Genomic DNA, 57,080 nt, shown 5'->3' with positions numbered 1-57,080 from the left:
CCTGTTAATTATCGCCTTACTGGCTTCAATTATGATGCTGATTTCCAGCAGTATTCGTAAACCCTTATACCGTATTTCAAATGCCATGCATGAAATTGCTCAGGGAGAAGGCGATTTAACACAACGACTGCCGGCAGCCGGTAAGGATGAAATTACCGCGATTGCACAATCCTTTAATCAGTTTGTTGAACAGATTCAGAAGTTGGTTCTCGAGGTGCAGGACACCAGCAGCCATGTTTCCGGTAACAGTGAGCGCATCATTGGATGCAGCCAGGAAATTCGTGCCTTGACCGACAGCCAATTACAACAAACGGACATGGCCGCCACCGGCTCAGAACAAATGACACAAACAATCCGTGATGTTGCCAGTAATGCAGAAAACGCCGCCGCTTCAGCCCGGGAAGCCGATGAACATGCAAAAAAAGGCACCAACATCATGCAGCAGGCACAACAACAGATAACCAGTCTTGCTGAGGATATGCGCAATTCTCAGGAAGTAATTGAAAGCCTGCGCAATGAAACGGAAAGCATTGGTTCGGTACTGGATGTGATTCGAGGTATTGCCGAACAAACCAATTTATTGGCGCTGAATGCCGCGATTGAAGCGGCTCGGGCTGGCGAGCAAGGCCGGGGCTTTGCAGTGGTCGCCGATGAAGTTCGCACACTGGCATCACGTACCCAGGAGAGTACCGAAGAAATCAACAATATGATTTCCCGATTACAAGAGCAGGCAGCTCAGGCCGTTACCTCCATGGAAAACAGCGCACAAAGCTCAGAGAAAACATCTGACATGTCACAGCAAGCCGCAGAGACGATTGCCAGCATCAGTGGCGCGGTATCAACCATTACCGAGATGAACCTCAGCATTGCCTCAGCCGTGGAGCAACAAAGTGTGGCGGCGAATGAAATCAATGGCAACATCGCCCAGGTAGTTCATTCCACCCAGGGCATCAACAGCGCCATGCAAACCGCTGAAGCTGAAACGGCGGAGTTATCTACGGTAAGCCAAACATTAAAAAATCTGGTCAGTCGTTTCACCGTCTGATCAAACCATAGCCAGGTTTTTATCAAAACCTGGCTTTTTCTCTTAATCCCTCTTATGCGTTATCAGGCATTGGTCGTAAATGGCCTGGAATGACAAAAAACCTCATAAAAACGTCCTATACTTATATAACCATACTTTTTTAATGGAGAATTTCTGAATGGACTGGTTACGTTCTTTTTCGATTCAGGCTAGGCTCTGGTTTTTGCTCGCTGTTTCTATCGGTTGTGTTATCGCGGTACAAATCATTGATATTACAAATAGCCGCAGTCACTTGCTTGAAGCCCGCCAACAAACGGTGCAACAACAGGTGGAAACGGCATACAGCCTGATTCAGCACTATTACGATCTACAATCGACTGGCCTCTCTCAAACCGATGCTCAGCAGCATGCGATGGCTGCGGTTAAAAAATTGCGCTACGGCAATAATGATTATTTCTGGATCAATAATTCCGATCACACAGTGCTTGCCCATGGCCCTAAGCCAGAATTGGAAGGCAAAAACATGAGTAACCTGCAGGATGCGAATGGTCTGTATGTGTATCAGGAAATTGTGAAAACCGCTCTGAAAAATGCTCAGGGAGGTTTTGTGCCTTATTTTTGGCCCAAAGCCGGATCAGACAAAGCATTAGAAAAAATCAGCTTTGTAAAACATTTCCCACAGTGGGACTGGGTCGTTGGTAGCGGAATTTACATCGATGATGTTGAAGTCATGTTTCAGAAACGACTTGCTGGCATGATTACATCCAGCCTGATCATTATCGCGCTATTAACCATTAGCATTCTGATGATTGCGGCCAGCATCCGCAAACCATTAGCCAGTGCAGTAAATGCCATGCGTGATATTTCCCGTGGCGAAGGAGACCTGACACAACGATTACCCGACCACGGCAAAGATGAAATCACACACATCGCTAAAGCCTTTAATCATTTTGTTGAGCAGATACAGAACCTGGTCGGTCAGGTTAAAAATACCAGCCAGACCATTTCGGCCGGCGCCACCCAAATCGCAGAATACGCTGGTACCATTCAGAAACAAACCGGCCATCAGCTGCAACAAAATGATATGGCCGCAACCGGCTCCGAAGAAATGACCCAAACGATCCGCGAAGTCGCCAGCAATGCGGAACAAGCGGCGGATTCGGCACGTCAGGCCGATGATGATGCAAAATCCGGCACGACGATCATACAAAGCACCCAGCAACAAATCAGTGAACTGGCCAGTGATATCAAGAGTTCTCAGCAGGTCATTGAGGCACTGAGAAACGAAACCAATAATATTGGCTCGGTGCTGGATGTGATCCGCGGCATTGCCGAACAAACCAACTTATTAGCATTAAACGCTGCTATTGAAGCGGCGCGGGCTGGCGAGCAAGGGCGTGGGTTTGCAGTGGTGGCCGATGAAGTCAGAACACTGGCATCTCGTACTCAAGAAAGCACCGAAGAGATTAACCGAATGATTTCAGCCCTGCAGGATCAGGCTGCGGATGCCGTATCGGCCATGGAGCGCAGCGCGGCTTCATCTTCAACCACCTCAGAAAAGTCACAACAAGCCTCGGCAACCATTGCCCGGATACATGATTCAATCTCCAATATTTCAGCCATGAACATGGGGATTGCATCAGCCGTCGAGCAACAAAGTGCTGCGGCCAATGAAATTAACGGCAATATTATTCAGGTGGTGAATTCCAGTAATGAGATTGACCGGATTATGGATAAGGCAGAAGCACAAACGGCCGAGCTGTTAAATATCAGTGGCGAACTGAATACGTTAGTCGAGCGCTTTAAAGTCTGATATCGATTGATGCAACAATTACCAGATAAAAGTCACCAGACACAAAAAATGCCGCAAATGCGGCATTTTTTGTGTCTGGCTCCCACGCAGAGCGTGGGGGCCAAAGTAGAGTAAGTGAGAGTAAAAAATGCCTTACAGAATAAACTGACTCAGATCCTGATCCTGCACCAGATTACCCAACTGCTCGTTAACGTAAGCGGCATCAATCACTACCGCTTGCGACATATCGGTTGCGTCAAAAGAAATCTTTTCTAACAGACGCTCCATAATGGTATGCAAACGGCGAGCACCAATATTCTCGGTGCTTTCGTTCACTTCGAAGGCAATTTCTGCCAGACGTTTAATCGCATCATCGGCAAATGAAATAGCCAACCCTTCGGTTTCCATCAGGGCAACATATTGCTGTGTCAGGGAGGCATTTGGCTCCGTTAAAATACGCTCAAAATCACCCGGAGTTAATGCTTCCAGTTCCACACGGATCGGTAAACGACCCTGTAATTCCGGAATTAAATCGGATGGCTTCGATAGGTGGAACGCACCGGATGCCACAAATAAAATATGATCGGTTTTGATCATGCCGTATTTGGTTGAGACGGTGCAGCCTTCGATTAATGGCAGCAGGTCACGCTGTACACCTTCACGGGAAACATCACCACCAGAACCACTTTCCTGACGTTTGGCGACCTTATCAATCTCATCGAGGAAGACGATGCCGTTTTGCTCAACCAGCTCAACGGCTTTGGCTTTCACTTCGTCCATATTCAGCAGCTTGGCCGCTTCTTCATCACGCAGCTGTTTTTTGGCATCGGCGATTTTTAATTTACGTGTGGTTTTTTTCTCGCCACCCATGTTAGAGAACATGTTTTGCAGCTGGCTGGTCATTTCTTCCATGCCAGGAGGTGCCATAATCTCTACGCCAACATTCGGCGCCTGGGCGATATCGATTTCAATTTCTTTATCATCCAGCTGACCTTCGCGTAATTTTTTACGGAAAATCTGGCGGGTGCTGGAATCTTCCGGCTTAGGTTCTTCGGTAGTATCCCAGCTGGTTGAAGTGGATCGTGCCGGTGGTAACAGGGCATCCAGAATACGTTCTTCTGCGGCTTCTTCCGCGCGCATAGAGACTTTTTCCATCTCCTGTTCACGCAGCATTTTTACGCCGGTTTCCACTAAATCACGGATAATGGATTCCACGTCTTTACCCACGTAACCCACTTCGGTGAACTTGGTTGCTTCAACCTTAATAAAAGGTGCATTCGCCAACTTGGCTAAACGACGGGCAATTTCAGTTTTACCCACACCCGTTGGACCAATCATCAGAATATTTTTGGGCGTCACTTCATCGCGCAGCTCAGCGTCCAGCTGCATACGACGCCAGCGGTTACGCAGGGCAATAGCGACAGCACGCTTGGCATTATTCTGACCAATAATATGGCGGTCTAATTCGTGAACAATTTCACGCGGGGTCATCTGACTCATTATTTCGCTCCCGCTACATCGTTAGCATTTAAACTTTCAATGGTTAAATTGGTGTTGGTAAACACACAAATTTCACCGGCAATATTTAAGCTTTTTTCAACAATATCCCGGGCACTTAATTCGGTGTTATCCAGCAGCGCACGTGCTGATGCCAATGCATAATTACCACCGGAGCCAACACCAATTAAGTCATCTTCCGGCTGCAACACATCGCCATTACCGGTAATAATCAGAGAAGCCGTGTGATCGGCAACCGCCAGAATGGCTTCTAACTTGCGCAGTGCTCGATCTGAGCGCCACTCTTTGGCCAGCTCAACCGCCGAGCGGGTCAGCTGACCATGGTGTTTTTGCAGTTGTGCTTCAAATTTTTCAAACAGTGTAAACGCGTCCGCCGTACCACCGGCAAAGCCAGCAATTACCTGACCGTTGTACAAACGGCGAACTTTACGGGCATTACCTTTCATCACGGTATTACCCAGAGAAACCTGGCCGTCGCCGCCAATTACCACTTCATCACCACGGCGTACGGATACAATTGTTGTCATCGCTAAATCCTGATTCTGTTAGCCTGAAACTTATCTAGTAGTTCTGATATGGGGACGCGATCAGAGAGTTCAAGAGCATTGCCAGAACCTCGACCAACACCGATACTGCGCGCCGAAAACAGGAGATCATTATGAAAATCGCAAAAGATACCGTCGTCCAACTGCATTACAGCCTGTACGACGACCAGGGCAATCTGATTGAAAGTACGCAATCGACCGGCGGCGACCCGGTTGCTTATCTGCAGGGCCACCAGAATATGATTCCGGGCTTTGAGAAGGCCGTGACAGGAATGGAAGCTGGTGAACAACAGAGTTTCACACTGGAGCCCAAAGACGCTTACGGTGAACGAAAAGAAGGTAACGAACAGCGTATCCCGGTGAAGCACCTACAAGGCGCGGGCACCGCTAAAAAGCCGAACTGGCGTAAAGGCATGGTAGCTTGGGTAGAAACTGAGCAAGGCACACGTCAGGTTACCGTGGTGAAGGTTGGTCGTTTTATGGCGGACGTCGATACCAATCATCCGTTAGCCGGTCAGGCGCTGCGTTTTGATGTGGATATTGTGAATGTGCGTGCTGCCACACCGGAAGAAATTGCGCATAAACACGCCCATGGTGTGGGTGGCCATCAGCACTAATCCTTTATGGAACATGAGTGCCGATGGGGATATTAACGTTTAAAGCAGAGGCAGGATGCCTCGGTAGCGCGGCAGGGCCAGGGATGGCCCTTCGGCGCGGCGGCTAAACGTTAATATGCTCATTGGTGTCTGAGTTATTCGGCAAACACCCAGACATAATATTCATCTCGCTGAGCGTCATACCAGCTTTCCCTGACCCTTGCTTTAACCGTCACTTGATTAACCTTCTCCCGTGTTTCCTTGTTCAGCGTCACACTCTCCCGGTCATTGTGTACCCGGGTGGTTAGCTGCGACACACTGCTCACCTCGACGCCCTGGCGGGCCGCCAATCGCTCACGGGCACGCTGGATCGCACACTCCTGCTGTGCATAGTGTCCTTTGATGTGGAAACCACAAGACGCCACAACACCATTCCCCGGGTTCAGCAGCCATTCAGGTTGCCCCTGCTTTACTGGCACCTGAGTACACGCTGAGACAATATAAGCGATTAAAACTAAAGCAATTTTTATGAGAGAACGGGTCATCTTCTGGCGCATTGGAGCGTCCTTTTATAAGACAGAGATCTGTGTGGCATTTTGCCATAGCATTCGCTATTCTCGATAAGACATTCTTAATAAACTGCCGCTTCACTCAAGGAGAGGAAAATGATGGTTCGTAACCTTTTTGCTGCTGCCGCTGCGACTTTACTGGTAGCTTGTGCATCTAACCAACCTGCACCACAACAACCTGTTGCCAGCTGTGTTTTTGCTGACGGCTCTGGCCAGGCTGCTCCTGAGTGGGTATGTGGCGCTCCGGTTAACGGCGTTGATCTGTCTGCTGTTGGTTATGCTGACAAGTCAGGTGCTGGCCCTAACTTCATGAAACAAATGGCTGCGACAGCGGCTCGTGTTGAACTGGCACAAACCATGAAAGTTGAAGTTCAGAACATGATCAAGCAGTACGCTGAAACCACCGGTGCTGGCGACAGCGAAACCGTTGATCGTGTTAACACCTCTGTTACCAAGCAGATCACCAAAGAAACCCTGGTGGGTTCTAAAATCTTCCGTCAGATGCCAACCCCAAGCGGCGGCATGGTGGTTCTGGTTGGTTTAGACGCTGACACCCTGAACCAGCTGGCTGAGCAGGCGTTAAAAACATCGATGAACAACGAACGTGCTCTGTGGCAAAAGTTCCAGGCCGAGAAGTCATTTGACGAACTGGCTTCTGAAATTGCCAACATGGAATAAGTCGTCGTTATACGATGAAAGAAGCCGGCGTTTGCCGGCTTTTTTATTGATCCGGTTATATCCCGTCCTAAATAGCGTTGGCAGGAGAACATCATGAAAAAGGCACAGATTAAAAACGTTTTGCTGTTTTCTGCAGCACTGCTAAGCAGCTCACTGTTAATGGCAGAAACGCAGCTGAGTGAATATGAAAAATGGCGTCAACAAGAGCTGAAAAGCTTCCAGAGTTACCTGGATGAAAATGACAAAAGTTTTATTCAGTTTCTCAAAGCACAGTGGCAAGCGGTGGATGTAAAACCAGAAACCATTCGCGACCCGGCGCCTAAGCCTGATGTATTTCCAACAGCACCCGATGTTCAGCCTGATCTGGCAGAAAAACCCGCTCCTGTTATCAAACCTCAACCTATCAAATCCCCAGCACCAGTAAAACCACTGCCAGTTAAACCTCAAACTCCCAAACCTCAAACAACGAAGCCTGTGGCTCCAAAACCGGCTGTTCCAAAACCGGATAACACGGATACAGGCCTGGTAACCGAACTCGAAAGTAAGAATATCCGCACGGCCAAATTTCGATTTTTTGGCAACCCGGTGACAATTCAATATGCAAAAAGTTTTAAGCGTAATTTTTCAGGAAAAATCAGCGGCGAAAAAATTGCTGATTATTGGCAATACCTGGCCGCTCAGGAACATCAGCCGACCATCAATCAACTTCTGACAACGGCACAAGAATTAAATCTGAATGATTGGGGAACCGCGCTGCTGTTTGATCAATTCTCTGGCAGTATTTTACGGCAACAAACCAGCCGCCGCTTAACCAGTTGGTTCTTATTAGTAAAAGCGGGATACGATGCGCGTGTAGCCTATAACGACAATTTATTTCTGCTGCTACCATCCAAACAGGAGTTATTTGGTACCACGTTCTTCAACCTGAATAACACACGTTATTATGCCGTTAACCTGAATGGTAAATCATTGAAACCCGGCAAAGTGTTCACCTATGACAAGCAGCACGGGGCAGGCTCCGGCCAATTAGACTTCAGCCAACCTAATGCATTTATTGCTCAGGGGAAAACGGAAAACCGGGCGCTGTCTTTCCAATATGATAACCGTGACTATCAACTAGAGATCAGTTATCCCAAACGTTACGTAGACTATTTCAACAGTTTTCCGCAGTTATCTCTGCCGAATTATTTTAAAGCTGGCTTACCCGCCGTCACGGCAGAATCCCTGTTACAGCAATTGCGTCCAATCGTTGACGGGCAAAGCGAACAGGAAGCTGTTAATCGTTTATTACGGTTTGTCCAAACCGCTTTTAAATATAAAACCGATGACCAGCAATTTAAGCAGGAAAACTATCTTTTCCCATTAGAGACGCTGCATTACCCTTACTCCGATTGTGAAGACCGCGCGGCGTTATTCGCCTGGCTGACGGAAAGCTTGTTAGGGCTGGATGTGATTATTCTGGATTACCCCGGGCACATTGCCACAGCGGTTAATTTTAATAGCAAGGTCAATGGTGATGCCTGGCAGTATCGGGGCAAACGTTATGTGGTTGCTGATCCAACCTATATCAATGCCAGCGCGGGCATGACCATGCCGCAGTTTGCGGGTAAGGCCCCTAAAGTAGAACCATTTTAAGCTTGTATTCCTAACAGCCCAAACAACAGAATCTGTTTCTGCCACCGCCCCGAAGGCACATCCCTGTGCCTGCCGGGCGGACGCAACATCCTGTTGCTGCTCTCGAAACAGATTCCATTCTTCGGGCTTCGCAGAAAACAAAATACTTTGCTCTTAGTTTAAGCAGGGGTACCCTACTCCCGTGATTAGATGATAAATAAGAGAGCGCCATGTCCGCGTTATCCGTAGCGGTTGTGCCAGTAACGGCCTTCGCCCAGAACTGCACCATTCTGATGTGCAACAACACCAAACAAGCCGCCATCATTGATCCCGGTGGTGATATCAGCAAAATAAAACAACAGCTGGATAAAATGGGCGCCAGTGCCAGTAAAATCCTGCTGACTCATGCCCATATTGATCATGCTGGTGGCACGGCAGAACTGGCAAAAGAACTGAACCTCCCGATTGAAGGGCCACATAAAGGCGACTTGTTCTGGATTGAGGGCTTACCACAGCAGTCTGCGATGTTTGGCTTCCCGGCCGTAGAAACCTTTACCCCGGATCGCTGGTTAGACGACCATGACGAAGTTCAGGTTGGCGAGCTAACGCTACAGGTGATTCACACGCCCGGACATACACCCGGCCATGTGGTGTTTTATAACCCGGAAAATAAACTGGCTTTTGTTGGCGACGTATTGTTTAACGGCTCTATTGGCCGGACGGATTTTCCTCAGGGTAACCACCCGGAATTAATCGCATCGATTCGTGAGAAGCTGTTCCCGCTGGGTGACGATATTGAGTTTATTTGTGGCCATGGTCCAAATTCGACCTTTGGCCATGAACGTCAAACCAATCCCTTTGTATCTGATCATCGCGGTTAATGCTCAAAAAAGTGACGTAAAAAAGCGGTGCTGCCGATTTGGCAGCACCGCTTTTTTATATCGTTTTTGTGAATATCGAATAATTTATTCGTCCAGCGGCTTCGCCAGTTCTGAAACCCTGTGGGTTTGCACACGCTCAAGCTGACGCTGACGTTCTTTGCTTTGCTTCAGCGCTTCATCCATTTTTTCATTGTAAATATCCAACCAGGTACGTGAGCCAGGGATCATCCGTGCCAGATCACGCATGCCTTGTTTTAAGGCCATCAGGTGCGTTTGATAACTCAGTTCCTGCGATATCAATACCTTCTTAAACGCCGTTGCACTGCTGCTGTCCAGCACCGTATTAATATCCGTCAGGTTGGCTTGCCAGTCTGCCGTGGTTTTCTCCAACAGGGCAACTTGTTGCACCAGAGCATTCAGATCTCGTTGCTCGGCATAAATAACTTTTGGCTCAGCAAATTTCAGCACCACCACCGTGATTGCGACTGAAATGCCCACCAGAGCCAACAACACCATCACAATCAGGATATTACGGTTGGTATTGGCGGTATTCTCCAAAATCGTCAGCCGCTGGCTATCACTAAGATCGTATTCCTCGTCCCTGCTGCTCACGGGATTCTCCCATATAATTAGCCAATGATATTCACTAGTTTAGCAGTTATTGAAAGAGCTGATTTAAAATACCCATCCATGTGATCCTGCTACCGCCGCCAATACTGTAATTAAACTCACCGTCAGAAGTGTCCAGTGCAGTTTTTGCATCACAGCAAACGTTCGATCGCTGTTGATTTGTGCCTGTTGATGATACCAACGATGTAAAAATAAAGGCTCAAAGACAAATAGAATCAGACTGAATATAAGCCATATCAGAGTCATTGCATGCATCCACCAGAACTCTGCCGAGGCATACCGTTGCCACAGGTTAAGCGTTTCGATCAGATAAAACCCGGAGATTCCGGTGACTAATGTGGTGAACTTAGCAATAGCAGCAAACCGCCCCTCCAGTTGCTCGAACAATGCCATTCGCTGCATTTCATCGGGCTGGAGACGTAAAGCAGGTATTAATACCAATGTGACAAAAGCCACACCACCAATCCAAATAACAACACCGAATACATGCAGTGCTCTGGCCAGAATTAATAGTTGATAATCTTCCATTGAACTGCTCCCTTTTAGTTTGTATCAGCGATAACCCGGTTATTGCTGAAGGCCAATCTGACCCGACTCCACCCAGCGGTATTGCACCGAAGAAGTATCCCCACAACCGCAGCCACCGGAACATCCCGCCGCCGTATTTTTCACCACCATTCCACGGCGCATCCAGATACTGAACATACTGTCCAGCGCATCATCCGATAGCTGAAACTGCCGGGTCAGAACTGACTGAGCAACCCAGCCCTGACCTTCCAACACTTGTCTTAATTGCTGCAGAATCATGTCGCAGCCCGCCAGCCGGATTGCATCACATCACCGCGGCGGCGCATCAGAATAACCACCAGGGCAAAGGCCAGCGAATAAAATAGCAGCCACAATAACGATGCTTGGGGATGACGACTAAAGGTTGCCAGTTGATAAAACAACGTCGATATCATAAATGCCATACCCATTGACCAGACGGCGATAAAGGCCGACCAGCGCGGCCCAACTTCCCGGACAAATGCACCCATCGCCGCCGCACAAGGGGTGTACAGCAAGATAAATAACATATACGCAAAAGCCCCAACGGAACCATCAAACTTCTGCAACAAAGTATTCAGTGTTGAGACTTCCACTTCCTGCTCCGCCGCAGCCGTTTCCAGTGATGAAATATCACCAATATCCAAGCCGATAGGGTCACTCAGGCTGATGCCAAACAGGTTTTCAGGAATGGTCGCCAGCGCTTCATTCAGACTGCCAAACAAATCATATTCAGCACCCTCTTCGGCGGCACCAGAATACAAGCTGTTCAGCGTGCCAACCACAGCCTCTTTGGCAAAAATGCCGGTGACAATGCCAATAGTGGCTTCCCAATTATCGGCTTCCACTCCCAAAGGAGAAAACACTGGTGTAATCATCTGACTGGTTTTCGCAAGAACCGATTCATCATCTTTTAAGTTACCAAAACGACCGTCCAGGCTGATGTTATTGAGTACACTCAGCACCGCCACAACCCACACAATGGTTTTACCCGCTCCGGTTAAAAAACCTTTCAGCTTTTGCCAGGTTTTAATACCCACATTGCGCAGGGTTGGAATTTCATAATCCGGCATTTCTAATAAAAAGTTTTCACTGCTACCTGGCAGTAAGGTGTAACGCAGCACTAACCCGGTAATCACCGCAGCGGCAACGCCACACAAATACAACAGAAATACGATGTTCTGACCATTATCCGGAAAAAAGGCGGCGACAAATAAGGCATACACCGGCAGGCGCGCGCCACACGACATAAACGGACTCATAAAGCTGGTGATCAGGCGTTCACGCTCTTTATCCAATGTGCGCGCCGCCATCACGGCCGGAACCGTACAACCAAAGCCCATAATCATCGGCACAAACGATTTACCGGGCAGACCAATTTTCTGCATTAAACGGTCAACCACAAACGAGGCACGTGCAAGATAACCCGAACTTTCTAACACCGATAAAAACAAATACAGACAGGCAATCACCGGAATAAAGGTTAATACTGTCTGAACCCCGGCACCGAAGCCCTGAGCAAGAATAATATCCAGCCACCCTGGAGCGTTTAGCTGAGTTAATGCCTCACTGATGCCATCAACGAATACGGCTCCGGCAGCAATATCAAAGAAGTCGATAAAGGCACTACCGACGTTGATGGAAAACTGAAACATCAGATACATCACCGCCAAAAACACTGGAATACCCAGCCATTGATTCAATAATAACCGGTCAATGTTATCGCTCAGGTCGGCAGCCAGTTTACCTTCCTGAGATACCGCTTGTTGTGTCAGCTGGTATATCCAGCTGAAGCGGGTATCGGCAATGTGTAAATCCAGATCAAGCTCGAGGCTGTTGCCTGTATCCAGCACCTGTTGCTGACTATCCTCCGACAGTTGTTTTAGCAACCACGGGTCCCGCTCTAAGACTCTTAAGGCAAGGGCCTGACCATGTAAATGGGGCAATAACGGCTGCGCCAAAGGCGCAAGCCGTTGCTGCGCTTGTTCAACCTGAGGGGCATAATCCAATTGCAATGCAGGACTCAACTGCGCCTGCTGAAACAAATCCGGCAGCTGTTGCTGAAAGGCTTTAACCTGCTTCTGATGATGAGCGCTCAAAGCCACTACCGGGCAAGCCAACGATTGCTGCAGTTTTGGCAAATCAATGTTGAGGCGCTTTCGCCGGGCTGCATCCATCTTGTTCAGCACCACCACAACCGGCAGCCCCAGCTCGCGCAGCTGTAATGTCAGGTACAAACCCCGTTCCAGCGTGGTGGCATCAATCACATTGATAATCAGATCCGGGCGCTGGTCAGTGATATAAGAGAAGGCAATTTGTTCATCCACCGAGTGGGCATCATTCACATCCAGCGAATAAATGCCGGGCAGATCAATCAGTCGGGCTTCAACTGTATCAGGGTGAGAGGCGTTTTCAGCAGGTAGCAATAAACGGCCTTCTTTTTTATCAACCGTTACACCACTCCAGTTACCAACTTGCTGACGGCTACCTGTTAGAGCATTGAATAGCGAAGTTTTTCCACTATTGGGATTACCTACCGTGACAATATGCAGGCTCATGAGTGCGAACCCTGTGACAGAGGTTCATGTGATAACAACTCGACCCGCACTTTATTGGCCAGCATTTGGCGAATGGAAAACTGCGAGCTGCCGATACGCAACTGTACCGGATCACCCAGAGGCGCACGGCGCACCAGTTGAATCTGACGATTGGGCAACAGCCCCAGCGACAGCAGTTTTTTGCGTAATGCCGGATCAATATCCAGCAGTTCTATCACTCTGGCCGTTTGACCAGCTGCCAGCTCACCTAACAACATAGCAACACCAATAAGAATACGATCAATTATCAATATTGCTAAGTATAAGAGTTATCTGCAGGCAGATCTTGCGTTGAATCAGTTGCTGACCACAAACATTTTATGGCCAGCCAAAATCGGTCAAAAGAGAGGATCTCAAGGGCGCCGCGTTAAATCAGCCCCATCTCGGTCAGCTGCTTATCGTAACCCTTGCGATAGTTGGGATAATGAAACTGATAACCTAAGGCTTTCAGGCGCTGGTTAGAGCAACGGCGATTGGCGCGACGGGTGGCTTCAGGCAGATCGTGGTCATCATCTACATCACCAATACGGTCTTTCATCCATTCCAACACCTCGAATAAAGTCGCCGGTTCGTCATCGGTGGCGAGATAAATGTCATCCAGAACATCGCCATTAAGCTGACGCTCAATCAGCATCTGCAGCACACCAACACAATCATCGCGATGGATACGGTTGGTCCACACTGGTGGTTCCGGATCACAATGACCGCCTTGTTTGGCTTGCTCGATCATACGGTTACGACCCGGACCATAAACCCCCGTCAGGCGCACAACGGTACCCGGCAGTTTATCGCGCAACAGTGCCTGTTCGGCCGCCAGCATTTCTTTGCCGGCAAAGCTGGTTGGGCTCAACTCAGACGTTTCATCGACCCATTCACCATCCATCTGGTGGTAAACACTGGAGCTTGAAACAAAGAAAATGCGCTGGGGATTATTGGGTTTAACCGCGCGAAGTACATTGCGCAGGCCTTTGTAGTAGTAGGTGTGATAACCCTCTTTGGAAAAGACCGGCGACGCCACGCTGTACACTACAATATCAACGGCGGGCAGGTCGATCAGGGTTTCCAGCTCGGCCACATCGGCCTGAATTAACTGCACCCCTTCGGCAATGGGCTTATCTGAACGCCGCAGCCCCCAGACCTCATGCCCACTATCCGCCAGTTTCTGAGCTAAGTGACCACCAATATCGCCAGCGCCAACAACCAGAATCCGAGCCATGCACCTTCCTCCAGAAAATCTTATTTTTATTTAGAGTAGCAGTCTTTATTTAACTCCACCTCGTCGGTAATATCATAGGCAAGATAAATCAAAATCCGCTATTTTATTTAGCCTGACAATATAAGCTGGAGCCTGATATGACGTTAACAGAGCTGAAGTACATCGTCACCCTCGCACAAGAACGTCACTTTGGCCGTGCTGCCGAGAAGTGTTTTGTCAGCCAGCCAACACTCAGTGTGGCCATTAAAAAGCTCGAAGGTGAGCTGGATATTGCTATTTTTGAGCGCAGTAAAAGTTCCGTCACCGTGACACCTCTGGGTGAGCGCATCATTACCCAGGCACAGAAAGTATTGGAAGAATCCCGCGCCATTAAAGAGATCGCCAGTGCCGGTAAAGATCAGCTATCCACTCCTCTGAAGCTGGGCGCTATTTTCACCATTGGCCCCTACCTGTTCCCACATCTGGTGCCACAAATCCACCAGCAGGCATCCAATATGCCGCTGTATCTGGAAGAGAACTACACCGGTGTCTTACGTCGCCAACTGCGCGATGGTGAGCTGGACGCTATTATTGTCGCCCTGCCGTTTAACGAACCCGATGTATTAACCCGTCCGCTTTACGACGAAAATTTTGTGGTCGTGCTACCAAAAGACCATGCCTGGTGCCAACAAGACAGTATCGACCCCAACCAGCTGGTAGATGAAGACCTGTTAATGCTGGGCCAGGGCCATTGCTTCCGTGATCAGGTATTTGAAGCCTGCCCGGCACTGAGCAATAAACACCACAAACGTTTGGGCAGTGTCACTGAAGGCAGCTCTCTGGAAACTCTGAAACATATGGTGGCCACCGGCTTAGGTATTACCGTGCTGCCGGAATCGGCCATCAGCAATCTGGATCAGACGCTGGTGACGACCCGTCCATTCACTTCGTCAGCGGAGCAATCCGTTCCCAGCCGTACCGTGGCACTGGCGTGGCGTGCCAGCTTCCCGCGCGGCCAGGCAGTGGATTTATTGCTCGACACCGCACGCCAGTGCCGTATCGACTAACCATGCAAATCAACGACTCATCATATAAAGCAACGGATAGGCGACGTGAGCAAACTCAGTAAACTCACCGACTTAAAAGGGGTTGGCCCAAAGCTGGCAGAGCAACTGCACAAGCTGAATATTTTCACCCTGGCCGATCTCTATTTCCACCTGCCGTTTCGTTACGAAGACCGTAGCCGTATTACGCCGATTGGTGGCTTACAACCGCAACGACCGGCGGTATTTCAGGGTGACGTCCGGGGCGCGAATGTGGTGTTTGGCAAACGTCGTAGCCTGTTGGTTAAACTGCAGGATGCCAGTGGTGTGATAAGCCTGCGGTTTTATCATTTTACCGCCGCACAAAAAAAACAATTCAGCAGCGGCACCACACTGCGCTGCTATGGTGAACCCCGCCGTGGCGCCAGTGGGTTAGAGATTTATCATCCGGAATACAAAATTCTGGAAGACGGCTTAGACGAAGAATTAGAAGCCACACTCACCCCCGTCTATCCAGCTACCGATGGCATTTCACAACAGCGGCTACGCTTGCTGCATGAGCAGGCGCATGAATTATTACGCTCAAAACAGGTGGATTTAACCGATTTATTTCCTTCACAATGGTTAGCCCAGTGGCGTTTGCCCACGCTGGAAGAATCGCTGTTATTTTTGCATCAGCCCGACCGCGATACCGATCTGGCGTATTTATTATCCGGCCAGCACCCGGCGCAAAAGCGCCTGATTTTGGAAGAGTTACTGGCCCACCAGCTGTCGTTGCATAAAATTCGCGCTCAGGTTCAGTCGCACCAAGCCCCAGCCATTCTCACGTCACAAACTCCACAAACACCAGAATCGCCTCAGACGTTACAACAGCAGTTATTAGCACAATTGCCCTTTACCCCAACCGGCGCACAACAACGGGTGGTCAAAGAAATCGAACAGGATATTCAGCAACCGTATCCCATGTTGCGTCTGGTTCAGGGAGATGTCGGCTCTGGCAAAACCTTAGTCGCCGCACTGGCCGCCTGCGATGTATTGGAAGCCGGTTATCAGGTGGCTTTAATGGCACCAACCGAAATTCTTGCCGAACAACATTTGAATAACTTATCCGGCTGGTTTGAACCGTTGGGCATTCGTTGCGGCTGGCTGGCGGGCAAAGTGAAAGGCAAAGCTCGCACTCAGGCACTCACGGATATTGCGGATGGCACAGCCCAACTGGTCGTGGGCACCCACGCGCTGTTTCAGGACGATGTGACGTTTAAGCGCCTGGGATTAATCATTGTCGATGAGCAACATCGCTTTGGTGTACACCAACGACTGGAGTTACGCGAAAAAGGCGTACAAATGGGGTTATCGCCACATCAACTGATTATGACCGCCACCCCAATTCCGCGAACCCTGGCAATGAGTGCCTATGCCGATCTGGATACCTCGGTGATTGATGAATTACCGCCTGGCCGCAGTCCAATCACCACGGTCGCGCTGGCCGATAATCGCCGACCAGAGATTATTCAGCGCGTCAGTGCCGCTTGTGCGTCCGACACTTCTGGGAAAGAGAACGGTGGAAAAGCCGCGCAGGCCTATTGGGTCTGCACCCTGATTGAAGAAAGCGAAGCGCTGCAATGTCAGGCCGCCGAAAACACCGCGGAAGAACTTAAAGCCGCCCTGCCGCACCTGCGTATTGGTTTGGTTCATGGACGCATGAAACCAGCAGAAAAAGCCGAGATTATGGCGGCGTTTAAAGCCCATGAACTGGATTTATTGGTCGCCACCACGGTGATTGAAGTGGGCGTTGACGTGCCCAATGCCAGTCTGATGATTATCGAAAACCCGGAACGGTTGGGGCTGGCACAGCTCCATCAGCTGCGTGGCCGGGTTGGCCGTGGCAGTGCCAAAAGTCATTGTGTGTTGTTGTATAAATCGCCTCTGTCATTCACCAGCAAGCAGCGGTTACAGGTAATGCGCGATAGTCAGGATGGTTTTTATATTGCCGAGCAGGACCTGATGATTCGTGGCCCGGGCGAAATGCTCGGTACCCGCCAGACCGGGCTACAGATGTTACGCGTGGCCGATTTACAGCGCGATGGCGACCTGCTCCCCCAGGTACGGGAAATGGCCGAACAGCTGTGGAACCATCACCCAGACACTGTTGAGCCGCTGATTCAACGTTGGCTTGGGGAAGCCGAGCGCTTTGCCAACGTCTGATTCATACAAAAACTTCTTCGCTATCCAAGCAAGCCTGCCAGCCTGTTCTATATTTATTACATACCTTTTCTGAACTGCGGTGGTCGCCGCACACAACAAGGATTTCTGCGATGGCAATACCGGCAACCGTAATGAAAGTTCTGGACGACTGGCACGTCCCTTATTCACTGACCGACGACGAAGAAGTGTTCAATCTTATGCAAAGCAATCCACCGGCTTCTTATTCCTCCAAAGTCGCTAACGTCATCTTTCTTAAAGATGGTGACGGCAAGGTTCAGGTCGTGATTCCAGGCAACCGTATTCTCGATCTCAATCGCCTGTCGTTCAGTACCGGGCGCCAGTTCAAAGCCTTATCAGCAGAAGAGCTGCAACGCCTGAAAAACAAATTTGGCATTGATGAGTTTCCAGCCTTGCCTCAGGTCACCGGAGTCGACTCTCTGGTGGATGAGTCATTATTGCAACAGGAAGAGCTGTATATCGTTTCCGGTGCCGAGCACGAATGGCTGAAGATCCCCACGGATGATTTCCGCAACCTGATTACCAGCTCGCATACCGGTAATTACACCGCCAAGCTACCGCTGGATATCCACAACAACAATTCAGACGAAGACCTGAGTGATGTTCATGCCGCGATTCAACAATTTACTCCGATGCGGATTCAGCAACGTCTGGAAGAGACTCTCGATTTACCCCCACTACCGGAAACCGCTCGCAAGATTATTGAGCTACGGGTTGACCCTAACGCCGATACCGTGACGTTAGCACAGGCGGTGGAACTCGATCCGGGCATGTCGGCTCAGGTCGTCAGCTGGGCGCGCTCTCCGTATTATGGCGTACGTGGTGAAATCAAAACGGTCGAAGATGCCGTACTGCGGGTATTAGGATTTGATCTGGTGATTAACCTGGCACTCGGATTGGCTCTGGGCAGAACGCTGTCGGTGCCAAAAGAAGGGCCACATGGCTATGCTCCGTTCTGGCAACAGGCGGTGGTGACGGCGGCGTTATGCGGTGAAATTACCCGCCTGATTCCGGCCAAAAACCGCCCCAGCCAGGGGCTGGCGTATTTGTGTGGTTTATTACACAACTTTGGCTTTCTGGTGCTGGGACATGTCTTCCCGCCACAATTCTCATTAATCAATCGTCATATTGAAGCAAACCCACACATTAACCGCTTCTTTATTGAACGCCATTTATTAGGTATGACCCGGGAGCAGGTATCCAGCTGCCTGATGCAGCAGTGGCGGATGCCAGAAGAGCTGGTGACCGCTTTACGCCAGCAACACAATGCTCAGTTTGATGGCGAACATAAGGAATATGCTCAGATTTTATACATTGCCACCCGGGCATTACGTCGCCATGGCTTTGGTGACGGTCCGTTTGAAACGCCGGAGCCCTGGATGTTAGATGACCTTGATTTAACCGCGGAGGCCATTGATGATGTGACATCATCCGTGATGAATAAAATGGATGACTTAAATGAGTTAGTGAGCCTGTTGAATAAACCCTGAGCGACGATCAGGCTCTGAGAAAATAAAGGCCTTAGCCTTCAGAGCAGTTATTGGAGCTAAGAATGACGATCCGACCGACCAACATCCTGAAACAGAGCCGCACCAAGCGTTTGCTCACATTATGTCTGTGTTTGTTTGCCATGCAGGCAGCGGCTCAGAAGATTCCGGACACGGTGAATCTGTCGCTCACCAGCTATCCTCCTATTCTGGATATTAAAGGCAGTATTGGTACCGACCTTGCCGCTGCTGCCTTCTTAACTCAGGGTATTCAGGTACAGTATCATCAATACCCAATGACCCGTGTTTTCTGGGCCATGAAGCAGGATAATATTGATGCCGTCTTGGGTTCAAAGTTCTGGCTTGATCAACAACAATTGGAGGAAGCATTCACTCCAATATCCGTTTATAGCCCACAGTTTTACTTTTTTGCGTTAAAAGAGAAATTCCCGCAAGGCATTCACTTCAACACACTCGATGAACTCAAAGATAAAGATATTGTTTACATCAAAGGTGGCGCGTTAACGCCAATTTTTGAAAAATTTAATATCAAGCCGCACATGGTGTCTCGCCTGGAACAAAGCCCACACCTTATAAAAAGTGGCCGCCGGGATATGTTTGCGGCGCTGGAACTCGCTGGCTGGAACATTATTCAGCAAACATACCCGAACGCATTGTCGCAGTTTATCCGCTCAGAAAAGTCCATTTATACCATGACCGGTGACATACTATTTCCTGAAAAGTCATCACACCTGGTAGAGGTGTTTAATGCAGGCCTGATAGAAATTATTAACAACGGTACCTACCTGGACATCATGAAAAAATATTATAAAGAGGTCGAAATTCCTGAAAGTGTTCGTCACTTTATGCGTTCTGCCGTTCAGCCAAACAAGTTACAAAAGAGCGCCCCCCTGCAGTAAGTTTCCTTATTTCTTACATATTTTCAGAAAAAGTGACTGTTACTCTTTCATGGTCAGCATTTAATGCTTCGCCATTAGAGAGAGTTACAACATGACCCGTTCTAAAAACACACTGGTTAAAGCCAGTGCGCTTGGGGCCGTATCGGCCTTATCCATCTTAACCGCCTCACATAGCCTTGCCTTTTCAGAAACGCCTGAAATTATTTGCGACACCCTGTCGTCTGACATCAGCGTCGCACCGAATGGTGGTTATCTTGAATTTCATACCACCAATGGCCGTGATGTGGTCTCGATTTCCGGCACGAAGAATGCCGCCTCTATCACCATTAACGATACCTGTGAAGAACGAGATCTTTCCAACTATCAAGGGGTTCGTTTTTATCTGGGCGCTGGTAACGATTCCTACAGCGCCCATGAGTTTAATATGAAGCAAGAAGTGTATGGCGAAGACGGCGTGGATTTTATTACCACTGGCCCAGCCAACGACCTGCTTAATGGTGGTGCTGGCAATGATATGCTGGCCGGGAATGGCCGACACGATGAATTGATTGGCGGCGAAGGTGACGACGCACTGTACGGTGGCGACGGCAACGACGACCTCAGCGGCGACCAAGGCAATGATTTCTTAGATGGCGGGGCTGGCAGCGATACCTACACCGGCTGGTCGGGCATTGATGGCCGTACCGAAGGCGGTGAAGAATGGGGGCCGATGGTTCCTGAGTTTCATACTGAAGATGAATTTAATGCATGGCGTAGTGGTCGTAATGCCCTGCTGAGAAAACCCCACACTGGCTTACCATCTGGCTTTAGCACCAATCTGGTGAACACCACCTACGGTGCTTTTGCTTATGTCACTATGCCAGATGCCACCACCTCGTATAACAATCTGACGGTTTCTCTGCAGGTAGCCAGCCTGAATGGTACGGCCATCGCCTGCTTCAAGAGTGTAGTGCCTACTGAAGTGTATCAGTGCCACCGTTGGGACGACAAAAACGTGATCCGTATCTCCATTACGGGTGGCAATGGCACCGATATCATCAGCGCCCAATATTCCGATGTAACGGTAGTGATTAAAGGCAAAGGTGGTGATGACCACATTGCAGGTAGCCCTGCCAACGACATCTTAGAAGGTGGTGATGGTGATGATTACATTGTGGGTGGCCGAGGTAACGATATTATTCGTGGCGATAACGGCTTCGATGAATTATACGGTAATCAGGGCGAAGACATCATGTACGGCGGCGATGATGCTGACAAAATGTGGGGCAACGAACACGATGACCTGATGTACGGTAATGGGGGTAATCAGGATCGTATGCGTGGTGGCAGCGGCAATGATGTGATGTTAGACCGCGCCGGTGGTGCTTGGTCGAAAAAGACCCGTATGTGGGGAGAATCTGGTGATGACATTATTGTGAATGCCAATGGTTCATCAGAATTGTATGGTGGCGGCGGTTATGACTTTTTAGCTGCCATGGACAGCAATGATGACCAAGGCTTCTATGGTGGTGATGGCCGTGACTGGATCTATAACCGAGGTGATGTTTACCCTAATGGTGGCGGCGGTGGCGGTTACAACCTGTGCTTCCGTAACTCGGGCAATATGAGTGATTGTGATTACGATGGACCAAACAACCTTCAGGCGGCTATTCGCAGCTATGCCGGTAGCTACAACACATCCGGAAATAACAAGGCCATCAGTTTAATGGGCTTCGGCAGCTTCTCAGGCAGCCATGGTGCATTAGAAGATGCCATTAACGATCTGGATAACAAAGCGGGCGGAGGTATCTGGATACTGGGCGATCCGGAATACCAAGTACTGGACTCGTTTTGGACCAACTGGCGCGACTAATACAGAAAATAAAAGCAAAAAACGAAAACAAAAAAAGGATTGTGTGGTGACACACAATCCTTTTTTATTTATCTGGAAGCGTGATTAAACAGACGCCTGCTGATTCCAGCACAAACATTCTTCTAACGTCACACCACTGCCACCAAAAATATCCAACGCACTGCCAATGGTTAAATCAACCTTGCCATTTGATAATTCGTGTACGCGTTTTAAATCTTCAAGCGAACGTGCGCCACCCGCGTAGGTCATAGGAATAGTAGAGTGCTGCCCTAACAAGCTCACCAAGTCTTCATCAATACCACCCTGTAGCCCTTCGACATCGGCGGCATGAATTAAAAATTCATCACAATGGTTTGCCAGCTCACGTAAATTTTCAGCATTCACCGCGGTGGACGTGACGGTTTGCCAACGGTCGGTAGCGATATTCCAGCCACCTTCGGTACGACGGCAGCTTAAATCCAGAATCAGGCGTTCTTTACCCGCTTCTTTTTTCAGCTGCTCTAAGCGCTGCCAACTGAACTGGCCGCTTTCAAACAAATACGAGGTGACAATCACATGGGAAGCACCTGCCTCTAAAAACTCAGCGGCATTGGTGTTATTCACCCCGCCACCAAACTGTAAACCTTGTGGCCAGGCAGCGAGCGCTTTTAACGCTTCGTCTTTATTGCCCGGGCCAAGGGCAATTACATGACCACCACGTAAATCATGTTGGCGATATAAATTCGCGTAATACGCGGCATCATGTTCGCTGACAAAGTTAGTGTCTGCACCGTCGTCGTTCAGGCTGCCACCAACAATTTGTTTCACCTTGCCCTGGTGAAGATCAATACAAGGACGAAATACAGTCATGGTTGTTTCACTTTTCTTAATATATTTTGTGGCGCAGTTAATTAGCCCGCGCGCATGTTTAATAAAGCAGCAATATCAAAACTGCCGTCGTCTTGGGCTTCGTATTTATGCCAATCTGGTTTTTTACGATCCACCGCAACCATGGTCATACGGTCGGCCAGTTCGTTACCTTCAGTTCCTGCGTGGGCTTTCACATGGGTTAGCGTCAGCTGCCCTTTAATTTCATTAAATAAGTCAAAGGCCTGCTGGATAATTTCCAGATTTTGAATTTCACCGTCTTTACGCTTCCAGCCACGTTTTTTCCAGCCCGGTGCCCAGTCACGAATACACTGAATTGAATACATAGAATCGCAATAAATTTGCGCACTTTTTCCCATCTCAATCACTTTTTTAGCCAAACACAACGATTGATATAAAGCGTTTAATTCAGCCGAATTATTGGTGCCATTTGGGTTAAACATGCCATACCATAATTGGATCAGCTGCTCGCCCTTGTAAATGGCAATGCCGGAGCCTGCCTTGCCTGGGTTCGGGTCACAACCGCCATCGCAAAAAAAGGTGAAGTCTGCGTTCAGGCTGACCCCTGCCGGTGTTTTGGCAGACGATGTTTTTTTGCCAGCACGTGCACCACTGCCAGCGGCTGGCTTAACCGTCGCTGGACGACCATAAGCCGCCAGCGCTTCCGCTTCATTAGTGAAAGATTTGTAGCGTGCGCCAGGAAAACCATCCACCTGCTTTTTAGCCGTTGGCCAGTCTGAATAAATACCGGGTTCATGGCCTGCCCAGATCACATAAAACTTCTTTGCCATTAAATCTACTTTGCTAGCGGTGGATTGGTCATTTTTGAGCAACAGATGTTAGCAGAAAAGCACCTTTACGGCTCTTAATAAAGGTTGTTAACCTTTCGTCCAATAACAACATAAAAGCATCACTTCGATGCTCAAGGTACAACCGGATGATTGAGTTAACTGTAAACGGCGTGAAACACACGCTGGATGTTGAAGCAGATACCCCTTTATTGTGGGTGGTGCGGGACTTTCTGAGCCTGAAAGGCACAAAGTTTGGCTGCGGTGCGGGCTTATGTGGTGCTTGCACCATGCACCTTAATGGCATTCCAATTCGTACCTGTATTACCCCGGTCTCTGCTGCGGCAGGTCAAAATATCACCACCATTGAAGGGGTTGGCTCACCGGAAAACCTGAGCACCGTACAACAAGCCTGGGTCGACAATAATGTACCTCAGTGCGGTTACTGCCAATCTGGCCAGATCATGTCTGCGACCGCTCTGTTGCGCGATAACCCCAACCCATCCGATCAGGATATCGATAATGCAATGAGTGGCAATATCTGCCGCTGCGGCACCTATCCACGCATCAAAAATGCCATTAAACAAGCCGCTGGCCAGCTATCCGCCGACCGCAACAGTGATCTATTTAAGGAGCTGACTCATGGCTGAGATGAACGTAAATCGTCGTACCTTTCTGAAAGCGTCGTCTGTTACTGGCGGTGGCCTGATGATGACCATGGCTCTGCCAGCATGCAGCACCCTGAAAAATGGCGGCCTCAATCAGAACAGTGGCACCGAGGGTTGGGATTCCAACGCCTGGTTACGCATCGATAGTGACAATACCATTCACTTTGTGCTTGATCGCACGGAGATGGGACAAAACACTTACACCGGCATGACATCGTTATTGGCGGAAGAGCTGGAAGTCGACCCTGAGTTAGTGAACATCCGCTTCGCCGGTGTTGATCCTCTTTACCGCAACAGCATTTATGGGGTGCAGGTTACCGGTGGCAGTACCAGTATCGCAGCTGGCTGGAAAATTATTCGTGAATGCGGCGCAGCAACACGTCTGATGTTGACTAAGGCCGCCGCCAATACCTGGGGGATAAAAACTGAGCAGTGTCGTGCTGAATCAGGCCATGTTATTAACACCCAGACGGGAGAAAAGATTCCCTATGGTCACCTGGCAGCCATTGCCGCCACCTATTCCATCCCATCCGATATTCCACTGAAAGATAAGTCTGAATTCAAAGTCATCGGCAAATACAACAAACGCCTGGATGCCGCACAAAAAGCGACTGGCACCGCTGATTTTGGTATCGATACTGAATTACCGGGTATGTTGTATGCCGTGGTAACCCGTGCCGGACGCTGGGACAGTGAAGTCAAAAGCTTTGACGCCAGTAAAACGAAAGCCATGCCGGGTGTGGTTGATGTGTTCGAAATTAACGCCCCAGCAGCTGTTGGTGTTGCCGTGGTTGCGAAAAGTTATTGGCAAGCGCGCAAAGCGCAGCAACAGCTCACGGTTGAGTGGCACAACAGCCAGCTTAACAACGTCAGTGACGAGAGCATTTTTGCTCAATATCAGGCTGATATGGCCGAAGACAGCGGTAAGAATGTTCGTGATGATGGCGATATTGAAAAGGCGCTGGAATCGGCAACAAACACCATTACGGCTGAATACAAAATGCCATTTCTGGCTCACGCCACTCTGGAGCCTCAAAACTGTACTGCTTGGGCGAAAGAAGATGGCATGGAAATATGGGCACCGACACAAGGCCCGGATATGGCCCAGGTAGCAGCAGCTAAAGCCAGCCGTTATTCCCTGAGTGACATTAAAATTAATGTGACCTTTATTGGTGGTGGTTTTGGCCGTCGAATTAATAACGACTATGTTGCGGAAGCGGCTGCTATTTCAGACAAGTTGCAAAAACCAGTGAAATTAATCTGGTCACGGGAAGAAGATACTAAGCGCGATTTCTACCGCCCTTCCAGTTATCACCAGCTCACCGCCACGCTGGACAACAGCGGTAATGTTAATGGCTGGCAGCATCAAATGGCTGGTTCTGGTGTGTTTGACTATTTTGTTTCTGAAGCGGCTCCGGCCCAGTATCCATTTGCACCTAAGTTTATGTTCGGCATGCTGGAAAGTGCGGGCAAACTCGGCGAAGGCATTATTGCACCAGCCGATGCGTCTATTTATGAAGGTGCTAATCACCTACCTTATGAGTTTGAACACTTATCGGTTGATTATAAAAAATCCGATTCCGGTATTTTAGTCGGCAACTGGCGTAGCGTGGGTTATTCACATAATGGTTTTATTACTGAAACCTTTATGGATCAGCTGGCAAATCAACAGCAACAAGACCCGGTTCAATTCCGCTTAGGTTTATTAAAAAATAATGCCCGCGCTTCTCAGGTATTAAAGACGGCGGCCGAGAAAGCCAGCTGGGGATCACCATTGCCTGGCTGTACTCAGGGTGTTTCGCTGCATAAATCGTTTGGTACCTGGGTGGCACAAATTGCCGATGTTGAGCTACAGGGCAATCGTCCACAGGTAAAACGCGTGGTGTGTGTGGTCGACTGTGGTCAGGTTGTTAACCCGGATACGGTTGAAGCACAGATGGAAGGTGGGATTATTTTTGGTTTAACCGCCGCATTATATGGAAAAATCACCATTGTGGATGGCGAACCGCAACAAAATAATTTCTACGATTATCAGTTGCTGCGCATGAATGAATCGCCGGATATTCAGGTTCATATTATTGACAGTAATGAGCAGCCAACCGGGGTGGGTGAACCAGGTGTTCCACCACTAGCGGCAGCCGTTGCCAATGCTGTGACGGCGAAAACCGGGCAGCGTTTTTACAGTTTGCCGCTAGAGTTAAACGCTTGAGGCTTGGTTAAAATCCTGAAGCTCTACAAAGAAGAATGTCGGGTATTTATAAATCGACCCTCCATAGCATGGATGCTATGGCGGAGCCTACAAGGATGTATTCACGGCGTGTCGATGTTAAATACCCGGCATTCTTCGATATAATTTATTTCTTATTATCCACAGCACCATCATCCCATTATGTATTTAATCTCGTGACACGCTACCAGTACGTCCCTGTATGCTCATCCCTGGCATCCATGCCAGCGAGGTCACTCTGATTAAATACACAACCGGATTCTGAAGCGTCAGAAAAAATATGAACGGCAGTAACTGGTATTTATTACAACAACTTCTGAACTGGTTGGAACAGGGCATTGATCCCTGGCTAGCCACGGTATTGGAAACCTATGGCTCGTCACCGCGCCCCGTAGGCTCCATGATGTTATATCACCCAACCAAAGGCATTGTTGGTTCTCTCTCCGGAGGCTGTATTGAACAGGAGCTGGTTGAGCAATTACCCCATGCCGAACCACTTTCGCCAAAAGCCATTAACCGCCCACAAGTCATTCGTTATGGTGGAAGTACGGAAGAGCAGCAACGCTTACAGCTGCCGTGCGGTGGCCATCTGGATGTTTTATTAGAAAAAATTACGGCCGATAAAGCCGATCACTTTTCACAGTTATTCCAGGCATTAAAGCTCCGCCATCACACCGGACGCGAGATTAACCTGCTTAGTGGTGAACTGGCGATTATCGATGATCAATCGCTTAAGAATGATATTCAGCGAGATGATCAGGTGGTCCGGCAGGCATTGCGGCCGCACGATAAATTATTGATGGTGGGTGCCGGAGAAGTTGCACGCTGTGTGGCAGAAATCGCAAAAAATCTCGAATTTGAAATCACGCTGTGTGATTTCCGTGATGAGTTTCTTCAGGGGTGGCATGTCGAGGGGGTCACTGTAGTCAAAGGCATGCCTGACGACCTTATTGCTGAATCATTCAATGACCCACACTGCGCCATTGTTGCCCTCGCCCACGACCCGAGAATTGATGATATGGCGATGTTGGAAGCGCTGAACTCTGAGGCCTTTTATGTCGGTGCCATGGGGTCGTTAAAAACCTCTGCCAAACGCCGTGAACGCTTACTCGAATTGGGAATAACACAAAGAGCACTGGCGCAGCTACACGCCCCGATAGGGCTCGATATTGGCAGTAAAACGCCCTATGAAATTGCCCTGTCGATTGTGACTCACATCATTCAGCAGCGCCCATGATGAGCATGACAAGCCCGATAGCTGTTCCGGGAATAATGGTAGTTTCCCCAATAGCTGTTTTTTCTGACCGTATGCTACGGTGTATTCTTTAAGGCTGAGCAGACTATCTATGGTAACAGGTGTCATTTTATTAGCGGCGGGCCGCAGTACACGCTTTGGCGGCGACAAGCGACTGGCACCATTACCCGGGCATCAGGACCCGGTTCTGTTTACCACCCTTAAACATATTCAAAACAGCGGACTGCCTTGCTTTGTTGTCCTGCATAAAGGCGATAAACAACTTACCAAGCGCCTTGATCAACAAGGAGTGGCCTGGGGAATTTGCCCGGATGCGTCACTGGGTATGGGGCATAGCCTGGCATTTGGCGTGCGCTCGACCCAACACTGGCAAGGTTGGCTAATAGCACTGGCGGATATGCCATGGATACAAGCAAACAGTTATCGAGCCATTGCCGCCGCATTAGATGGTCATAATATCGTACGCCCGGTATGTATCGATGCAGAATCTCAGCACCACTATGGCCACCCCGTTGCTTTTTCCCTGCCCTTTGCTTACCAGCTGATGCAATGCCACGGGGATACCGGAGCACGGCACCTGTTAAAACAATCCAACCTGGTTACTGAGTTAATAATTAATGACTCAGCAATATGCAAAGATATTGATAAACCTATTGATTTAGACAGACACTCTCAATAATTTAGCTACGGTACCGCTGAATAATTCAGCCCCCATGCTTAATAATCATTTCTGAACAAAAAGAAATCACTCTCAATCTCTATATCGTGCAATCCTTATTTTCAGACACAACCAACGAATTTTACATTAGTCGATTTAAGACAAATGGCTCGAATTGCCCTAAACCTATTTGCACGATAGGAGTAAATTTAAAGCCACAACAATAATGAAACCTGGACTCAACCATGCGCCTTTTTGGCTTAGTATTGCTTCTGCTCTCTTCATTATCTAATGCTGAAACAGAGTTTCAGGAGCTTGAGCTACTGTCTTATCGTTTATCGTCCTCTTTTGCGGCCTTCATTTTTTTTGAAGGGCAACAGGATTACCTCGACGCTGCCAAAGAAAATCTGGCCAATGGCAGCGAATTACTGAAGCAACTGGAAGGGCAACATCCAAATATTCACTCTCTCTGGCACCAGGCAGAAGACTTTATTGAAGAAAACACAGACCGGTCTTTTAATGGCCTGGATACGACACTGGAAGCTGGCTGGAGCTTGATGACACTGGAGCTTCAGGAAAAGATATCCGCTGTTAATCAGAATACATATTCATCTGACGCCATTCGCTTACAAGTAGAAATGGAACAAATTCTGGTGCATTACATGAAGTTTTCGAATTCCTCATTTGGAGGTTATGGCGTCAGCCTTTCTGGCCGGTCAATCGAAGAGCGGGTGGCTGATGTCAGTAATATGATTCAGGAATATTTCCCGGATAACAGACGATTGCAGGGCAAGTGGAAGTTTATCCGCCGAACGCTGTTAGCCTACAACGAACAAACATCACCTTATATTGTTTCAAAAACATTTGATGACATGCGAAAAATAATCCGGCGTTAAACCGGATTATCAATATCGACAAATTCCACATTCAGATTAAATTCTTCCGCCAGATATTCGCCCAATGCTTTCGCGCCATAACGTTCAGTCGCATGGTGCCCGGCACTGAAAAAATGTGTGCCGGTTTCACGGGCAAGATGTACTGCCGGTTCATTAATTTCTCCGGTCAGATAGGCATCCACTCCAGCATCAACCGCTGTTTGTAAATACCCTTGCGCCCCACCGGTACACCAGGCAATGGTTTCAATTCGGTCTTCATCTTCACCAATATGCAGCGGCTCGCGCTGTAAACACTCAGCAATCCAGGCACGAAATTCTTTACCACTCATTGGTCGTGGTAAGCGGCCAATATTACCGGGCTTAGACGGATCACTTTCATCAATCGGCCCGTCAACTTCCAAACCCAAGACATCCGCCAGCTGAATATTGTTGCCATAGATGGGATGGACGTCCAACGGCAGGTGGTAAGCGATCAGATTGATATCGTTGATCAGCAAAGCTTTCAGGCGTTCTTTTTTGATGCCAATCACTCGCTCATCTTCGCCTTTCCAGAAGTAACCATGATGTACCAGAATGGTATCCGCGCCACGTTTGATGGCTTCATCGATTAATGCCTGATTGGCCGTAACACCCGTTACGATATGATGAACCTTTTCGGCTCCCTGCACCTGTAAGCCGTTTGGGCAGTAGTCGCGGATGCGCGCGCTTTGCAATAATGTGTCGAGGTGCTTGATAAGCTGGCTACGATCCATAATCCTAGTACCATTCAATGTCTGTTCAGATGCAATTTTATGGCGTTTTAAGGAACCCGGGCAAATGCAATCCAATTTATCTCTGGTGTATCGCGTTTTATTGCCAATTTTGTTGGGCTTGTGTACTGCGTTAGCCATTCTGATCTGGGCACCTCAGTGGCTGCAACCTCATACCGCGACAGTGGCTGAACCCACTAATGCCACCATCCCGCCCATTAATCTTGGCGTTGCCAGTTATGCAGCAGCGGTTGATGCGGCGGCCCCGGCTGTTGTGAATATCTATACCCGAAAGAGCGTCAAACGCAAAAGCCATCCGATTTTTGATGATCCACAATTCCAGCAATTTTTGCAGAAAACACCACAACAAAATGAACGGATGCAATCCAGCCTCGGCTCTGGTGTGATCATGTCATCTCAGGGCTATGTTCTGACAAACCACCATGTCATTCGTAGTGCTGATGAAATTGTGGTCGCTCTGCGTGATGGCCGGGAAGCGAATGCGTTATTGATCGGCACCGACCCGGAAGCAGACCTGGCATTATTGAAAATTGAACTGCCTGCACTGCCCGCCATTACAATTGCTTCTCAACGCAGTCAGAGTATTGGTGACGTTGTACTCGCCATCGGTAACCCGTTTGGTGTGGGTCAAACCGTGACGATGGGTATTGTGTCTGCTATTGGCCGTAATCGCTTAGGCCTGAATACGTTTGAGAACTATATTCAGACTGATGCCGCGATTAATCCCGGCAACTCTGGTGGTGCATTAATTAATGCTTATGGTGAGCTGGTCGGGATTAATACCGCTATTTATTCACAATCTGGCGGTAGTGAGGGTATTGGGTTTGCCATTCCGGCCGAGATCGCCACCAATATTCTTAATGATCTGGCGACTCACGGTGCAACCATTCGCGGTTGGTTAGGCATCGAAGTTCAGGAAGCCAACCCGGATTTATTAAAACGCCTGGCACTGCCACAAGAGCTGAACGGTTTAATTGTCACAGGCATCTACCCTGGTGGTCCGGCAGCACAGGCTGGCTTAGCGATTGGTGATATTCTCACCATGATTAATCATCAGGACTCTGCAAATGCCAAAGCCGCGATGAATCAGATTGCCTCATTACGCCCCGGTGATAGTATTGATATTGAACTATTGCGCGGTGGAAAAACCGTCACCACGCGTGCGATTGCAGGGCAGCGCCAGTCTCAAAACCGTCAGCCATAAAAACGATAATAAGACGAAAGTAAAACCGATAACAAAACACTAACCGCTTTAAGCTTGATGCAAAAGGACTTGAATATGAACATAAAAAAAATATCGACGTTATTGATTACCGTAGGCCTAACGTCTGCCTGTAGCGATATACCCGACCTTCCCTTAGGCCAGGAGCTAAAACCGGACGGTGAGGACATTACCACCAAAAACATCAGCACTCTGCTGATTGATCACCTCAGTGAGTTTTATAAAGACGAAGCTGTATTGCGTGACACACATCCAAAAGATAATGGCTGCATTCGTGGTACTTTTGAAATCAACCAGGATATTAATATTGCGCATCAGCAAGGTATTTTTCAGCCCGGTGCGCAATATCCGGTGTGGATGCGATTCTCCAATTCGGTTGAAGAAATTACCAGTGATCATGACAAAGATTTCCGTGGTTTAGCAATGAAGCTGACCCAGGTAAATGTTGGTCAGCGATTACCTAAGCCGGGTGATGAACAACAGACACAGGATTTTTTATTCCTCGGTCACGATGCCTTTTTTGCAGCCAACCCGCAGGAATTCTTCGACTTCTTTGACGCTAACTTTAATGGCTCACGACTGGCCTTCTTAGCGACTCATCCTCGCGGAGCCTGGAATATTCTGACCGGCTCTAAAGTTTATAAAAACCCTCTCAGCGTAAAATGGAACAGCGTTGTTCCGTTTGCACTTGGCCTGCCAGACGTTCAGCAGGATGGCACTAAGGTGTATCCACAAGTCGTCCGTTATGCCCTGCAAACCTGTCAGGATAATCCGGGAGAGATTACTCCATCGGAAGACTACTTAGCGGAGAATCTGGCGGAACAGTTAAAAGACGGCACTGGCTGCCTGGATTTTTATTTCCAGTTCCAGAAAGATCCCAAGAAGAATCCGGTAGAGAATGCGTTATTTGGCTGGGATGAGGAACAAACACCCTTCGTAAAAGTGGCCCGTATTAATATTCCAACCCAGACCTTTACTTCTGAAGCACAGAAAACCTTCTGCGAAAATATTTCCTTCAACCCGTGGCATGGTATCGAGGAGCATCGCCCGCTGGGCGGTATCAACCGCGCGCGCCAGGTGGTGATGAAAGATATTTCCGATTTTCGCTTAAAGATGAATGGTGTTGAACGCTTTGAACCAACGGGTGAGGAAGTATTCTGAAAAACTAAGTCCTAAAACCTAGCTAAAACCTAATTAAGCCCCAAAATCCTAGTCAGATTTTGGGGCTTAATTAGTGTGGCATGATTCTTTTGTGACTAGCCTTTCAAAGCTCCAATCAACGCCTGATTCTCTTCCGCTTTACCCACGGTAAAACGCAAGCAGTTTTCTAACAGCGGATGACCACCATCCAGGCATTTAATCAGAATCTTCTTCTCTTTTAATTCAGAAAAGATACTTTTCGCCTGCTGACCTTGTGGACAACGCGCCAGAATAAAGTTGGCTTCTGATGGATAGGTTTCAAAGCCCAGCTGCTCTAACTCAGTATTTAACCAGCTACGCTGCTGAACCAGCTGATTACACTGATCCAACAGTACATCGTAATGCTTCAGAGCAAATGCCGCAGAAGCCTGCGTCAGAACATTAATATTGTATGGCATACGGATTTTATTAATCTCGTTCAGCCATTCCGGGCGACCAAATAACATACCTAAACGCAGGCCTGCCAAGCCAACTTTCGATAACGTACGCATCACCAGTACGTTGTCGTATTGATCCAACCAGTCAAGGTGATTACGACTGGAGAATGGTAAATACGCTTCATCAAGAACCACCAGCCCATTACTGGCTTTAACGATGGCATGTAAATCATCCTCGGCCCATAAATTACCCGTTGGGTTATTCGGCTGAGCGAGGAAAATTAATTCAGGCTGCTGAATGTTAATCGCATCCAGCATGGCGGGCATATCCAATGAGAAATCATCGTTGAGTGGTACGCCGACATAATCGATACCAATAAAGGTAGCGATCATTTTATACATCACAAACCCGGGCTCTGGTGCCAGAATTTTTGCGCCAGGCTTAGCAACCGCCATGGCTAACAGCTGAATAATTTCATCCGAGCCATTACCCAGTAAAATATCGTACTGAGCTGGCACCTGCATCTTCTGACGTAAGCCTTCGGTCACTTGTGGCGCAGTTGGATGTGGATAACGATTGAGCTGGCAATCTGCCAGAAGAGCTTGCCATTCCTGTACCATTTCGGCGGGCCAGGTAAATGGGTTTTCCATCGCATCCAGTTTAATCATGCCGCTGGCGTCGCCCACCGGATACGCCTGTAAGGCACGAATTTCCGGGCGAATAAGTTGTTCTACCTGATCAGTGATGGAAGCCATAGTGTTCTCGATGATATTTAACTATCGGTATTTATTTGTGAAAAAGGTAAGGGAGTATTTGAAGATCAACCTTCTATGGCATGGATGCCATAGTAGAGCCTACAGGGATGTATTCACGGCGTGTTGATATTAAATACTCCCTTATCTTTTGCCGCGATCCAAAGCGCACTTAAAAATAAAAGAAGTAACACTTTTAGCCGCCGCGCCGAAGGGCCATCCATGGCCCTGCCGCCCAATCTTTAAAAAGAGTTAGGCGCAACATCCTGTTGCTGCTTTTAAAAGCATTACCTCTCTTATTTTTTAATACAGTGCTAATTTTTAATTCGCACTATTTTTTAATGCGATACTACTTTTTAATTCGATACTCGGCCGAACGCGCGTGCGCCTCTAAGTGCTCACCACGAGCCAGCACAGAAGCCACTTTACCCAGCTCAGACGCACCATCCGGCGAACACATAATTAATGAGGAACGTTTCTGGAAATCGTACACCCCTAACGGCGAAGAAAAACGCGCCGTACCAGAGGTCGGTAAGACGTGGTTTGGCCCGGCGCAATAATCACCCAGAGATTCCGACGTATGACGACCCATAAAAATCGCACCAGCATGGCGAATTTGCGGCAATAAAGCTTGTGGATCTTCCACCGATAATTCTAAATGCTCCGGAGCAATACGATTGGTCACTTCTAACGCTTCATCCATATCAGCAACGTGCACCAGCGCCGCACGGCCAGACAGCGAAGCACGAATAATTTCTTCACGCTGCATATCTGGCAGTAATTTATCAATACTGGCTTTCACCTGATCCAGGAAATCAGCATCCGGAGAAATCAGAATGGATTGCGCATCTTCATCGTGTTCCGCTTGAGAGAATAAATCCATGGCAATCCAGTCTGGATCGGTCTTGCCATCACACACCACCAGAATTTCCGATGGTCCAGCAATCATATCAATGCCTACCGCACCAAATACCTGACGCTTAGCCGTCGCCACAAAAATATTACCCGGGCCAACAATCTTATCGACTTTAGGCACGGTTTGAGTGCCATACGCCAGTGCCGCAACCGCTTGTGCACCACCCACGGTAAATACCCGGGTAACGCCAGCAACCGCTGCCGCTGCCAGTACCAGCTGGTTTACTTCACCACCCGGCGTTGGTACCACCATGATGATTTCCTGCACACCGGCCACATGCGCCGGTAATGCATTCATTAATACTGATGACGGATACGCTGCTTTACCGCCCGGGACATAAATACCAACACGATCCATCGGTGTAACCTTCTGGCCCAGCATTGTGCCGTCAGACTCGGTGTACTGCCAGGAATCCTGCTTTTGTTTTTCGTGGTAGATGCGCACACGCTCAGCCGCTTTTAACAGCGCCGTACGCTGCTCATCCGGCAAAGTATCCAGCGCCTGTTGCAGCTGTTCCTGAGTCAGTTCTAACTCCGCAATTGAGGTGGCATGCAGGTGGTCAAACCGATTGGAATATTCAACTACTGCATCATCACCACGCGCTTTTACGTCGGCGAGAATGTCGGTGACAATTTGCTGAACCTGATGATCAGACACAGCTTCCCAGGCTAACAGTGCATCCATTTGCTCGGCAAAATCGCTTTGAGCCGAGCTTAAACGACGAATATCAATGCTCATCAGTACCTACCTAAGAAAACAGCTCCCGCTCTATCGATTAAAATCCGCGGGAGCGAAATAACAGAAATTATTGGACGTTACGTTGGCGCTCAACGGCGGCCGCCATCTGATCAATGATGGGTTGAATCTGGGCGTGTTTAACCTTCATCGCCGCACGACCGGCCACCAGACGAGAACTGATTGGCGCAATTAAATCACGCGCTTCCAGGCCGTTGGCTTTCAGTGTGTTGCCGGTATCGACGATATCCACAATCATATCGGCCAGATTCATAATTGGCGCGAGTTCCATACCACCATACAGTTTGATGATATCGACCTGACGGCCCTGCTCTGCGAAATAACGCTTCGCCACATTCACAAACTTGGTTGCGACTTTTAAGCGACCTTGTGGCATTTCAGCGTCTTTGATTGCAGCCGTCATTAATCGACAAGTCGCAATATTCAGATCCAGCGGCTCACACAGGTTGTCACTGCCGTATTCCATTAATACGTCTTTACCGGCAATACCCAGATCAGCAGCGCCATATTCAACGTAGGTCGGCACATCCACCGCACGCTGTACAATCAATTTAATATGATCGTGATTGGTATCAAAAATCAGCTTACGACTCTTTTTAATGTCCTCAACCGGATGAATGCCTGCCTCCGCTAACAGCGGCAGGGTGTCATCTAAAATACGGCCTTTTGAAAGGGCAATGGTTAACGGTTGAGTCATTGTGTTTACTCTTAACTAATTTTTTCGACTTAATCTTTAACGGGTTTCCGGATTTAACCCGATTTCACACTTAACTGGAGCCCAGACTTTATTTTGAGCCGCCAGGTACACGACGAATATTGGCGCCCAATTGCTGGAATTTTTCTTCAATGCATTCATAACCGCGATCAATATGATAAATACGGTTCACATCGGTCGCACCTTCAGCAACCAGAGCAGCAATCACCAGTGAGGCCGAAGCACGTAAATCGGTTGCCATCACTGGCGCTGACGATAAGCCTTCTTTACCGGTGATAATGGCGGTATTACCTTCGACGTGAATATCAGCACCCATGCGCATTAATTCATTAACGTGCATAAAGCGGTTCTCGAAGATGGTTTCGATCACGGTGCCCGTGCCTTCAGCAATGGCATTTAATACCACAAACTGGGCCTGCATATCGGTTGGGAATGCCGGGTGCGGAGCGGTTTTAACGTTCACCGCTTTTGGACGACGGCCTTCCATGTCCAGCTCAATCCAGTCCTCACCAGTGGTGATTTTGGCACCGGCTTCTTCCAGCTTGTGTAACACGGCTTCCATCAACAGCGGATCGGTGTCTTTGCACTTAACACGGCCACCAGTGACCGCAGCGGCAACCAGATAGGTTCCGGTTTCAATTCGATCTGGCAGGACATCAAAGTGACAGCCCTGCAACGCCTCAACCCCTTCGATCACCAGCGTATCCGTGCCAATGCCATCGATTTTAGCGCCCATAGCCACCAGGCAGTTGGCGAGATCCACAACTTCTGGTTCACGAGCAGCATTTTCGATGGTGGTTTTACCCTCAGCCAGTACCGCTGCCATCAACACGTTTTCCGTGCCCGTCACGGTGACCATATCGAAGAAAATGTGCGCGCCTTTTAAACGACCACCCGGTGCTTTTGCTTTGATATAACCATCCAGCACTTCAACTTCGGCACCTAAGGCCTCCATACCACGAATGTGCAAGTCCACCGGACGTGAGCCAATGGCACAGCCACCCGGCAGAGACACTTCCGCTTCGCCGTGTTTTGCCAACAAAGGACCTAATACCAGAATGGAGGCACGCATGGTGCGCACTAAATCGTAAGGAGCGACACAGCTGTTCATTTCCGAAATATCAGTTTCCACCGACATATCTTCATTGATGGCGACCTGAACGCCCATACAACCAAGCAATTCGAGCATGGTGGTAATATCATGCAGGTGCGGCAAATTGCCAACGTGCATCACACCATCCGCCAGCAAGGTTGCAGCAATGATTGGCAGAGCCGAGTTTTTTGCACCGGAAATACGGACTTCACCATCAAGGCGGTTGCCGCCTTTAATCTGTAAGCTGTCCATGAATTAAGCTCCGGCTTTTTCAGCAGGAGTCAGTGCGCGAATGGTCACGGCATGAACGCGGCCATCGGCAATATAAGGATTCAGAATTTTATACACAAACTGTTGGCGCTTAACGGCATTGAGGCCATCAAAAACCTCACCAACGCCTTCTACTTCGTATTTGTAACCATCACCATCCACAAACCAGTTTACTTCTGGAGCTTCGGATTGCAGAACTTGCAGGATTTCCGCCGGAGTCATAGGTGCTTCACTACTCAGTTTGACAAAAGCGCCATGATAGCGGATTTGCACCAGAAAAGCAGGCCTGTCCGGCCTGCTCTGTTTCACACTATTTGATCGACGATGGTTGTTGCAGGTTAAGCCAACAGCGGCTCAAATAACGGCTCAAGATCACTGATCTCAAGAATGGGCCTCATATGAGGTGGCAGATTTTCAATTCTGAGTTCGATATTGTTCTGTTGCGCAGTTCGCAACCACTCTAAGATCAGAGCCACACCGGCACTGGAAACCCGTTCAACACCTGACATATCCAGCGTCCAACGGGTGTCGGCCTGAGTAATTTGTTGTTTACCCGCATCAACCACCGCAACGACGGTGGTATTGAGTAAATCACCCAACAGCTGAGCGCGATTCGCATCGGTGTTTCGTAATTCCGCAGCGGCCATACTGATCAGCCTTCTTCTGCTTTATTAAACAGGAAGCGACCAATCAGCTCTTCCAGCACAATGGCCGACTGAGTATCTTCAATCCAATCACCGTCGGTCAGATATTCATCTTCCGCTCCCACAGTCAGGCCAATGTATTTTTCGCCCAACAAGCCTGCAGTTAAAATGGCAGCCGATGTATCCAGCGTCAACGTATCCATAGAGTTATAAATCTCCATTTCCACCACCGCCGAATACCATTCGGTATCCAGGTACACATTGGTCACCCGGCCAATGGTCACGCCCGACATCGACACTTTGGCGCGCTCGGTTAAACCAGCCAGGTTTTCAAACCGGGCCTTAACGGTATAAGTATCGCCATTGCTTTGTGCCGACAAACCACTGACCCGGAATGCCATCAGAATCATGGCGATGATTCCCATCACCATAAAGGTTCCCACCGTAAGCTCCATAAAACGCATACGCATGATTAAATGCCTCCCAACATAACGGCGGTTAATACAAAATCGAGTCCCAGTACCGCCAGCGACGACACTACAACAGTCTGAGTGGTTGCTTTACCAATGCCTTCTGAGGTTGGCACTGAATCATAACCCTGAAATACCGCAATCCAGGTCACCACCAAGCCAAATGCAACGGACTTAATAACACCCTTGATCACATCTTCATAAAAATCGACAGACGCCTGCATATTGCCCCAATAAGCACCTTCATCAATACCCAGCATATCGACCGCAACAAACGCGCCGCCCCAGATACCAACGATACTAAACAACAAGGCCAAAATTGGCATCGAAATCAAACCAGCCCATAAACGGGGCGTGATCACCCGTTTAAGCGGATCAACACCCATCATTTCCATCGCTGACAACTGCTCGGTGGCTTTCATCAAACCAATTTCAGCGGTCAACGCCGAGCCAGCACGTCCGGCAAATAACAGCGCCGTCATGACCGGACCTAACTCGCGTAATAACGTCAGCGAAACCATGGTGCCTAATGCGGCTTCTGAACCAAAATCCGATAGAATGGTGTAGCCCTGTAAGCCCAGCACCATGCCAACAAAGAATCCGGCTACCAGAATAATGGATAACGAGCGCACACCAACCGAGTGAATCTGGGTGATCAGCTCAGAGAAGCCAGCACTGCCCGGGCCACCCCAGGTAATAGAGTTCCACAGTAATAATGTTGCGCGCCCAAGGGAACGAATGGATTCCACACCATAACGACCCAACGCTAAATAACGATCCAACACACTCATGATCAGCGTCCTTTACCTATCGAGGCCATCAGCTCTTGCTGGTAATCCGGTGCAGGATAATGAAACGGCACCGGACCATCCGGATCGCCCCGCAGGAATTGTTTCACTTCATCATTCCCTTCATTTAATAATTCATCCGGTGTACCAAAACCAATCACCTTTCCGCCGGACACCACACACAAATAATCAGCGATATTGCAGGATTCTTCGATATCGTGAGACACCAGCAAGCTGGTCAGTCCAAGCGCCTTATTCAAACCGCGAATCAATTTCACGATCATGCCCATGGAGATCGGATCCAGGCCGGTAAAAGGCTCATCGTACATGATAATTTCCGGGTCCATGGCAATCGCACGGGCTAACGCTACCCGACGAGCCATGCCTCCGGACAATTCCGCCGGGTTTAATTGATGTGCGCCACGCAGACCAACCGCTTCGAGTTTCATTAACACCAAATCACGAATCATGGATTCTGGTAAATCGGTATGTACCCGCAACGGAAAGGCAACGTTATCGAACACACTCAGATCGGTAAACAAAGCGCCGGTCTGAAACAACATGCTCATGTTTTTACGGCGAAAATCGAACAGCGCTTTACGTGATAACTCAGGAATCGAGTGACCATCCACCACCACACGGCCTTCATCCGGCAGCAACTGCCCACCAATCAGGCGCAACAAGGTAGTTTTGCCCGTGCCACTGGGACCCATGATCGCGGTGACTTTGCCGCGTGGGAAATCAACATCCATTTTATCGTAGATCAGCCGCTCTCCCCGGCTGAAACTCATGCCACGAATGGAAACGTAGGGTTCGCTCATGGACATGAAAAGTCCTTAATTATTCAACAGATTAATCCAGCATAGCGGATGATTGTGCCCACATCCGCCTGAATAGAAACTGAACCATAACGTGACAAATGTCATTCGTCACGGCCTGTATAAAAAACGCATTGTTGCGATTGCGCAGCAAATCCCCTCGGGTACAATGCCTCGCTAGTATTTTTATTGCCCTTTAGTTTGGCATTCACTCTCTGGAATTCTGATTTTATGCTGCTGCCTTACGCCACCATTCTGATTGGCCTGATCATACTGGTCTGGAGTGCTGATCGCTTTGTCATTGGTGCAGCAGCCACTGCCCGCAAATTAGGCATGTCGCCCCTGCTGGTTGGTTTGACCATTGTTTCAATCGGCACCTCAGCTCCGGAAATGTTTGTCTCGACCATGGCCTCACTCGACGGCGCGGGTAATCTCGCGATTGGTAATGCACTGGGTTCTAACATTACCAACATTGCTTTGGTGCTGGGCGTAACGGCGTTAGTCAGCCCAATCCCGTTACAGAAAAAATTACTGAAAAAAGAAATACCACTGCTGGTGCTGATCTCCATTATTGGTGGCCTGGTTCTGGCAGATCTGGAACTCAACTGGATTGATGCGGCGATCCTGATTGCTGCGCTGGTCTTCGCTTTATATCTGATGTTTCAGGACTCAGCTGAGTCAGGCGAACCCATTGTTGATGAAGAAGAAGCTGAAGCGATTGAAAACACCGATTTGAAATCAGCTGTTTTCTGGCTGGTGGTTGGCTTAGCCGCCTTGATGCTCAGTTCAAAAATGCTGGTTTGGGGCGCTACCGAAGTGGCCCGCGCGTTTGGTGTCAGCGATCTGGTGATTGGTTTAACCATCGTAGCCATCGGCACCAGTCTGCCAGAACTGGCTGCGTCGGTTGCCAGCGCATTAAAAGGCCATCACGACATTGCCATTGGCAATGTGATTGGCTCAAACATGTTTAACCTGTTAGCCGTGATGCCAATTCCCGGACTGATAGCAACCACCGCCGTTGAGCCATTAGCACTGTATCGTGATTACAGCGTAATGATGGCGTTAACCTTTGCGCTATTGATTCTGTTTTTAATCAGTTATCGTAAAGGCACTCTGGGCCGTTCTTCCGGCGTTTTATTAAGCGCCAGCTATGTCGGTTACCTTGTTACTTTATTTCTTATGACAACCCACTAATGATGAATAACGAATTCGATTTTATCCAATCTGGTCAGCGCACCATTGAACTTGAACAACAAGCCGTTATTGACCTGAAACCCCGTATTGACGACGCATTTGTTACTGCTTGTCAGTTAATCCTGAACTGTCAAGGACGCGTCGTCGTAACTGGCATGGGAAAATCCGGCCATATCGGTAATAAAATTGCTGCCACTTTAGCCAGCACGGGTACTCCTGCATTTTTTGTTCACCCGGGTGAAGCCAGCCATGGCGACATGGGCATGATCCAGTCAAGTGATGTGGTGATTGCATTATCCAACTCCGGTGAAAGTGGTGAAGTTACTAGCCTGCTGCCATTGTTTAAGCGCCTGGGCAGTAAACTGATCAGCATGACTGGCAACCCGGATTCGTCCCTGGCTCGTGCAGCGGACGCTCATTTGAATACCGGAGTGGAACAAGAAGCCTGCCCGCTGGATCTGGCACCAACGTCATCCACCACCACCGCATTAGTGATGGGGGATGCACTGGCCATTGCCTTATTAGAAGCACGCGGCTTCACTGCCGAAGATTTTGCCTTCTCCCACCCCGGTGGCAGTCTGGGTCGTCGCTTGTTGTTAAAAGTTGAAGACATCATGCATGCTGGCGAACAAATCCCGACCGTCACGCCGGACACATCCATGTCGGAAGCTTTACTGGTCGTTACCTCCAAAGGCTTGGGCATGACGACTATTCAGGAAAAAGGTCAGCTGAACGGTATCTTCACCGATGGCGACTTACGCCGTGCTGTTGATCAGGGTGTGGATATCCACAGCGCTAAAATTTCTGACGTGATGACGGCTAACTGTAAAACCACGGAGCCTGGCTTATTGGCTGCCGAAGCACTGAAACAAATGCAGGATGGATCGATTAATGCACTGGTTGTGATGCAAGACGATACCGTGGCGGGTGTGGTGACCATGCACGATATGCTGCGTGCCGGTGTCATCTGACACCGACCAAATAGGACTATCGCGATGCGTAAACGTTATCTGCTGCTGGTACTGACAATCCTGCTGGGATTCGCCCTGCTGGCAGTGGACAACTACACCCAGGAAACCAGTGCACCGCTGTCAGAGAGTCAGACCGCGGAGCCGGATTATTACGGCGAAGTTTTGTTCAGTCGTCGCTTTAATGAAGTTGGTAGTCTGGAGCAAAACTTTTCTGCTCAGCGCTCCACTCACTTTCCTAACACCCAGAATACAATATTTGATGGTCCGGTCATTCAGACTCAGGATGAAGATGGCAGCTACTGGCAAGTAGAAGCACAACAAGCCACCATGAATGATCAGGATGAATTGCTGCGTCTACGCCGAAACGTCGAAATCCGACCGTTAAAAACCAGCCGTCAGGCACGCAACAATGTTGTCATTAACACCGAATCTTTAGACTACTTTACTCACCAGCAAGTAGCACAAACACAAGATCCGGTTACTATTCAGAATTCACAAACAGAAATTACTGCAACCGGCATGCGTCTGGACTTAACAACCCAGCGAATGGAACTGCACTCAGAGGTCAGCACTCATCATGTTCCCGAATAAGTGGTTACTAACAACCCTACTGATTATTGTCGGATCACTACCACTCAGCAGCCATGCATTACCGGAAGATGCACAACAGGAAATGGTGATTCTATCCGACAGTGCCGAGCTGGATCGTAAAGCCGGCGTCGTGATCTATAAAGGCAACGTCGTACTGACACAAGGCACGTTAAAGATTGAATCGGATCGTTTGATGATTCTGCGTAACGGTGACGTGGTTGAGCAGGCCGTTGCCGAAGGAAATCCAGCACGCTATCAGCAGCAGATTCAGGCAGAGCAACAGCTCACCACTGCTTCCGGGCAACGTATTGATTATTTTTCGACCCGTAAAGAAGTTCAGATCCAGGGTGACGCCCAACTGCATCAGGAAGGCAACCAATTCAGCGGTGACAAAATCACCTACGACATCACCAATGAACGCGTTTTAGCGTCCTCGTCTGAACCTGAGGACGTTGTAGACCCTCAGACCGGTGAAGCGGAAAAACCACAACGAATTAAAGTCGTGATTCAGCCAGAAAAAAAATCAGCTGAGCCCACACCCGCGGATGCAGCAGAACAACCATGAAAAAAACCTTAAAAGCTGAACACCTGGCCAAAAGCTACAATGGCCGCGAAGTGGTTAAAGACGTATCCATGTCGGTACAAAGTGGTCAGATTGTTGGCTTATTGGGCCCGAATGGCGCCGGTAAAACCACCTGCTTCTACATGATCGTTAATCTGGTTCAGGCCGATAAAGGCCGCATCAAAATTGATGATCAGGACATCAGCCACCTGCCCATGCATGGCCGCGCACAACAAGGCATTGGTTATTTACCACAGGAAGCCTCGATTTTCCGTAAGTTATCAGTCGCCGATAACATCATGGCAATTCTGGAAACCCGCAAAGACCTGAATCGACAACAACGATTGGAACGTCTCGAAGGCCTGCTGGATGAATTCCATATTCAACACATCCGCAGCAGCTTAGGTATGGCGCTATCCGGGGGCGAACGTCGCCGGGTAGAAATTGCCCGGGCCTTAGCCGCGGAACCGTCCTTTATTCTGCTGGACGAGCCTTTTGCAGGGGTGGATCCAATTTCGGTATCCGACATCATGGATATTATTCGCCAACTCAAAGACCGCGGCATCGGCGTGTTAATTACGGACCATAACGTCCGTGAAACGCTGGCCATTTGTGAAAAAGCCTACATCGTGGGTGGTGGTCATATTATTGCGGAAGGCAGCGCCGACGAGGTGCTGGCGAATGAACAAGTCCGTAAAGTGTATCTGGGAGACGACTTCCGCCTGTGATTCGCCTTGCGACGACATAAGCCAAATACGTTAAAAAAGCAAAGCAATTTTTATGACATCTCAGGGCAAACAGGGATTCCAAGTCTCGCCTCATTGCCTATAATGCTGAGTATTGGTTGGCTCATTTTTTAGTATTCGGGCCAGATGATTGCTCCGCACCTCAGGTGAATATCAACAGTTTATGAAAGCATCTCTCCAGTTAAAGATGGGTCAGCAGCTGACCATGACCCCACAGTTACAACAGGCCATTCGCTTGCTGCAACTCTCAACACTGGATCTGCAGCAGGAAATTCAGGAAGCGCTGGATTCCAACCCCATGCTGGAAAGTGAAGAGCATGGCGCTGAAGACTTTGCCCCATCCGCAAACGAAAGCTCTGATGGTACCAACAACGATCAGAGCAGCGATTCCCACGACGACAAAGAATACACCGCCACTGCGGCTGATCAGGATAACGCGGCACCCGAGCACACATTAGACGAATCTCATTCTCCGGATAATCAGGAAGTGGGCGATCACCTCTCTAATGAGCAACTTCCTGATGAACTGCCGGTCGATAGTAACTGGGATGACACTTACCAGCCTACTGCAGGCGTTGCTTCAGGGTCTGGTCCGATTGATGACGATCTTGATTATGACTCCCGCCATGCGACGACCGATGACTTACAGGATCACCTGTTGTGGCAGCTGAACCTGACGCCAATGTCGGATACCGATCGCGAGATGGCGTTGATGTTTATTGACGGTGTCGACAGTGATGGTTATCTGCACACCAGCATTGAAGATATTCTGGAAAGCATGGATCCAGAACTGGAAGTCGAAGAAGATGAAGTGAAAGTGGTGTTACGCCGCTTACAGCAATTTGACCCGGCCGGAGTATTTTGCCGTGACTTACGGGAATGCCTGCTGCTGCAATTGGCTCAGCTGCCCACTGACACACCTTGGCTAAAAGAAGCCCAGATGGTGATTGGTGATTACATTGATATGTTGGGCAGTAAAGACTACCCAACCCTGATGCGTAAAACCAAACTCAAAGAAGAGAGCCTGAAAGCGGTTCTGCGCCTGGTAAAAGAACTCAACCCGAAACCGGGAGCCGGTATTTCTCCGGATCAGGCGGAATACGTAGTTCCAGACGTTATCGTTCGCAACATTCGCGATGAATGGCGGGTAGAACTCAACCCGGATATTGCGCCGAAACTGCGCGTCAATGAAGGCTATGCCTCCTTGGTTAAACGTTCAGATAACAGTGCTGACAATACCTTTATCAAGGATCACCTGCAGGAAGCCCGCTGGTTTATTAAAAGCCTGCAGAGTCGTAACGATACCTTGCTGAAAGTTGCTACAAAAATTGTTGAATACCAGATTGAGTTCTTCGAAGAAGGCGAAGAAAAAATGAAACCTCTGGTGTTACATGACATTGCCGAAGCCGTTGGCATGCATGAATCCACCATTTCCCGGGTGACCACACAAAAGTACATGCACACACCGCGTGGTATTTTTGAGCTGAAATATTTCTTCTCCAGCCATGTCAGCACCGACTCCGGTGGTGAGTGTTCTTCGACAGCCATTCGTGCCATGATCAAAAAACTGATCGCCGAAGAAAACCAACGCAAACCATTAAGCGACAATAAAATTGCCGCCATATTGGGCGAAAAGGGTATTAAGGTAGCTCGCCGTACTGTGGCTAAATACCGCGAAGCGATGCAAATACCGCCGTCAAATGAACGCAAGCAGCTGATTTAAGTCAGCGCAATCTAACCTCAGACAAAACAAGAAGGAGTCTGACTATGCAGATTAATGTAAGTGGCCATCATGTTGAGATCACTGAAGCCATGCAGGGCCATGTTGAGGAAAAGATGGGCAAAATCACCCGTCATTTTGACAACATTACCACCGCTCAGGTCACTCTGACAGTAGAAAAAGACGAACGCCACCACGCTGAAGCCACCATTCACGTCAGTGGTGCGGATCTGAATGCCAGTGCCGACAGCGATGATATGTATGCCGCCATCGACGCCATGATTGATAAACTGGATCGTCAGGTTCTGAAACACAAAGAAAAACTGGTTGCACGTAAGCACGGTCACTGATTCAGGTTTTATCATGAGCACCGCCATCACCGATATCTTAAGCGCCGAGCAGAGTGAAATTGATGTTCCGGTTTCCAGCAAAAAAAAGCTGCTGGAATACCTGGGAGAAAAAATCTCATCACAGCTGGCTGGCAGTACCGCCGACGATATTTTTGAGCGTTTGTTAGGACGCGAGCGTCTTGGCAGTACCGGAATCGGTGAAGGCATTGCAATCCCGCACTGCCGTTTAAAAGAATGCACCCAGGCCTTTGGCGTGCTGTTACGGCTGCAACAACCGATCGACTATGACGCAATTGATCGTCAACCGGTCGACCTGGTGTTTGCCTTGCTGGTGCCCGAAGAAGCGACTGATGAGCACCTGCAAATATTATCGATGTTAGCCCGCAATTTCAGTGAGCCGGCCTTCCGCGAAGCGTTGAGGAATGCCCCGGATACTTGTCAGTTTTATAAACGCGCTTTAAGCGCCCAATAAAATTTCCGGACAAATTGTGAGCACACGTCACAAATAGTCACAAAACCCTGCTATAACTGAACTATTCGGTACTGAACTATTTGGTTATGTGCCGATCTGAATTGTCTCCTCATTTCAAGGAACGTTTTATGCGTCTTGTGGTAATCAGTGGCCGGTCTGGCTCAGGTAAATCCAGTGCATTACATGTACTGGAAGATTGCGGTTTTTATTGCATTGACAACCTGCCTATTGGCTTGCTTGACGACCTGGTACTGGAAACGCACAACGAAGAGCGATTAAAAAAAGTGGCCGTCAGTGTTGATGCCCGCAACCTGGCACACACCTTCGAGCAGATTCAGAACACCCTGCACAACCTGCCTCACCACGAATACAAACTGGAAGTCATTTATCTGGATGCCGGTGATGATGTGTTATTACAACGCTTCAGTGCTACCCGTCGCAAACACCCACTGACTAATGACGCTACCTCCCTGTCCGAAGCGATTGACCAGGAACGGCAACTACTGGAACCAATTGCTAATATTGCCGACCTGACACTGGATACCACCAGCATGTCAGTCCACGAGTTACGCTTCCTGATTAAAAAACGTGTTGCTGAAAAAGAAGGCAGCGACATTGCCATCCTGTTTAAGTCTTTTGGCTTTAAATACGGCATCCCGAAAGACGCAGACTACGTATTTGATGTCCGTAATCTGCCCAACCCCTATTGGGACCCGGCATTACGCCAGTTCACCGGCCGTGATAAAGAAATTCAGGATTTCCTCAGCAGTAAAGAAGAAGTGGGTCGCATGCAGCGGGATATCGCTCAGTTTGTCGACAACTGGCTGCCGTCCTTTATAGAAGCCAATCGCAGTTATATGACCATTGCCATTGGTTGTACCGGCGGACAACATCGCTCAGTATTTATGGCCGAGCAATTAGCTGGACAATTCCGCGATCAGTTCGCTAATGTTCAGGTTCGCCATCGCGAACAAGCGATAGTCGAATAATCCTTTTAATTTAACCGGTGTAACTCAGAGACCACGGAATGATTTGCCAGGAAATCACCATCATCAACAAGCTGGGGCTGCATGCTCGTGCGGCAGCCAAACTGGTGTCAACCGCTTCAGCTTTTTCCAGTCAGATTAAAGTCGGCTATAAAGATCGCCTGGTGGATGGCAAAAGTATTATGGCGGTGATGATGTTGGCGGCCAGCAAAGGCACCGACATTGAGTTACACGCTGACGGAGCCGATGCAGAAGCGGCCATTGAAGCCTTGGTTGATTTAATTAATCGCCGCTTTGATGAAGATGAATAACCTACTCCCTTCAAATACGATGTAATCAGGATTATTTTCAGCCGCCGCATAGAAGGCACATCCCTGTGCCTGCTATGCTACCGCGACATCCTGTCGCTGCTATGAAAACAATCCTGTTCACATCTTCATCCGTTAATTTCTCCCATAAATCAGCCAACTACAGTGTTTTTTACAAGCACTTTCATGGCCTCATTCCGCCATTCAGGCTAGAATTCATTATATCTCTCGACCCTCTTATTCACCCGCTCAGAGTTCAGTCATGGCGCAGCAAACGGAAAAGGCCAAAGCAAAACTTCACAGCCTCACCGCAGCGCTGGAAAGTGGCTCATTAACCAAAGTCCGCCGAATGCTGAATGGCATGGCGGCGGTAGACATTGCCCACCTGATTGAAGGTTCAACTCCAAAAGCACGGAAAATTCTCTGGGAACTGGTCGACAAAGACTCCGAAGGTGAAGTTCTCCAGCATTTAAGTGACGAGCTGCAAAGTCATTTTCTGAGTGATATGAGCGCCGCCGAAGTTGCGGACGTGACTGCCGACCTCGATGCCGATGATGTTGCCGATATTCTGCAGCAACTGCCTGAGCGAGTAACTCAGGAAGTTCTGAGTGTCATGGATCAGGAAGACCGGGATGAGCTGGAAGCCATTCTGGAATATCCCGAGGACAGCGCCGGTGGTCTGATGAACACCGACACCGTCACCATTCGTCCGGATATTACCCTGGAAGCCACGCTGCGCTACCTGCGTCGCCATAAAACCCTGCCGGAAATGACCGATAACCTGTTGGTTGTTAACCGTCAGAACGAGTTTATTGGAGTGTTACCCATCAACAAACTGCTGGTCAGCGATCCACAACAAACCGTGCGTGAGGTGATGAATACCGACAGCCGCATTATTCAGGCTGACCAGCACGAAACCGAAGTCGCAAAAGTGTTTGAGCGCCACGACTTAGTTTCTGCTCCGGTTGTTGATGCCAATGGGGTTCTGCTGGGGCGGATCACCATTGATGACGTAGTTGATGTGATTCGTGAAACCGCCGACCATTCATTAATGAGCATGGCCGGTTTAGACGAAGAAGAAGATACCTTTGCCCCGGCATTAAAAACCAGTAAGCGTCGGGCGTTGTGGTTAGGCATAAACTTAATTACTGCCTTTATTGCCTCGGCCGTGATTGGTTTATTCGACAAAACCATTGAACAGGTAGTAGCACTGGCAGTGCTGATGCCAATTGTTGCCAGTATGGGAGGCATTGCCGGTAGCCAGGTATTAACACTGGTGATTCGCGGCCAGGCACTGGGCCATTTAAGTGGCGCTAACTTCCGCTGGTTATTTAACCGGGAACTGATTGTGGCCGGCATTAATGGCGTGCTTTGGGCCGCAGTGATTGCCCTGATTACGCTGCTCTGGTTTAACGACCCCATTATTGCCGGCATCATTGGCGCTGCAATTATTATTAATTTATTTGTCGCCGCCATCAGTGGCGCGGCTTTACCACTGATTTTAAAAGCCCGCGGCATTGATCCGGCTCTGGCTGGCTCTGTTGTCCTCACCACGGTCACCGACGTGGTTGGCTTTTTATCATTCCTCGGTCTCGCGACCATTTTTTATCTGTAACTTTTATTATCGACCTGACCCGTTGCAGGCCGATTTCCGGACATGATCATGAGTAGAAAAAAAGATTCTTTCGACGAAGAAGAAATCGAATACGAAATCGTCAGTAAAACAGAAATGAAACGCGAGATGGATCGCCTGCAGGAGTTAGGCAAACGTCTGACTGAACTGAATGCCAGCCAGTGGCAGACCCTCACCATCAAAGAGGTGTTATTGGACGCACTGGCCGAAAGCAAACGTCTGAAACACAATGAAGCTAAGCGTCGCCATCTTCAGTACATCGGCAAGCTCATGCGTGATGAAGATGTAGAATTGGTTCAGCACCAGGTGGATTTACTCGACCCCTCCAGCGAAGCGTTTGGACGCCGTGTCGGGCAGTTAGAAAAGTGGCGTGAACGCCTGATTAAAGATGCAAAAGCCATGAATGCCTTTATCGATGAATATCCGGCCGTGGACCGTCAGCACTTACGCAACCTGGTGCGTAATGCCAGTAAAGAAATGAGCGGTGAATCACCGAAACCAGGGGCAGGCTATAAGAAGCTGTTCCAATTTATTAAAGAAACCATGGTGTAACCCATATGGTCGCGGTTCGTCATATTGAACTTCCGGAGCAACAGCTATCACAAACCTTCCTGGTTTTCTCATCGCACGGTGCCAATAGCGATGAGCGCGCACTCAAGACTATTTTAGTTGACCACAAACCATCACTGGTTGGTGTAGCGCAAAACCCGGATGTCATTGTGAAACTGATCAAACCACGCAAATGGCATGATCGGGTTAAAATGTTATGGCGTCATAGCCGTTTGCATAAAGAAGTGGACGGTAATTATTTACTCCGGAATCTGGGCTTTCGGGTGCCGAATATATTGGAAACCGGAAATGGATTCAGTGCCTTAATCGGACGGCCTTTTCTGGGTTATTACCTGATGGAAAACCTGCACCGCGCTGGTTTTGCCGAAGCCAAGCCCCTCTTTATCGATCAACAGCTGAACAATCAACAGCTTGACGACAAACAACAAGCAGATAAACGCGCCGTAATTCTTCAGCAGATTATTGCCGGATTAAAAACACTCAGAGATCAGCGAGTTGTTTTTTCAGACTTCCATTTAGACAATGTTCTGGTAGACGCGGACGATAATCTGGCCTGGATTGATACCGGCGTGACGTATTATCAGTGGTATCGCGGTCACAAGTTTAAAGAAAAGTTTAACTTTTCCATTGAGCGGTTTATTCGTTATTACTCGGCTGATTTTTTCACCGCCACTGAACAGCAGCAATTAAGAGAGTTGCTGCTATAGCAACGCCATAGGCAGCTTATGCTAAATCATCTGAACCTCGCTGATGTCCGCACTTTTGTTTTAATCGCCGAACAAGGTAGCTTTACACGTGCGGCAGAGGTGCTGGATGTGTCACGTTCCCACGTATCACGCCAGCTTAGCGCGTTAGAGAAACAGCTCGGCGTCAGCCTGATGATCCGCACCACCCGCTCGCTGAAATTAACCGATGCCGGCAAGCAGTTTTATCAACAGGCACAAACGGCATTACAACAACTGGAGCAAGCCGCTCTGGCCGCGGTGGATAATACCCGAGAAATTCAGGGCCTCATTCGGATTAACAGTGTTGGCGGGCCAATAGGTGAAGACCTGGTCGCTTCGATGGCCAGTGCCTTTATGCAACAACACGATAAAGTTGATATTGAGCTGGATTTTTCCAGTCACCGGATTGATTTAATTCAGGATGAATTTGATATCGCCTTTCGTATGGGCGAGTTACAGGATGCCGGGTTTGTCGGTAAAAAACTCACCGACTTAAAAATGGATACGCTAGCCAGTCCGGAGTTTCTGAGCCAGCATCCCAAGCTGGATCATCCACGGCAACTGAATACCATTCCCTGCTTAACCGGGTCGGTCAAACACTGGAAGTTTCAGCAGAAACACCAGAAACAACAAACCAGTGACGTGCATGTGGATGGCCGCTTGCAATGCAAAAACGGCCGGGCGCTGATTCGCGCTGCTTGTGATGGCAATGGCGTGATCCGGGTACCCAGCATGTACTGCCACCGGGAAATACAACAAGGCTTGTTAATCCCGGTATTCAGCGACTGGGAAATTCCGCTGGTTCCCTTCTACGCCATTTATCACAAAGATAAATACCAGCCGGTGCGGCTGACAGCTTTTATCGAATTTATCCAACAACAATTCGCTCAGCTGTAAAAGTATTCACCCTTCGTGTTGCAATTAAGGCTGCTGGCGAGTTGGAGCCAGAACAATCTCACGCACACACACACTTTGTGGCTGCTGGTAAGCAAACTCAACCGCCCGAGCCACATCATCAGACGCTAATACACCACCCATGCTGTCTTTCCACGACTGATAACCGTCGATGATTTCATCCGAACTGGTGTGTGACAGCAGCTCAGTTTCAACCGCACCCGGGGCAATAGTAACCACACGAACGTCATCAGCAGCCACTTCTTCACGCACATTTTCAGAGATGGCATGAACCGCGAATTTAGTACCGCAATAAGCCGCGTGATCCGGGAAGGTCTTACGACCAGCGACTGAGCTGATGTTAACAATGGTACCACTTTTACGCGCTTTCATCGGTGCCAGTACCGCTTGCATACCGTTCATCAGGCCAATCACGTTCACGTCAAACATGGTCTTCCACTCTTGTGGATCCTGAACGTCTAACTGGCTCAGTAACATAACACCGGCATTGTTTACTAACAGGTCGGCCGGGCCAAATTGTGCTTCAGCTTTGACAATCGCTGCTTCAAACGATGCTTTATCGGTAACATCAACTTTTTCACACAAGGTGTTCGGCAGATCCAGTGCGGCTAAACGCTCAACACGACGTGCCAGCAATAACAGCGGATGGCCAGCAGCACTCAGACGCTGAGCAATCGCTTCGCCAATGCCAGAGCTGGCGCCGGTAATAACAACTAATGGTTTCATCTTTTTTCTCCTGCTGGTTTTCATCATTTGCAAGCAGTGTAGACCATCATCTTTTGTTGATATATACAGGACAGATCACCAAACTATTGCTGTATAACAACAATAAATAACAGGTATAAAAAACCGCCTAGCCGGAGAAACTAAGCGGTTTTGCGTTCAGGCTATTAAATAACCTTAGAACTTGTACTCAATACCAACACCAGCGTAGTCCGTGTTGTCAGAGTCTTTGTAGTTGTTCGCGGTGTAATAAACAAACGCTTTTGCGCCTTTACCCAGCTTGTAGTCTGCGCCAACAGAAGTGGTGCGCGCACCGTCTTCATCACGGATTTCAGATTCACCGTGCTGAGCTTTTAATTTAACCGCACCCAGCTTGTAAGATGCAGACAGTAACCAACCTTCAGTTTTTTCACCGTCTTCGTCTTGTTGTTCCCACAGGGCACCCAGTTGAGCACCCGCGATGTTCACCTGAGTCACGGCACGCAGAACGTCGGTATCATTGCCTTCAACTTTATCGTCGTAAGCCACACCGAAGTAATAATCACCACGGGTATAAGTCAGGCTGGTAGAAACCGCGTCTTTACGATCACTTGAACGATCTTCAGAAGCAATTTGATCTACTTTTAACTGCAGGCCAGCAAACTTAGGCGACGTGTACTGAACGCTGTTTTCTTCACGATTATCGCTGCTGGTGATGACAGTTTTGATGTCACCTTCTAAGTCGTTAAACAGGTCAACTTTCTTTTGCAGCTTTTTCAGTGGCGTATCGAAACGACCAATGATTACCTGACCATAATCGCTGTCTAAACCAGCATAGGTGTTACGTTGGGAAAAGGTTTCAGAGCCTTCTACTTCTACTTCCAAACCAGTTTCAGTTTCACCTTCAAAGGTCTCATCGTTATCACCATCAGCATTGTACTGATACTCAACCTGGTAAATAGCTGTCAGACCATGGCCCAGTTCACCTTTGCCTTTAAAACCAATGCGAGAAGCGTTTGATTTCACTTCGCTGAAGCTATTACCGCCTTCAGTTGCATTCTGAACAGATACGTTCGCTTTGCCGTAGAAGTCAGGCATATCAATTTCAACTTTCTCGGCTTGTGCCAGAGCAGGAGCAGTCAGAGCAAGGAATAAAGCAGTTTTTTTCATCGTTAAAAATCCAAAGTTATCAAAGCATCTGGCAACAATGAGTGACTGCGTTTGCCGCCGCTTTCACTGTCTGCCGAACTGGTGACAAATTTATTTCAGCAATGTTACATCTTTGTTACATCCATCAAATATATTTCAAAAAGATGACATTAAGATTTCATTAACATGACCAAATACGAACAATAACTGGGGATTTGCTGGCATTATCACTTCGTTATTGCTAATGGCAGCCTAGCAAACAATACCGAAGTTGTTTTCTGGAGACCTAAAAAACGGCCGTGTTGCATCACAACACAGCCGTTTTTGTCTTTCGCTCAGAGCAAAGAACGTTAGTCTTTGGTCGCTTGCTCAGCCTGCTCTTCAATCTCGGTTAACGAGCTGTGTCGCACATCCGCGCCACTGACCAGATAAATCACCTGCTCAGAGATATTACGGGCATGGTCGCCAATACGTTCGATGGCACGCAAAATCCACAGGATATTAATTGCCTGAGAAATTGAACGTGGATCTTCCATCATATAAGTCATCAGCTCGCGTAATGCCGCCGCATACTGGTTATCCACCAGCTTATCGTTACGCACTACCTCAATCGCACCATCCACATCATGACGGGCGAAAGCATCCAGTGCTCCGGCGATCATTTTGGTCACTTCTGCGCCCATGTAACGCATGGCCTGCTGACAAATCTCAGAACGGCCTTTATCGGCCACTTCTAAGGCATGAATAGCAATTTTACAGGCTTCATCACCGATGCGCTCCAGGTCGCGCACCACACGAGAAACGGCCAGTACCATACGCAAATCGGATGCTGCGGGCTGGCGACGTACCAGAATCTGAGTACATTCCTGGTCGATGTTAATTTCCATATTATCCACTTCTTCTTCACGGCGGATAATATCGTCAGCCTGACTGGTGTCGCCAGAACAGATCGCATCAATGGCATTCGCTACCTGACGCTCAACCAGACCACCCATGCCCATCATATGGTTACGAATGGCTTCCAGATCAGCGTTAAACTGACCGGAAATGTGTTGGTTAAAATTCATTTCCATAGGACTTTCCTTATGTTGAAGGCGCTGGCCTTATCCGAAGCGGCCGGTGATATAAGCTTCTGTTAATGAGTGCTGAGGCGTGGTGAATACCTGATCGGTCGGATTCACTTCAATCAGCTGGCCCATATGGAAATAGGCGGTGCGCTGAGATACACGCGCAGCCTGCTGCATCGAGTGAGTCACAATCGCGATGGTGTAGTTTTCACGCAATTCATCAATCAACTCTTCAATTTTAGCAGTTGCAATCGGATCCAGTGCAGAACAAGGTTCATCCATCAGAATCACTTCCGGGTCGACCGCAATGGTACGGGCAATACACAGACGCTGCTGCTGACCACCCGACAGGCCAGTACCTGGTGCATGCAGACGATCTTTCACTTCATTCCATAAACCCGCACGTTGCAGGCTTTTTTCAACGATCTCATCCAGGTCAACACGAGACGATGCCAGGCCATGAATACGTGGGCCATAAGCGATGTTGTCGTAAATGGATTTCGGGAACGGGTTCGGCTTCTGGAACACCATACCGACACGGGCACGCAGAGGGACAACATCCACTTTCGGATCATAAATGTTTTCACCGTCGAGCAGGATTTCACCTTTGATATTACAGATATCAATGGTGTCGTTCATGCGGTTTAAGCAACGCAGGAAGGTGGATTTACCACAACCGGACGGACCAATCAGGGCAATCACTTCGTTAGAACCGATATCCAGGTTCACATCGTAAATAGCCTGCTTCTCGCCATAAAACACCTGAACATTGCGCGCACGCAGCTTGGCATTGTCTGAAAACGGCTCGCCATTGGTTTGGTGGTTTTCGATGATGCTCATAATATTCAATCCAAATATTCGTTAAATTCTTATGTAGCCATCCAGCCCACGCATTTAAATATACATAGCTACGTTCAAAATTGATCATTTATAGCGATAAACTCACAATTTTTGCCTTGCTCTGAATATTTTACTGCGCCGCCTGAATAGCTACTGGATATTCAATACAGGCCGCTTACCAGCGACGCTCCAAACGGCGGCGTAACCAAACCGCAGCGGTATTCATTACAATCAGGAAGCACAGCAGCACAATAATGGCACCTGAAGTACGTTCCATAAAGGCACGTTCCGGGCTGTCAGACCACAAGAAGATCTGTACCGGCAATACCGTCGAAGGATCATTCACAAAGCCAGGTACATCAACAACAAAGGCAATCATACCAATCATCAGCAAGGGTGCAGTTTCACCCAATGCCTGCGCCATACCAATAATGGCACCGGTTAACATACCCGGCAGCGCCAGTGGTAACACATGGTGGAATACCACCTGCATTTTTGATGCACCCAAACCAAATGCCGCTTCGCGAATGCTCGGCGGAACGGCTTTAATCGCGGCACGACCGGAAATAATAATGGTCGGTAAGGTCATCAGAGTTAAAACCAAACCACCGACTAACGGGGTAGAACGGGCCACACCAAAAATATTAATAAAGATCGCCAGACCTAACAGGCCAAAGGTGATCGACGGTACGGCAGCCAGGTTATTAATGTTAATTTCCACCAGCTCGGTAAAACGATTACGCGGAGCAAACTCTTCCAGGTAAATCGCTGCTGCCACACCAATCGGGAACGATAACAGGAAGGTCACGAGTAACGTCAGTAAGGTACCTTTAATTGCACCGTGAATACCGGCCAGCTCAGGTTCACGCGAGTCACCATTGGTGAAAAACAGTTTGTTGAAACGTGTATGCAGCTGCCCTTCATCGATCCATTGATTCAGAACCGTCAGCTGAAACTCGTTAAACTGATCGTTATAACCACGCTCGCGGTCATGTTTAAACCACTGGTCAACGGCATCATCTGCCAGTAAAGCGATGCTCAGTTCTTTACCCAACAACTCAGGGTTGGCCTGTACCGCTTCGATCAACTGCCAGGAAGCACCTGCACTCACCATGCCGTATAACGCACGGCGATTTTTACGACCTTTAGGTTCGTACGTTTTTTTCAGGTGACGCTTAATCAAACCTTCAAAGTTGGCGGCACGGATTTCTTTTTCACTGGATTGGGCCGTCAGCCCAAGGTAATCCGCATCCAGAAGAACGGTTTGTTCAACCACGGTCTGGCTGAACGCCGAAGTACCCTTTGACAGAATATCGCCAAACAACACCACCAGGCATAACAGGCCAAACAGGATCGAAGCCATACCATATACGCGGAAGCGCGTTTCCGCCGCACGGCGTTTCGCCATGCTTTTTTCAACTTTTTCGCGCGTCGTTAAGTTGGATGAATTAGTCATATTGCTCTCGGTATTTCTGTACAACTTTCAGGGCAAAATAGTTCAGCGTCAGTGTCACCAGGAACAACACCAGACCTAATGCAAACGCCGCCAGTGTTTTCGGTGAATCGAATTCCTGGTCACCCACCAGCAAGGTAACAATCTGAACGGTTACGGTAGTCACGCTATCCAGCGGGTTCGCCGTCAGGTTGGCCGCTAGGCCTGCCGCCATGGCAACAATCATGGTTTCACCAATCGCACGGGAAACGGCCAGCATAACCGC

At 48.7% G+C, this 57,080-nt stretch carries 59 protein-coding genes (2 of these 59 running past the window's edge); 32 read left to right on the top strand and 27 right to left on the bottom strand.

Annotation, left to right across the window (positions count from 1 at the left end):
• Together KFF03_RS01785 and KFF03_RS01780 are read left to right on the top strand one after the other, a co-directional pair.
• On the top strand, window positions 1–1,045 hold the 3' portion of the coding sequence (locus tag KFF03_RS01785) for a methyl-accepting chemotaxis protein (protein WP_255858564.1). 590 nt of this gene lie to the left of the window's left edge; only the last 1,045 of its 1,635 coding nucleotides appear in the window; the start codon falls outside the window, past its left edge; the stop codon is at window positions 1,043–1,045.
• Window positions 1,046–1,202: 157 nt separating this feature from the next.
• Window positions 1,203–2,837: a methyl-accepting chemotaxis protein gene (locus KFF03_RS01780; RefSeq protein WP_255858563.1), complete on the top strand. Its 1,635-nt coding sequence runs from the start codon at window positions 1,203–1,205 to the stop codon at window positions 2,835–2,837.
• 132 nt (window positions 2,838–2,969) lie between these two features.
• On the opposite strand, the gene hslU is transcribed toward KFF03_RS01780, so the two are convergent.
• Window positions 2,970–4,316 carry an ATP-dependent protease ATPase subunit HslU gene (gene hslU / locus KFF03_RS01775; RefSeq protein ID WP_255858562.1) on the bottom strand — a complete coding sequence of 449 codons (1,347 nt, stop codon included), beginning with the start codon at window positions 4,314–4,316 and terminating at the stop codon, window positions 2,970–2,972.
• On the bottom strand, window positions 4,316–4,861 hold the full coding sequence (gene hslV, locus KFF03_RS01770) for an ATP-dependent protease subunit HslV (RefSeq protein ID WP_255858561.1): 546 nt from the start codon (window positions 4,859–4,861) through the stop codon (window positions 4,316–4,318). The genes hslU and hslV overlap by 1 nt, the downstream gene beginning before the upstream one ends.
• A 131-nt stretch (window positions 4,862–4,992) precedes the next feature.
• Here hslV and KFF03_RS01765 point away from each other — a divergent pair, with 131 nt between their 5' ends.
• Window positions 4,993–5,496: a peptidylprolyl isomerase gene (locus KFF03_RS01765; RefSeq protein ID WP_255858560.1), complete on the top strand. Its 504-nt coding sequence runs from the start codon at window positions 4,993–4,995 to the stop codon at window positions 5,494–5,496.
• Between the two features lie 134 nt (window positions 5,497–5,630).
• On the opposite strand, the gene KFF03_RS01760 is transcribed toward KFF03_RS01765, so the two are convergent.
• Window positions 5,631–6,032, bottom strand: a complete 402-nt coding sequence (locus tag KFF03_RS01760; protein ID WP_255858559.1) for an LPP20 family lipoprotein — start codon at window positions 6,030–6,032, stop codon at window positions 5,631–5,633.
• Between the two features lie 108 nt (window positions 6,033–6,140).
• Here KFF03_RS01760 and KFF03_RS01755 point away from each other — a divergent pair, with 108 nt between their 5' ends.
• From KFF03_RS01755 to KFF03_RS01745, 3 genes are all read left to right on the top strand, one after another.
• Window positions 6,141–6,722, top strand: a complete 582-nt coding sequence (locus KFF03_RS01755) for an LPP20 family lipoprotein (protein WP_255858558.1) — start codon at window positions 6,141–6,143, stop codon at window positions 6,720–6,722.
• A 93-nt stretch (window positions 6,723–6,815) separates the two neighbouring features.
• Window positions 6,816–8,357 carry a hypothetical protein gene (locus KFF03_RS01750; protein ID WP_255858557.1) on the top strand — a complete coding sequence of 514 codons (1,542 nt, stop codon included), beginning with the start codon at window positions 6,816–6,818 and terminating at the stop codon, window positions 8,355–8,357.
• 209 nt (window positions 8,358–8,566) lie between these two features.
• Window positions 8,567–9,217 (top strand): MBL fold metallo-hydrolase, encoded by a 651-nt coding sequence (locus KFF03_RS01745; protein ID WP_255858556.1) that lies wholly within the window; start codon window positions 8,567–8,569, stop codon window positions 9,215–9,217.
• A gap of 84 nt (window positions 9,218–9,301) precedes the next feature.
• Here KFF03_RS01745 and KFF03_RS01740 read toward each other — a convergent pair whose 3' ends face one another.
• The 6 genes from KFF03_RS01740 to KFF03_RS01715 form a co-directional block, all read right to left on the bottom strand.
• Entirely contained in the window at window positions 9,302–9,829 is a 528-nt protein-coding gene (locus KFF03_RS01740) for a hypothetical protein (RefSeq protein ID WP_255858555.1), read from the bottom strand.
• Window positions 9,830–9,892: 63 nt separating this feature from the next.
• Complete coding sequence (locus tag KFF03_RS01735; RefSeq protein ID WP_255858554.1) at window positions 9,893–10,375, bottom strand: hypothetical protein; 483 nt, start codon at window positions 10,373–10,375, stop codon at window positions 9,893–9,895.
• A gap of 39 nt (window positions 10,376–10,414) precedes the next feature.
• Entirely contained in the window at window positions 10,415–10,654 is a 240-nt protein-coding gene (locus tag KFF03_RS01730; protein ID WP_255858553.1) for a FeoC-like transcriptional regulator, read from the bottom strand.
• The gene (gene feoB, locus KFF03_RS01725) at window positions 10,651–12,951 is read right to left on the bottom strand and encodes a Fe(2+) transporter permease subunit FeoB (protein ID WP_255858552.1); all 2,301 of its coding nucleotides are present in this window, start codon (window positions 12,949–12,951) and stop codon (window positions 10,651–10,653) included. Before feoB ends, KFF03_RS01730 begins: the two co-directional genes overlap by 4 nt.
• Window positions 12,948–13,208 carry a FeoA family protein gene (locus tag KFF03_RS01720; RefSeq protein WP_255858551.1) on the bottom strand — a complete coding sequence of 87 codons (261 nt, stop codon included), beginning with the start codon at window positions 13,206–13,208 and terminating at the stop codon, window positions 12,948–12,950. The genes feoB and KFF03_RS01720 overlap by 4 nt, the downstream gene beginning before the upstream one ends.
• 149 nt (window positions 13,209–13,357) lie before the next feature.
• Entirely contained in the window at window positions 13,358–14,206 is an 849-nt protein-coding gene (locus KFF03_RS01715; RefSeq protein ID WP_255858550.1) for an SDR family oxidoreductase, read from the bottom strand.
• 137 nt (window positions 14,207–14,343) lie between these two features.
• Between KFF03_RS01715 and KFF03_RS01710 the strand changes: the two genes are divergently transcribed.
• The 5 genes from KFF03_RS01710 to KFF03_RS17655 all read left to right on the top strand — a co-directional run bounded on the left by KFF03_RS01710 (window position 14,344) and on the right by KFF03_RS17655 (window position 21,710).
• The gene (locus KFF03_RS01710; protein ID WP_255858549.1) at window positions 14,344–15,252 is read left to right on the top strand and encodes a hydrogen peroxide-inducible genes activator; all 909 of its coding nucleotides are present in this window, start codon (window positions 14,344–14,346) and stop codon (window positions 15,250–15,252) included.
• Window positions 15,253–15,297: 45 nt separating this feature from the next.
• The gene (recG, locus tag KFF03_RS01705; protein ID WP_255858548.1) at window positions 15,298–17,433 is read left to right on the top strand and encodes an ATP-dependent DNA helicase RecG; all 2,136 of its coding nucleotides are present in this window, start codon (window positions 15,298–15,300) and stop codon (window positions 17,431–17,433) included.
• Window positions 17,434–17,543: 110 nt separating this feature from the next.
• Complete coding sequence (locus tag KFF03_RS01700; RefSeq protein WP_255858547.1) at window positions 17,544–18,941, top strand: HDOD domain-containing protein; 1,398 nt, start codon at window positions 17,544–17,546, stop codon at window positions 18,939–18,941.
• Window positions 18,942–19,003: 62 nt separating this feature from the next.
• A complete protein-coding gene (locus KFF03_RS01695; RefSeq protein WP_255858546.1) occupies window positions 19,004–19,858 on the top strand; it encodes an ABC transporter substrate-binding protein in 855 nt (284 codons plus the stop codon).
• A gap of 91 nt (window positions 19,859–19,949) precedes the next feature.
• Window positions 19,950–21,710, top strand: a complete 1,761-nt coding sequence (locus tag KFF03_RS17655) for a calcium-binding protein (protein ID WP_304941518.1) — start codon at window positions 19,950–19,952, stop codon at window positions 21,708–21,710.
• Between the two features lie 84 nt (window positions 21,711–21,794).
• On the opposite strand, the gene hisA is transcribed toward KFF03_RS17655, so the two are convergent.
• The gene (gene hisA / locus KFF03_RS01680; RefSeq protein ID WP_255858545.1) at window positions 21,795–22,559 is read right to left on the bottom strand and encodes a phosphoribosylformimino-5-aminoimidazole carboxamide ribotide isomerase; all 765 of its coding nucleotides are present in this window, start codon (window positions 22,557–22,559) and stop codon (window positions 21,795–21,797) included.
• A gap of 41 nt (window positions 22,560–22,600) precedes the next feature.
• The gene (locus KFF03_RS01675; RefSeq protein WP_255858544.1) at window positions 22,601–23,368 is read right to left on the bottom strand and encodes a ribonuclease H family protein; all 768 of its coding nucleotides are present in this window, start codon (window positions 23,366–23,368) and stop codon (window positions 22,601–22,603) included.
• 146 nt (window positions 23,369–23,514) lie between these two features.
• Here KFF03_RS01675 and KFF03_RS01670 point away from each other — a divergent pair, with 146 nt between their 5' ends.
• The 5 genes from KFF03_RS01670 (at window position 23,515) to KFF03_RS01650 (ending at window position 29,069) form a co-directional block, all read left to right on the top strand.
• Window positions 23,515–24,015 (top strand): (2Fe-2S)-binding protein, encoded by a 501-nt coding sequence (locus KFF03_RS01670; RefSeq protein ID WP_255858543.1) that lies wholly within the window; start codon window positions 23,515–23,517, stop codon window positions 24,013–24,015.
• Window positions 24,008–26,242: a molybdopterin cofactor-binding domain-containing protein gene (locus tag KFF03_RS01665; protein WP_255858542.1), complete on the top strand. Its 2,235-nt coding sequence runs from the start codon at window positions 24,008–24,010 to the stop codon at window positions 26,240–26,242. The genes KFF03_RS01670 and KFF03_RS01665 overlap by 8 nt, the downstream gene beginning before the upstream one ends.
• Before the next feature lie 298 nt (window positions 26,243–26,540).
• The gene (locus tag KFF03_RS01660; protein WP_255858541.1) at window positions 26,541–27,497 is read left to right on the top strand and encodes an XdhC family protein; all 957 of its coding nucleotides are present in this window, start codon (window positions 26,541–26,543) and stop codon (window positions 27,495–27,497) included.
• Window positions 27,498–27,606: 109 nt separating this feature from the next.
• Window positions 27,607–28,194 carry an NTP transferase domain-containing protein gene (locus tag KFF03_RS01655; protein WP_255858540.1) on the top strand — a complete coding sequence of 196 codons (588 nt, stop codon included), beginning with the start codon at window positions 27,607–27,609 and terminating at the stop codon, window positions 28,192–28,194.
• A 224-nt stretch (window positions 28,195–28,418) separates the two neighbouring features.
• A complete protein-coding gene (locus tag KFF03_RS01650; protein ID WP_255858539.1) occupies window positions 28,419–29,069 on the top strand; it encodes a hypothetical protein in 651 nt (216 codons plus the stop codon).
• Here KFF03_RS01650 and KFF03_RS01645 read toward each other — a convergent pair.
• Window positions 29,066–29,821 carry a Nif3-like dinuclear metal center hexameric protein gene (locus KFF03_RS01645; protein ID WP_255858538.1) on the bottom strand — a complete coding sequence of 252 codons (756 nt, stop codon included), beginning with the start codon at window positions 29,819–29,821 and terminating at the stop codon, window positions 29,066–29,068. The genes KFF03_RS01650 and KFF03_RS01645 overlap by 4 nt on opposite strands.
• A 64-nt stretch (window positions 29,822–29,885) precedes the next feature.
• Here KFF03_RS01645 and KFF03_RS01640 point away from each other — a divergent pair, with 64 nt between their 5' ends.
• Window positions 29,886–31,043: a S1C family serine protease gene (locus KFF03_RS01640; protein WP_255858537.1), complete on the top strand. Its 1,158-nt coding sequence runs from the start codon at window positions 29,886–29,888 to the stop codon at window positions 31,041–31,043.
• A gap of 75 nt (window positions 31,044–31,118) precedes the next feature.
• A complete protein-coding gene (locus KFF03_RS01635) occupies window positions 31,119–32,222 on the top strand; it encodes a catalase (RefSeq protein WP_255858536.1) in 1,104 nt (367 codons plus the stop codon).
• Between the two features lie 95 nt (window positions 32,223–32,317).
• Here KFF03_RS01635 and hisC read toward each other — a convergent pair whose 3' ends face one another.
• From hisC to KFF03_RS01590, 9 genes are all read right to left on the bottom strand, one after another.
• Window positions 32,318–33,394 (bottom strand): histidinol-phosphate transaminase, encoded by a 1,077-nt coding sequence (gene hisC, locus KFF03_RS01630; protein ID WP_255858535.1) that lies wholly within the window; start codon window positions 33,392–33,394, stop codon window positions 32,318–32,320.
• 346 nt (window positions 33,395–33,740) lie between these two features.
• Window positions 33,741–35,045: a histidinol dehydrogenase gene (hisD, locus tag KFF03_RS01625; protein ID WP_255858534.1), complete on the bottom strand. Its 1,305-nt coding sequence runs from the start codon at window positions 35,043–35,045 to the stop codon at window positions 33,741–33,743.
• 67 nt (window positions 35,046–35,112) lie between these two features.
• Window positions 35,113–35,760, bottom strand: coding sequence for an ATP phosphoribosyltransferase (gene hisG / locus KFF03_RS01620; RefSeq protein ID WP_255858533.1), 648 nt, complete (start codon window positions 35,758–35,760; stop codon window positions 35,113–35,115).
• An 88-nt stretch (window positions 35,761–35,848) separates the two neighbouring features.
• The gene (murA, locus tag KFF03_RS01615; RefSeq protein ID WP_255858532.1) at window positions 35,849–37,123 is read right to left on the bottom strand and encodes a UDP-N-acetylglucosamine 1-carboxyvinyltransferase; all 1,275 of its coding nucleotides are present in this window, start codon (window positions 37,121–37,123) and stop codon (window positions 35,849–35,851) included.
• Window positions 37,124–37,126: 3 nt separating this feature from the next.
• Window positions 37,127–37,414: a BolA family protein gene (locus KFF03_RS01610; RefSeq protein ID WP_304941517.1), complete on the bottom strand. Its 288-nt coding sequence runs from the start codon at window positions 37,412–37,414 to the stop codon at window positions 37,127–37,129.
• A 65-nt stretch (window positions 37,415–37,479) separates the two neighbouring features.
• Window positions 37,480–37,788 (bottom strand): lipid asymmetry maintenance protein MlaB, encoded by a 309-nt coding sequence (locus KFF03_RS01605; RefSeq protein ID WP_255858531.1) that lies wholly within the window; start codon window positions 37,786–37,788, stop codon window positions 37,480–37,482.
• A gap of 5 nt (window positions 37,789–37,793) precedes the next feature.
• A complete protein-coding gene (gene mlaD / locus KFF03_RS01600; protein WP_255858530.1) occupies window positions 37,794–38,255 on the bottom strand; it encodes an outer membrane lipid asymmetry maintenance protein MlaD in 462 nt (153 codons plus the stop codon).
• 2 nt (window positions 38,256–38,257) lie between these two features.
• A complete protein-coding gene (gene mlaE / locus KFF03_RS01595) occupies window positions 38,258–39,046 on the bottom strand; it encodes a lipid asymmetry maintenance ABC transporter permease subunit MlaE (protein ID WP_255858529.1) in 789 nt (262 codons plus the stop codon).
• A 2-nt stretch (window positions 39,047–39,048) separates the two neighbouring features.
• A complete protein-coding gene (locus KFF03_RS01590; protein ID WP_255858528.1) occupies window positions 39,049–39,870 on the bottom strand; it encodes an ATP-binding cassette domain-containing protein in 822 nt (273 codons plus the stop codon).
• 222 nt (window positions 39,871–40,092) lie between these two features.
• On the opposite strand from KFF03_RS01590, the gene KFF03_RS01585 reads away from it, so the two are divergent.
• The 14 genes from KFF03_RS01585 to KFF03_RS01520 all read left to right on the top strand — a co-directional run bounded on the left by KFF03_RS01585 (window position 40,093) and on the right by KFF03_RS01520 (window position 51,586).
• A complete protein-coding gene (locus KFF03_RS01585; RefSeq protein WP_255858527.1) occupies window positions 40,093–41,055 on the top strand; it encodes a calcium/sodium antiporter in 963 nt (320 codons plus the stop codon).
• A gap of 2 nt (window positions 41,056–41,057) precedes the next feature.
• A complete protein-coding gene (locus KFF03_RS01580; protein ID WP_255860812.1) occupies window positions 41,058–42,026 on the top strand; it encodes a KpsF/GutQ family sugar-phosphate isomerase in 969 nt (322 codons plus the stop codon).
• A 24-nt stretch (window positions 42,027–42,050) separates the two neighbouring features.
• Entirely contained in the window at window positions 42,051–42,617 is a 567-nt protein-coding gene (gene lptC / locus KFF03_RS01575) for an LPS export ABC transporter periplasmic protein LptC (protein ID WP_255858526.1), read from the top strand.
• Window positions 42,604–43,182, top strand: a complete 579-nt coding sequence (gene lptA, locus KFF03_RS01570; RefSeq protein ID WP_255858525.1) for a lipopolysaccharide transport periplasmic protein LptA — start codon at window positions 42,604–42,606, stop codon at window positions 43,180–43,182. The genes lptC and lptA overlap by 14 nt, the downstream gene beginning before the upstream one ends.
• Window positions 43,179–43,907, top strand: coding sequence for an LPS export ABC transporter ATP-binding protein (lptB, locus tag KFF03_RS01565; protein WP_255858524.1), 729 nt, complete (start codon window positions 43,179–43,181; stop codon window positions 43,905–43,907). The genes lptA and lptB overlap by 4 nt, the downstream gene beginning before the upstream one ends.
• A gap of 181 nt (window positions 43,908–44,088) precedes the next feature.
• Complete coding sequence (locus tag KFF03_RS01560) at window positions 44,089–45,648, top strand: RNA polymerase factor sigma-54 (protein WP_255858523.1); 1,560 nt, start codon at window positions 44,089–44,091, stop codon at window positions 45,646–45,648.
• 44 nt (window positions 45,649–45,692) lie between these two features.
• Complete coding sequence (gene hpf / locus KFF03_RS01555; protein ID WP_255858522.1) at window positions 45,693–45,995, top strand: ribosome hibernation-promoting factor, HPF/YfiA family; 303 nt, start codon at window positions 45,693–45,695, stop codon at window positions 45,993–45,995.
• 13 nt (window positions 45,996–46,008) lie between these two features.
• On the top strand, window positions 46,009–46,467 hold the full coding sequence (gene ptsN / locus KFF03_RS01550) for a PTS IIA-like nitrogen regulatory protein PtsN (protein WP_255858521.1): 459 nt from the start codon (window positions 46,009–46,011) through the stop codon (window positions 46,465–46,467).
• A 128-nt stretch (window positions 46,468–46,595) separates the two neighbouring features.
• On the top strand, window positions 46,596–47,456 hold the full coding sequence (rapZ, locus tag KFF03_RS01545) for an RNase adapter RapZ (protein ID WP_255858520.1): 861 nt from the start codon (window positions 46,596–46,598) through the stop codon (window positions 47,454–47,456).
• Between the two features lie 38 nt (window positions 47,457–47,494).
• Window positions 47,495–47,764, top strand: coding sequence for an HPr family phosphocarrier protein (locus KFF03_RS01540; protein ID WP_255858519.1), 270 nt, complete (start codon window positions 47,495–47,497; stop codon window positions 47,762–47,764).
• Between the two features lie 259 nt (window positions 47,765–48,023).
• Entirely contained in the window at window positions 48,024–49,376 is a 1,353-nt protein-coding gene (mgtE, locus tag KFF03_RS01535) for a magnesium transporter (protein ID WP_255858518.1), read from the top strand.
• Window positions 49,377–49,424: 48 nt separating this feature from the next.
• The gene (gene yjgA, locus KFF03_RS01530) at window positions 49,425–49,946 is read left to right on the top strand and encodes a ribosome biogenesis factor YjgA (protein WP_255858517.1); all 522 of its coding nucleotides are present in this window, start codon (window positions 49,425–49,427) and stop codon (window positions 49,944–49,946) included.
• A 5-nt stretch (window positions 49,947–49,951) separates the two neighbouring features.
• Window positions 49,952–50,671 (top strand): hypothetical protein, encoded by a 720-nt coding sequence (locus KFF03_RS01525; protein WP_255858516.1) that lies wholly within the window; start codon window positions 49,952–49,954, stop codon window positions 50,669–50,671.
• 18 nt (window positions 50,672–50,689) lie between these two features.
• Window positions 50,690–51,586 carry a LysR family transcriptional regulator gene (locus KFF03_RS01520; protein WP_255858515.1) on the top strand — a complete coding sequence of 299 codons (897 nt, stop codon included), beginning with the start codon at window positions 50,690–50,692 and terminating at the stop codon, window positions 51,584–51,586.
• A 24-nt stretch (window positions 51,587–51,610) separates the two neighbouring features.
• Here KFF03_RS01520 and KFF03_RS01515 read toward each other — a convergent pair whose 3' ends face one another.
• From KFF03_RS01515 to pstC, 6 genes are all read right to left on the bottom strand, one after another.
• Entirely contained in the window at window positions 51,611–52,330 is a 720-nt protein-coding gene (locus KFF03_RS01515) for an SDR family oxidoreductase (protein ID WP_255858514.1), read from the bottom strand.
• Between the two features lie 174 nt (window positions 52,331–52,504).
• Window positions 52,505–53,476 carry a porin gene (locus KFF03_RS01510; RefSeq protein WP_255858513.1) on the bottom strand — a complete coding sequence of 324 codons (972 nt, stop codon included), beginning with the start codon at window positions 53,474–53,476 and terminating at the stop codon, window positions 52,505–52,507.
• Between the two features lie 329 nt (window positions 53,477–53,805).
• On the bottom strand, window positions 53,806–54,528 hold the full coding sequence (gene phoU / locus KFF03_RS01505) for a phosphate signaling complex protein PhoU (protein ID WP_255858512.1): 723 nt from the start codon (window positions 54,526–54,528) through the stop codon (window positions 53,806–53,808).
• A gap of 30 nt (window positions 54,529–54,558) precedes the next feature.
• Window positions 54,559–55,362 (bottom strand): phosphate ABC transporter ATP-binding protein PstB, encoded by an 804-nt coding sequence (pstB, locus tag KFF03_RS01500; RefSeq protein WP_255858511.1) that lies wholly within the window; start codon window positions 55,360–55,362, stop codon window positions 54,559–54,561.
• 175 nt (window positions 55,363–55,537) lie between these two features.
• Window positions 55,538–56,818: a phosphate ABC transporter permease PstA gene (gene pstA, locus KFF03_RS01495; protein WP_255858510.1), complete on the bottom strand. Its 1,281-nt coding sequence runs from the start codon at window positions 56,816–56,818 to the stop codon at window positions 55,538–55,540.
• Window positions 56,811–57,080, bottom strand: partial view of a phosphate ABC transporter permease subunit PstC gene (gene pstC, locus KFF03_RS01490; RefSeq protein WP_255858509.1) — the 3' end only. Its footprint extends 1,104 nt past the window's final position; the window shows 270 of its 1,374 coding nt (coding positions 1,105–1,374); the start codon falls outside the window, past its right edge; it ends in the stop codon at window positions 56,811–56,813. The genes pstA and pstC overlap by 8 nt, the downstream gene beginning before the upstream one ends.

The organism is Bacterioplanoides sp. SCSIO 12839 (assembly GCF_024397975.1).
GTDB lineage: Bacteria > Pseudomonadota > Gammaproteobacteria > Pseudomonadales > Oceanobacteraceae > Bacterioplanoides.
Note: the sequence above shows the minus strand (reverse complement) of the source record. Positions and strands in the feature narration are given on the sequence as shown.

What these genes read in the sequence shown, in the direction of transcription:
- lptC (WP_255858526.1), top strand. Translation starts at nt 42,051, where the DNA reads ATGCGTAAACGTTATCTGCTGCTGGTACTGACAATCCTGCTGGGATTC.
- KFF03_RS01590 (WP_255858528.1), bottom strand. Translation starts at nt 39,870, where the DNA reads ATGTCCATGAGCGAACCCTACGTTTCCATTCGTGGCATGAGTTTCAGC.
- KFF03_RS01745 (WP_255858556.1), top strand. Translation starts at nt 8,567, where the DNA reads ATGTCCGCGTTATCCGTAGCGGTTGTGCCAGTAACGGCCTTCGCCCAG.
- KFF03_RS01730 (WP_255858553.1), bottom strand. Translation starts at nt 10,654, where the DNA reads ATGATTCTGCAGCAATTAAGACAAGTGTTGGAAGGTCAGGGCTGGGTT.
- KFF03_RS01760 (WP_255858559.1), bottom strand. Translation starts at nt 6,032, where the DNA reads ATGCGCCAGAAGATGACCCGTTCTCTCATAAAAATTGCTTTAGTTTTA.
- hisG (WP_255858533.1), bottom strand. Translation starts at nt 35,760, where the DNA reads ATGACTCAACCGTTAACCATTGCCCTTTCAAAAGGCCGTATTTTAGAT.
- hisA (WP_255858545.1), bottom strand. Translation starts at nt 22,559, where the DNA reads ATGACTGTATTTCGTCCTTGTATTGATCTTCACCAGGGCAAGGTGAAA.
- mlaD (WP_255858530.1), bottom strand. Translation starts at nt 38,255, where the DNA reads ATGCGTATGCGTTTTATGGAGCTTACGGTGGGAACCTTTATGGTGATG.
- pstA (WP_255858510.1), bottom strand. Translation starts at nt 56,818, where the DNA reads ATGACTAATTCATCCAACTTAACGACGCGCGAAAAAGTTGAAAAAAGC.
- pstB (WP_255858511.1), bottom strand. Translation starts at nt 55,362, where the DNA reads ATGAGCATCATCGAAAACCACCAAACCAATGGCGAGCCGTTTTCAGAC.
- rapZ (WP_255858520.1), top strand. Translation starts at nt 46,596, where the DNA reads ATGCGTCTTGTGGTAATCAGTGGCCGGTCTGGCTCAGGTAAATCCAGT.
- hpf (WP_255858522.1), top strand. Translation starts at nt 45,693, where the DNA reads ATGCAGATTAATGTAAGTGGCCATCATGTTGAGATCACTGAAGCCATG.
- KFF03_RS01645 (WP_255858538.1), bottom strand. Translation starts at nt 29,821, where the DNA reads ATGGATCGTAGCCAGCTTATCAAGCACCTCGACACATTATTGCAAAGC.
- KFF03_RS01675 (WP_255858544.1), bottom strand. Translation starts at nt 23,368, where the DNA reads ATGGCAAAGAAGTTTTATGTGATCTGGGCAGGCCATGAACCCGGTATT.
- KFF03_RS01640 (WP_255858537.1), top strand. Translation starts at nt 29,886, where the DNA reads ATGCAATCCAATTTATCTCTGGTGTATCGCGTTTTATTGCCAATTTTG.
- KFF03_RS01780 (WP_255858563.1), top strand. Translation starts at nt 1,203, where the DNA reads ATGGACTGGTTACGTTCTTTTTCGATTCAGGCTAGGCTCTGGTTTTTG.
- KFF03_RS01605 (WP_255858531.1), bottom strand. Translation starts at nt 37,788, where the DNA reads ATGGCCGCTGCGGAATTACGAAACACCGATGCGAATCGCGCTCAGCTG.
- KFF03_RS01515 (WP_255858514.1), bottom strand. Translation starts at nt 52,330, where the DNA reads ATGAAACCATTAGTTGTTATTACCGGCGCCAGCTCTGGCATTGGCGAA.
- ptsN (WP_255858521.1), top strand. Translation starts at nt 46,009, where the DNA reads ATGAGCACCGCCATCACCGATATCTTAAGCGCCGAGCAGAGTGAAATT.
- KFF03_RS01510 (WP_255858513.1), bottom strand. Translation starts at nt 53,476, where the DNA reads ATGAAAAAAACTGCTTTATTCCTTGCTCTGACTGCTCCTGCTCTGGCA.
- hisC (WP_255858535.1), bottom strand. Translation starts at nt 33,394, where the DNA reads ATGGCTTCCATCACTGATCAGGTAGAACAACTTATTCGCCCGGAAATT.
- KFF03_RS01520 (WP_255858515.1), top strand. Translation starts at nt 50,690, where the DNA reads ATGCTAAATCATCTGAACCTCGCTGATGTCCGCACTTTTGTTTTAATC.
- lptA (WP_255858525.1), top strand. Translation starts at nt 42,604, where the DNA reads ATGTTCCCGAATAAGTGGTTACTAACAACCCTACTGATTATTGTCGGA.
- phoU (WP_255858512.1), bottom strand. Translation starts at nt 54,528, where the DNA reads ATGGAAATGAATTTTAACCAACACATTTCCGGTCAGTTTAACGCTGAT.
- KFF03_RS01525 (WP_255858516.1), top strand. Translation starts at nt 49,952, where the DNA reads ATGGTCGCGGTTCGTCATATTGAACTTCCGGAGCAACAGCTATCACAA.
- KFF03_RS01695 (WP_255858546.1), top strand. Translation starts at nt 19,004, where the DNA reads ATGACGATCCGACCGACCAACATCCTGAAACAGAGCCGCACCAAGCGT.
- hisD (WP_255858534.1), bottom strand. Translation starts at nt 35,045, where the DNA reads ATGAGCATTGATATTCGTCGTTTAAGCTCGGCTCAAAGCGATTTTGCC.
- KFF03_RS17655 (WP_304941518.1), top strand. Translation starts at nt 19,950, where the DNA reads ATGACCCGTTCTAAAAACACACTGGTTAAAGCCAGTGCGCTTGGGGCC.
- KFF03_RS01710 (WP_255858549.1), top strand. Translation starts at nt 14,344, where the DNA reads ATGACGTTAACAGAGCTGAAGTACATCGTCACCCTCGCACAAGAACGT.
- KFF03_RS01700 (WP_255858547.1), top strand. Translation starts at nt 17,544, where the DNA reads ATGGCAATACCGGCAACCGTAATGAAAGTTCTGGACGACTGGCACGTC.
- KFF03_RS01660 (WP_255858541.1), top strand. Translation starts at nt 26,541, where the DNA reads ATGAACGGCAGTAACTGGTATTTATTACAACAACTTCTGAACTGGTTG.
- KFF03_RS01655 (WP_255858540.1), top strand. Translation starts at nt 27,607, where the DNA reads ATGGTAACAGGTGTCATTTTATTAGCGGCGGGCCGCAGTACACGCTTT.
- KFF03_RS01650 (WP_255858539.1), top strand. Translation starts at nt 28,419, where the DNA reads ATGCGCCTTTTTGGCTTAGTATTGCTTCTGCTCTCTTCATTATCTAAT.
- lptB (WP_255858524.1), top strand. Translation starts at nt 43,179, where the DNA reads ATGAAAAAAACCTTAAAAGCTGAACACCTGGCCAAAAGCTACAATGGC.
- KFF03_RS01580 (WP_255860812.1), top strand. Translation starts at nt 41,058, where the DNA reads ATGAATAACGAATTCGATTTTATCCAATCTGGTCAGCGCACCATTGAA.
- hslU (WP_255858562.1), bottom strand. Translation starts at nt 4,316, where the DNA reads ATGAGTCAGATGACCCCGCGTGAAATTGTTCACGAATTAGACCGCCAT.
- KFF03_RS01750 (WP_255858557.1), top strand. Translation starts at nt 6,816, where the DNA reads ATGAAAAAGGCACAGATTAAAAACGTTTTGCTGTTTTCTGCAGCACTG.
- KFF03_RS01715 (WP_255858550.1), bottom strand. Translation starts at nt 14,206, where the DNA reads ATGGCTCGGATTCTGGTTGTTGGCGCTGGCGATATTGGTGGTCACTTA.
- feoB (WP_255858552.1), bottom strand. Translation starts at nt 12,951, where the DNA reads ATGAGCCTGCATATTGTCACGGTAGGTAATCCCAATAGTGGAAAAACT.
- KFF03_RS01560 (WP_255858523.1), top strand. Translation starts at nt 44,089, where the DNA reads ATGAAAGCATCTCTCCAGTTAAAGATGGGTCAGCAGCTGACCATGACC.
- KFF03_RS01735 (WP_255858554.1), bottom strand. Translation starts at nt 10,375, where the DNA reads ATGGAAGATTATCAACTATTAATTCTGGCCAGAGCACTGCATGTATTC.
- KFF03_RS01670 (WP_255858543.1), top strand. Translation starts at nt 23,515, where the DNA reads ATGATTGAGTTAACTGTAAACGGCGTGAAACACACGCTGGATGTTGAA.
- KFF03_RS01540 (WP_255858519.1), top strand. Translation starts at nt 47,495, where the DNA reads ATGATTTGCCAGGAAATCACCATCATCAACAAGCTGGGGCTGCATGCT.
- KFF03_RS01635 (WP_255858536.1), top strand. Translation starts at nt 31,119, where the DNA reads ATGAACATAAAAAAAATATCGACGTTATTGATTACCGTAGGCCTAACG.
- KFF03_RS01765 (WP_255858560.1), top strand. Translation starts at nt 4,993, where the DNA reads ATGAAAATCGCAAAAGATACCGTCGTCCAACTGCATTACAGCCTGTAC.
- KFF03_RS01755 (WP_255858558.1), top strand. Translation starts at nt 6,141, where the DNA reads ATGATGGTTCGTAACCTTTTTGCTGCTGCCGCTGCGACTTTACTGGTA.
- KFF03_RS01665 (WP_255858542.1), top strand. Translation starts at nt 24,008, where the DNA reads ATGGCTGAGATGAACGTAAATCGTCGTACCTTTCTGAAAGCGTCGTCT.
- murA (WP_255858532.1), bottom strand. Translation starts at nt 37,123, where the DNA reads ATGGACAGCTTACAGATTAAAGGCGGCAACCGCCTTGATGGTGAAGTC.
- yjgA (WP_255858517.1), top strand. Translation starts at nt 49,425, where the DNA reads ATGAGTAGAAAAAAAGATTCTTTCGACGAAGAAGAAATCGAATACGAA.
- mgtE (WP_255858518.1), top strand. Translation starts at nt 48,024, where the DNA reads ATGGCGCAGCAAACGGAAAAGGCCAAAGCAAAACTTCACAGCCTCACC.
- hslV (WP_255858561.1), bottom strand. Translation starts at nt 4,861, where the DNA reads ATGACAACAATTGTATCCGTACGCCGTGGTGATGAAGTGGTAATTGGC.
- KFF03_RS01585 (WP_255858527.1), top strand. Translation starts at nt 40,093, where the DNA reads ATGCTGCTGCCTTACGCCACCATTCTGATTGGCCTGATCATACTGGTC.
- KFF03_RS01720 (WP_255858551.1), bottom strand. Translation starts at nt 13,208, where the DNA reads ATGTTGTTAGGTGAGCTGGCAGCTGGTCAAACGGCCAGAGTGATAGAA.
- mlaE (WP_255858529.1), bottom strand. Translation starts at nt 39,046, where the DNA reads ATGAGTGTGTTGGATCGTTATTTAGCGTTGGGTCGTTATGGTGTGGAA.